Here is a 53,931-nt window from a genome sequence, read left to right as displayed (position 1 = left end):
CGCGTGGCCTTGAAACGGCAGGAATTCCTGAAAAACCTGCTCGGCGCCAATGCCGAAGAGGAAATGCGCCTCAGCCGGATGCCCGCAGGCGAATTGCGCCGCGACCCGGCGATGCTGCTGGACGCGATCAAGGCGGTCGGGTTCTTCCCCGGCCCGCGTGCCGCGCTGGTGGAAGAGGCGAATGACAATATCGCGAAAATCCTGCTCGACGCGCTCAAAGACTGGCAGCCGGGCGATGCGCAGATCATCGTCACGGCGGGCGATCTAAAGAAAACCTCCAAGGTGCTTAAAGCCTTTGAGAGCCACCCCAACGCCTATGCCACCGCGATCTATGACAATCCGCCCGACCGGGCCGAGATTGAGCAGATGCTAAAGGATGCGGGCCTCACACCCGAGGCCGACGCGATGGCCGCGCTCAGCGATCTGGCCCGCACCCTTGATCCGGGTGATTTCCGCCAAACGCTAGAAAAGATCACGCTCTACAAACTGGGTGACAGCAGCCCCATCGGGCTGGAAGACATCGCCGCCTGCGCCCCCACCTCGACCGAGGCCGAGGTCGACGACATCCTGCATGTGGTCGCCGAGACCCGCGCCGCCGAAATCGGCCCGGTGATGAGCAAGCTGCAAGGCCAAGGCGTGAACCCGGTAACGCTGACGATCATGGCGACCCGGCATTTCCGCACCCTCTACCGCATCGCCGCCAACCCCGGCGCGCCGATCTACGGCGTGCGTGACCGCGACCGCGCCATGCGGCAGGCGCGCAACTGGGGCGCGGTGAAGCTGGAAACCGCGCTTGCGGTGCTGACCGAAACCGACCTCAAGCTGCGCTCTGCCGGGCAGCACGCCCCGGCGCTGGCGCTGGTTGAGCGGGCCTTTATCCGTCTGGCAATGCTGGGCGCACAACGTTGATTTTGGGAGAGGAAATTCAATGTATACTGTCATCGGCGGCACCAAATCCCGCGCTTTTCGCGTCATGTGGATGCTCGAAGAATTGGGCCAACCCTACGCGCTGAACCCCGCCGCGCCGCGCTCGGAAGAGGCGCGCAAATACAACCCTTCGGGCAAGATCCCCGCCCTTGTGGACGGCGATGAGGTACTGACCGATTCCCTCGCGATCATGACCTATCTGGCCGACAAGCACGGCGCGCTGACCGCCCCTGCAGGCACGCCCGAACGCGCGCGGCAGGACGCATTGACCTTTTGGCTGATCGACGAGTTCGACGCGATCCTCTGGGCGGCGGCAAAACACAGTTTCATTTTCCCCGAAGAAGCGCGCGTGCCCGCGATCAAAGACAGCCTCAAGGCCGAGTTCGAACGTGCGGCCAAAAACCTGTCTGACCGCCTGGAGGGGCCGTTTCTGATGGGCGATCAGATCACCGTCCCCGACCTGCTGGCGGTGCATTGCATCAACTGGTCCATCGGCGCGAAATTCCCGCGTGTGGATGATAAGCTGAACCTCTGGGCGAAATCCCTGCGCGAACGCCCCGCTTTCGTCGCGGCGATGGCCAAAGAAAACGGTTAACGCCGCGCCCATTCCACGGCATGGCGGCCCGCCCAATGGCCGGTCGCCAGACAACCGTTGATCAGATAGCCGCCCGTGGGCGCTTCCCAATCCAGCATTTCCCCGGCGGCAAAGACGCCCGGCACCTCGCGCAGCATCAGCCCCGCATCCAGCGCGTCGAGCGCTATCCCCCCCGCCGTCGAAATCGCCTCATCCATCGGACGCAGCCCGGCGTGGGCGATGGGCAGGTCTTTCAGCAAGGCGGCCAGCGCCTCGGCCTCCTGCGGCAGCGGGCGCGCCATCTCTTGCAGCAGCGCGATCTGGGCGGGGGTCAGTTTCAGCCGCTTGCGCAGATGGTTGGCCTGACTGTCCTTGTCGCGCGGCTTCGCCAAACGTGCCGCGACATCGCGGGCCTGCAAGTCCGGCAGCAGATCAAGCGACAGCCCCTGCCCTTCGCGCAGCCCGCGCGAGACGCTGTAAATGCCCCCGCCCTCCAGCCCACGGGCCGAGATCACCGCCTCCCCACGTGAGGTGTAGGGGCCAGCGCGCCATGCCACACCCTTGAGCGCCGCGCCGAAATGTCGGGTCATATGCGGCGACCAATCGACCAGCAGCCCGACGTTGGCCGGGGCGAAATCGCGCAGGGCCACGCCGCGCTCGGCCAGCAGGGGCGCCCATGCCCCCGTCGCGCCAAGCCGCCGCCAACTTGCACCGCCAAGGGCCAGTACCGTCACATCGGCCTCGACCACTTCCCGCCCGCCGGGCGTATCGAAAACAAAGGCATCCCCGTCCCAGCCCTGCCACTGCCAGCGGGTGTTGATCGTCACCCCGCATTCCGCCAGCCGCGCAAGCCAAGCCCGCAGCAGCGGAGAGGCTTTCATCGCACGGGGGAAAACCCGCCCCGTCGAGCCGGTAAAGACCTCTTGCCCCAATCCTTCGGCCCAGTCCTGCACCGCTTGGGTATCGAAGGCTTCCAGCATCGGGCGCAAGGCGGTCTGCGCCTCTTCATAGGCGGCGAGAAAGGGCGCGAACGGTTCGGACTTGGTCAGGTTCAACCCGGATTTGCCCGCCATCAAGAACTTGCGCCCGACCGAGGGCTTCGCCTCGCAAAGCGTGACCGACAGCCCCGCCTTTGCCATGGCCTCGGCCGCCATCAGCCCTGCGGGGCCGCCCCCGATGACCAAGGCGCGGGTCACGCGGCGCGCCCTTCGGTCTGATTTTCTGACGGGGAAGCCATCGGCCTGTCCTTGCCTTGGGGAGGATTTGACACATCCTCTTGCCTGCCGTGGCCCTGCAATGCAAGCGAAAGGGAGGACCGTGACCGAAGGCGAGGACTTGCCAGATTGCCCGCTCTGCCACCGGCCCATTCCTCGGGATGTGCCACAGAGCCTGCATCATCTCATCCCCAAGCTGCGCGGCGGCAAGGGGGGGCCGACGGTGCTGATGCACCACATTTGCCACCGCGAGGTGCACGCCGCTCTTACCGAGACTGAGTTGGCGCGGCACTACAACACGCCTGAAGCGCTGCGTGGCCATCCGAGGCTGGCCAAATTCGCCGCATGGGTGGCGAAACGCCCGCCCGGTTTTCGTTCCAAAGTGCCGGGTGGCACGCGCAAGCGTTAGGCGGGGCTGCACATCCGTTTGATTTCCTGCGCGATTTCGGGCCGCGCAGCCAGCGTATCGGCGGCCAGCGCCAGCGCGTGATCCTGCAGTTCTTCCGCCTCGACAAGGCGGTCGATCAGGCCAAAGGTCAGCGCCTCCTCCGCCGTGATCTTCTGCCCGCCCATCAGCAAAAGCTTGGTCCGCGCAGGGCCGATCAGCGCCGCCATCCGCGCCGGGTCCGAGGGCTGCGGCAGAAACCCGAGCTTCATCACCGGATAGAAGAATTTCGCCCCCGGCACCGCGATGCGCAGATCGCAGGCCAGCGCCATGCCCATCGCACCGCCTGCGAGCGTGCCGTTGAGCGCGGCAATGCTCAGCCCCGGCAGCGCCGCCACCGCGCCCGACAGACGCTCCCAAACATCCGATTTCGCCAGTCCCGCGCGGGCTTCGTCAAGATCGGCCCCCGCGCTGAACACCTTGCCGCGACCGGTCAGGATCACCGCGCGGGCGGCCTGTGCCTCCTCCATGATATCGGCGAGTTCGACCAGCATGGCATGGGTCAGGGAATTGGCCTTGTCGGGGCGGTTGATCGTGACGGTCCAGATGTCGCCCGCGCGGTCAAGCTCGATCATATGAGGCCCACCGCCTTGCGGATGCCCTCATCCCGCAGGGAAATCTCATCGCCGAGGAAACGATCCGCCTCGGGGCCGCACATCCACAGCAGCGTGCGCGCGGGCCAATCGGCGGGGATATGCACGTCCCAGTCAAGCTGGCTGACCGGGTTCACGCCGCTGTCTTTGATGTCGCGCTGCATGTCGGTGGCCACGGTGCCCGGCGACAGACCGATGGCGCGGATGCCGTTGCCGCCCTCCTCGTGGTGCAAACACTGGGTCAGCATATTCGCCGCCGCCTTGGAGGCGCAGTAGTGGCTCCATGCCTCCACCGGGTTGTGCGCGGCCCCCGAAGAGATCGTCAGCACCGTGCCGCCGCCGTTTTCCTTCATCAGTGGCAGAGCCGCGCGCATGCCGTGAAAGACGCCAGTCACGTTGATGTTGATCGCCTTGGCCCAATCCGACGGATCGGCCTCTGCCATGAGCGAGATCGGATCGATCACGCCTGCATTGTTGATCAGCACATCCAGCCCGCCAAACGCCCGGCGCGTTGTCTCAACCGCAGAGGTCATCTCGTTATAGCGGGTCACATCGCAGGGGATGGCGATGGCGCGATTGCCCAACTCTCCGGCCAATTCGGCGATGGCATCCTGACTGCGCGCCAACAGGGCGACATTGGCGCCTGCCTCGGCGAAAACCCGCGCGGCGGCGGCGCCGATGCCCCGGCTGGCACCGGTAATCATGATCGTCTTGCCTGTCATGTCCATGGGGTGATCCTTCCGCTAATTTTGTACATTACTTGGAGGCTGTGGTAATCTGCCGATCAACCCGGGTCCAGCCTCGCGTCGCTTGACCCTGCGCGGGGATTGGCAGACCCTATGCACAACTCATTGCCGAAAAGGAATTTCCGATGTCTCGCATCCCCACAGCGTCGCTGCTTCTCGCCCTGCCGGTCACGCTGGCCTCGACGCCCCTCTGGGCCGACCTGACCCCTGCCGAAGTCTGGGGCGATTGGCGCCAGTATATGCAGAGCATGGGCTATCAGGTTGAGGCGAGCGAAGCCTTTGACGGCGCGGACCTAACCGTCAGCGATGTGACCCTGAAGATGGACATGGCCGAAGAGGGTGGCGATTTTTCCCTGTCGCTCGGCACGCTGCGTTTCGAGCCGGAAGGTGACGGCGCGGTCAATATCCGCATGCCCAATGTCATGCCGATGACGATCAACGTCGCGCCCGAAACGCCCGAGGATGAACCGGTGTCGATGGTGTTGAACTACGCCCAGACCGCCCCGGTGATGCGCGCCAGCGGCAGCGCTGAGGCGCTGCAGTATGACTATGCCGCCGACAGCATCTCGCTCACGCTTGCGGGGCTCAAGGTCGGCGAAGAAAGCTATACCGAAGAAGAAGCCAAGTTCACCCTGACCGGCAGCGGCGTCAGCAGCCGGACCGAAATGACCGGGACCGATACGCGCCGCTACGACCAGTCGGGCCGCATCGACAGCCTGCAATATGACGTGGTGATGAAAACCCCCGAAGACCCTGCCCGTGTCGCCGTGAAGGGCGGCGTGGATCAGGTGGTCTTTGACGGCAGCGGCACGCTGCCGATGATCGACGCAGGCGCCGACGTGGCCGCGATGATGCGCGAAGGTCTGACCTTTGACGGCAGCTTTACCGCTGGCGCAGGCCGCACCGACATGCAAGTCTCTGACCCCGAAAATGGAGAGTTTCAGCTGGCCTCAAGCTCAACCGGGGCGAAGCTGGGCGTGGCGATGGGGCCCGAAGGGCTCTCCTATGACGGTGGCCAGCAGAACATCGAAGTCAGCGTCACCGCCGCCGACATGCCCTTCCCGATCCAGTTCAGCATGGCGGAAAGTGCGTTTAATCTGAAAATGCCGGTGATGAAGTCCGAAGAGCCGCAGGACTTTGCCTTTGGCGTCAAGCTCGACAGCTTCAAGATGTCGGACATGATCTGGGGCATCTTTGACCCCACCGGCCAATTGCCTCGCGACCCGGCAACTTTGGTCGTGGACCTGTCGGGCAAGGCCAAGTTGCTGTTTGAACTGATGGACCCCGAAGTCACCGCCACCATGGGCGATGAGGCACCGGGCGAAATTCACGAATTGAACGTAAACGAAGTCACGCTTGACGTAGCAGGGGCCGAGTTCGATGCCACGGGGGCGATCACCTTTGACAACGAAGACATGCAAACCGTGCCCGGCATGCCAAAGCCCGTCGGCGCGCTGGACCTGTCGTTGATCGGCGGCGTGGCCTTGCTCGACAAATTGGTGACCATGGGGCTGATCCCACAGGAGCAGGCACTGGGCGCGCGGATGATGATGGGGCTCTTTACCGTCCCGGGCGAAGGCGAAGATTCCCTGACCTCCAGAATCGAGTTCACCGAAGAGGGCGGCATCCTCGCCAACGGTCAGCAGATCAAATAACAACCGACGCGGCCTTGGTCCGCGCCCTTTCCGCGTGGGAAAATACAGCGCGGCCCTTGCCCCTCTCGGGGCGGGGGATTACCCCTTTTCCAACCCCAAAAGGAGCCAGACCATGCCAGACGCCCTTGATGCATTGACCAAGTCCCTCCTTCAGGCGGCCACCAAGGCCGGTGCGGATGCGGCCGATGCCATGGCGATCACGGCAAGCTCCGTCTCAATCGAAGTGCGCGGCGGGGCGCTGGAACAGGCCGAACGCTCTGAAGGAACGGACATCGGGCTGCGGGTTTTTGTCGGGCAACGCTCGGCCAATGTCTCGGCCTCCGATACCTCCGCGCGCACGATTGAAGAGATGGCCGAACGCGCCGTCGCCATGGCCCGCGAAGCACCCGAAGACCCCTATGCGGGGCTGGCCGATCCCGCTCAACTCTCTGCCCGCCGCGATGCGGAAGGGCTAGAGCTTTGCGACCCCGCGCCAGAGCCTTCCCCCGAAGCCCTGCAAGATGACGCTGCCCGCGCCGAAGCCGCCGCGCTGGCCGTCAAAGGGGTGAGCCAAGTGCAATCCGCAGGCGCTGGCTATGGCGCACAGAAAATCCATCTCGCGGCGACCAACGGGTTTGAGGGCGGCTATGCCCGCAGTGAACGCGGGCTGTCCTGCGTTGCCATTGCGGGCAGCGGCACGGGGATGGAGCGGGACTACGACGGCGACAGCCGCATCTTTCAGGCCGACCTGCGCGACGCGCAAGAGATCGGCACCCGCGCGGGCGAACGCGCGCTGGCGCGGCTCGATGCCCGCAAGCCGCCCACCGGCAGCTATCCGGTGCTGTTTGACGAACGCATCGCCGCGTCGCTGATCGGGCATCTGCTGGGCGCGATCAACGGTCAGGCGATTTCGCGCGGGGCGTCCTTCCTGCGCGATGAGATGGGTGAACAGGTGCTGCCCGAAGGTTTGTCCCTGATCGAAGACCCGTCCCGCATCCGTGCCACCGGCTCACGTCCTTTCGATGCCGAAGGGTTGCCGACCCAGCAACGCGCCATCGTTGAAAAAGGCATCCTGCAAGGCTGGACCCTCGACCTTGCCACGGCCCGCAAGCTGGAGCTTACCCCCACCGGCAACGCCGCGCGGGGCCCCGGCTCTGGCCCGCAGCCGTCGAACTGGAACATCGCGCTGACCCAAGGTGAGGCCAGCCGCGACGATCTGATCGCTGAGATGGGCACCGGGCTTTTGGTGACCTCGATGATCGGCAGCACGATCAACCCCAATACGGGCGACTATTCGCGCGGAGCTTCGGGCCTTTGGGTCGAGAATGGTGAGATCACCCATGCAATCAACGAATGCACCATCGCGGGCAATCTGCGCGAGATGCTGCGGGCGATGATCCCCGCCAATGATGCCCGCAGACATCTCAGCCGTGTTGTGCCCTCTCTGCTGGTACCGGGAATGACCCTTGCCGGTGCCTGAGGACGACCTCTCCCTTTTGATCGACGCCGCCCTTAAGGCAGGTGCGGTTGCGCGCGGCTTTGTCGGGGCCACGGCCAAACGCTGGGACAAGCCCGACAACGCAGGCCCGGTGACCGAGGCCGATCTGGCGGTGAACGATCTGTTGCTCGCGGAACTGCGCGGCGCACGGCCCGGCTATGGCTGGCTCTCTGAGGAGACTGAGGACAATACCGACCGACTGGGGCATGAACGGGTCTTTATCATCGATCCGATCGACGGCACCCGCAGCTTTGTCGAAGGTTCCGACACATGGGCGCATTCGCTGGCGGTGGCCGAGGCGGGTGAGGTTACGGCGGCGGTGGTCTACTTGCCGATGCGCGACATGCTCTACGCTGCCAGCCGGGGCGGTGGGGCGACGCTGAACGGCACGCCGATCCGCACCTCAGAGATCGGCGATCTGGCCGACGCGACCGTCCTCGCCGCGCGGCCCGCGCTGGTGGCAGAACGCTGGCACGGCGGCGCACCGCCTGTGTTCAAACGCAGCTACCGTCCCTCGCTCGCATACCGCATGGCACTGGTGGCGGATGCATCGTTTGACGCGATGATCACCCTGCGCCGCACGTGGGAATGGGACATCGCCGCAGGCACGTTGATCGTGGCCGAGGCGGGCGGCACCTGTACAACCGCCACTGGCGCGCCGCTCAGGTTCAACAACCCCGACCCGCGCGTGGATGGCATCGTTGCGGGTGGCCCTATGGTGCAGCGCGCGCTGATCGACGCCCTTGCGTGACCGGCCCCATCTGCTAGGCACTATGCGCAGCACCGCAGCTTTGACAGATCAAAGGACAGCTCCATGACCCAACGCCTGCACCTTGTTTTCGGTGGCGAACTTGTCGACCCGACCAAGAACGCTTTCAAGAACGTCGACGACATCCATATCGTCGGGATCTTCCCCAACTACGCCAGCGCCTATGACGCATGGAAATCCGAAGCGCACCGAACCGTGGATAACGCCCATATGCGCTATTTCATCGCGCATCTGCACCGCCTGCGCGACGAAGAGACCTCGGCCTCGCCCACCGAAGAGCTGGAATAAACCACCATGGCGGCGCGGTCGCTGGGGCTTGCAGCCTATCGCGCCCTTGTGCGCCGGGGCGGGGCCGAAGACGCAGCGCCCCATGCCGCGCGCCCCGAGGGTGAGCTGGTTTGGATGCATGCCGCCGAGGCGGGCAATGTCTTGGCCGTGCTCGACCTTGCCAAACGTCTGATGGCGATGCGCGACCGCGTCGCGGTGCTGGTGACCCTTTCGGAGAGCGCGGCCACCCAAGACCTCCCGCCGACCGACACCCGCGATCTTTTCATCCTTCCCGCCCCCAGTGAACATCCCGAGAATGTGGCGCGGTTCCTTGACCATTGGCGCCCCGGCTTTTGCCTGTGGACATGGGGTGGGCTGAGGCCCAATCTGGTGTTGGAAACCGCGGCGCGCGGCTGCCCGATGATGATGATCGACGCCGACAGCGCTGGTTTCGATGGTCGCCGGGACCGCTGGATGCCCGATGTGACCCGACAGTTGTTGTCCGCCTTCGATCAGGTGCTCACCCGCTCTCCGGCCGTGCTGCGCCGTCTGGTGCAACTGGGCCTGCCGCGCAGCAAGGGAGAGGTGACTTCGCCACTGCTGACGGGCGGCCAAGCGCTGCGCTGCGCGGAAACGGATCTGGCGGATATGTCGGCCTGCCTTGTCGGTCGCCCGGTCTGGTATGCGACACAAATCCTGCCCGAAGAGATACCCGTCGTGCTGACCGCTCACCGCCAAGCGCTGCGTCTGTCGCACCGGTTGCTGCTGATCCTGCACACCCATGACTACCCTACCGCCGATATCGCCTATGAACGCGCCCGCGCGCGGGGATTCACCGCGATGCGGTGGGGGGATGATCCCTACCCCGATGAAACCACTCAAGTCATGGTGGCCGATGACCCCGGCGACCGGGGGCTGTTTTTCCGCGTCGCACCCGTGTCGTTCCTTGGCTCTTCGCTGGTGTCGGGCCATGGCGGCTGCGATCCCTTCGAGGCGTCAGCGCTTGGGTCTGCCGTGCTCTATGGTCCCAAGGTGCGGAACTTTCTGCCGTCCTACGGGCGGCTTGCCACGGCGGGGGCGGCGCGGATCGTCAACGATGCGGGTGCGCTTGGCAATGCGGTCTCGCGGTTGATCGCACCGGATCAGGCGGCGACCATGGCCCACGCGGGCTGGGACGTGATCAGCGAGGGGGCCGAACTGGCCGACAGGGTGATCGAATTGATCCAAGACAGCCTCGACGACCATGCGGGAGCCTCAAATGCGCGCGCCTGATTTCTGGCATCAGCCCCGACCCGATTGGCGTGCACGGTTGCTGCAGCCACTGGGCGCGCTTTATGCCGCTGCCACCGCGCGGCGGCTGGCCAGCGGCACGCCGCTGCGCTTGGATATCCCGGTGATCTGCGTCGGCAATATCAACGCGGGCGGCACCGGCAAGACGCCCACGGTGATGGCGGTGCTGCAATATCTGCTAGAGCGCGGCCATCGCCCGCATGTCGTCTCACGCGGCTATGGCGGCACGCTGGAGGGGCCGGTGCGGGTCGACCCCGTACAGCACAGCGCCGATGAGGTGGGGGACGAGCCGCTGCTGCTCGCCGCCTTTGCCGATGTCTGGGTCGCCCGGGATCGCGCGGCGGGGGCGCAGGCCGCCGAAGCGGCGGGGGCCACGGTGGTGGTGCTGGATGACGGTTTTCAGAACCCCGCGCTGGTGCAGGTTCTGAGCATCGTGGTGGTGGACGCGGTCAAAGGTTTCGGCAACGGCCTGTGCCTGCCTGCCGGGCCGTTGCGTGAGCCTGTCGCGGCGGGGCTGGCGCGGGCTGACTTACTGTTGTCGATTGGGGCTGACGCAGCGCAGGCAGCTTTTGCAGCAAGGCTACCGAACACCGATCTGCCCCATGCACGCGCCGAACTCGCGCCCCTGCAGACTGGGATGGATTGGTCGGATTCCCAAGTGCTCGCCTTTGCAGGCATCGGCCACCCTGAGAAGTTTTTCGCCACGCTGCGCGGGCTGGGGGCCACGATCCTCCATGCCGAAGCGCTAGAGGATCATCAGCCGCTGACGCCACGGCTGATGTTGAGGCTAGAGACCGAAGCCGCGATGCGCGGCGCGCAGCTTGTCACCACCGAGAAAGACGCCGTGCGCCTGCCGATGGAGTTCCGCGCCAAGGTGCTGACCCTGCCGGTGCGCCTGTCCCTGCCCGAAGGCAATGCGCTGCACGCCGCGCTGGACAGGCTGCCACCGCCCTAGGCCTTGTTGTCTTCGCCCAATTTCGGTGCGGGCCGGTGCAACGAAAGCTCAGCCCCCGAAAAGGTAAAGGGCGAGCGCAGCCCCGGCACGCCATCAAGCTCAATCTGCATGCCCCGCGCCACGACCTGCGGATCGGCCATGACATCGGACATATCGTTGATCGGCCCAGCAGGCACGCCATGCGCCTCACAGGCGGCGAGCAGGTCATCGCGGCTGCGCAGACGGGTCGCCCCGGTCAGGCGGCGGATCATCTCGGGCCGGTTGGCGACCCGGTCGGCGTTCTTGAGGTATTCCGGCGCGGTGGCCATGTCATCCAGCCCCAGCAATTGACACAGGCGCTGATATTGCCCGTCATTGCCCGTGGCGATGATGAGATGCCCATCGGAACATTCAAACACCTCGTAGGGCGTCAGGTTCGGATGCGCATTGCCCATCCGTGTCGGTGCCTTGCCGGTGGTGAGGTAGTTCATCGCCTGATTGCCAGTGATCGCCACGGCACAATCCAAAAGCGCCATGTCGATATGTTGCCCCACGCCGGTTTGGTGACGCTGGTGCACGGCGGCCAAAATCGCGGTGCTGGCATAGACCCCGGTGAAGATATCGGTGATTGCCATGCCGGATTTCTGCGGCTGGCCGTCCGGTTCGCCAGTGATCGACATCAGGCCCGACATGCCTTGGATGATGAAATCATAGCCCGCGCGATGCGCATAAGGCCCGGTGTGACCGAAACCCGTAATCGAGCAATAGATCAGCTTGGGGAACTGCGCAGACAGGCTGGCATAATCCAACCCGTATTTCGCCAATCCGCCAGTCTTGAAATTCTCAATCAGGATATCCGCGTCGGCCAAAAGTTCCTTGACCTGCGCCTGACCTTCCTCGGTCCGGAAATCCACGGTGACAGAGGCTTTGCCCCGGTTCGTCGAGTGGAAATAGGAAGCGGTCACATCCTCGTCACGGGTCACAAAGGGCGGGCCCCATTGGCGGGTATCATCCCCCGCCGGGCTTTCCACCTTGATCACCTCACATCCGAGGTCCGAGAGTGTCTGACCGGCCCAAGGGCCGGCCAGAACACGCGCCAATTCGACGACTTTCAGTCCTGCAAGCGGGGCGGTCATTAGCCCGCCAGCGCGTCGTCGAGGAGTTCTTTCATGTCGGCATAGGACATGTTCGAGTGTTTCTTGCCGTCGATGACGAAGCTCGGCGTGCTAGAGATATCATCCTCTTTGGAGTTCTCGGTGTACCATGCCACCAGCGCCTCGGCTTTGGCGCCGTCTTTCAGGCATTCGTCCAACGTCTCGTTATCAAGGCCAGCCAGACGGCCAATCTTGCGCAGCTCGTCGACGATGGCCGCAGGCTCGCCCGCGCGGGTCCACTCACTTTGCGATTTGTAGATCAGGTCAGCGATGCCAAAGAATTTCTCTTGCCCGCCGCAGCGCGCCACCATGGAGGCCCAGAGGCCGTAGCGGTCGAAATAGACTTCGCGGTAGATGAATTTCACTTTGCCGCTGTCGATGTAATCAGCCTTCAGCTTTTTGAAGGTGTCGTTGTGGAAGGTCGCACAATGCGGGCAGGTGAAGGAGGCGTATTCGATCATCGTGACCGGCGCGTTTTCGTCGCCCATGGCCATCTCGGTGATGCCGGAGGTATCCACATCGCCCTCGGTCGTTTGCGCGTTCGCAGCACCAACAAAGGGGGTCAGCGCGGTGCTGCCAAGGGGGGAAGAGCCGAAGCTGCTTGCGGCAAACCAGCCACCGACGCCGAGTGTGGCGAGACCGCCAAGGATTACGTTTCTGCGATTCATGAGATGTTCCTTTGTCTGTTACGTCAGCTTTAGGTGGTCAGCTTTGGTTCTTGTTCAATATGTTCTCGCCCAGACGTGCAAGGGCTTCGCGCAGCCCTTCGTCGGCCACGGGCTGAGCGGCTTCGGCTGCTTTGCGTTGCAATGCAGGGCTCGGAGCGGCCTTTTCGGCCTTGGGCTTATGGTCAAACGCCACCTGCCCTTCGGCAAAGCCGGTCGCCGCCGTCTGGGTGATGCGCACCCGCGCGATCGCGTTATAGCCATAGACCGCGTTGACCCGCGCGCGCAGTTGCTCTTTTTGCATCTCCAGCATGGGCGCATTGGCCCCGGTGGTCAGCAGGGTCAGCGTGGCACCGATGCCTTCCTTGCGGCCATAGCTGACCTCAACCGGGCGCGAGATGGCGGCAGTTGCTTCGCCTGCGATCTCGGTCCAATGGGTCAGCAGCCGCGATTGCGCGAAGCCACGGGTCTCGCTCGCCTTGCGAATCTGCTGCGAGAGCAGGCTGTCGGTGCGTTTGAACCCTTTTGTAGTCGTACGACGTGGCGGCATGGCTTTGTTTCCCGAATGTGCTGACATACATAACCATTTGCCCCAGCGTCACCAGCCCCTGCCCTGTGGAAAGGCTTAAACATTGCGTGAGAATACATCCGTCAGCAAGCTGCCGCCGATCCTGCTGGAATGGTACGACACCCACGCCCGCGCCCTGCCGTGGCGGGTGCCGCCGCACGACCGGATGGCAGGTGTCACGCCCGATCCCTACCGCATCTGGCTGAGCGAGGTCATGTTGCAGCAGACCACCGTGGCCACGGTGAAGGACTATTTCGCGCGGTTCACCGCCCGCTGGCCGGATGTGGCGGCCCTTGCTGCGGCTGAAGATGCCGATGTGATGGCCGAATGGGCGGGGCTTGGCTATTACGCCCGCGCCCGCAACCTGTTGAAATGCGCGCGTGTGGTGGTGGCGGACCATGGCGGCAGCTTCCCTGCGGATCATGATGCGTTGCTGAAACTGCCGGGAATCGGGCCCTATACGGCAGCGGCGATTTCTTCCATCGCATTCGATCTGCCCCATGCGGTGCTCGACGGCAATGTCGAGCGGGTGATGGCGCGGGTCTATGACATCCACACGCCGCTGCCCGCTGCGAAGCCCGAGTTGATGGCGCGGGCCGTCGCGCTGACCCCGCAGGACCGGCCCGGAGACTATGCCCAGGCCGTGATGGATCTGGGCGCTACAATCTGCACGCCAAAGTCCCCCGCCTGCGGCATCTGCCCGTGGCGCGAGCCCTGCGTCGCGCGGGCAGAAGGCACAGCGGCGCTCTTGCCCAAGAAGATACCGAAAAAGCCGAAACCCATCCGGCACGGCACCGTCTATCTGGCGCAGCGCGAGGATGGCGCGTGGCTGCTCGAGACACGGCCCGACAAAGGGCTGCTTGGCGGGATGCTTGGTTGGCCCGGTTCTGATTGGATCGATACGGCAGAGCCGCGCCCCGAAGGCACGCCGCCGCTGGCCGCCGATTGGCAGCCCCTGCCCGGCGAGGTACGCCATACCTTTACCCATTTTCACCTGATGTTGACCGTGCAGCACGCGCGTGTCAGCCATGATACCGCGCCGCAAAACGGTGAATTCATCGGCCAAAACCAGTTCAGCCCCAGCGATCTGCCCACCGTGATGCGCAAGGCTTTTGATCTGACCCGCTAGCGCCGCGTCAGGCTTTGTACCCCCGGCGATCTGCGGTATATCTGGCGCACAACAATGAGGTGCCCCATGCCGAACCGCATCATCGCCCCACAAGACCTTGCCCGCCTCAGTCGCGCCCTGCCGTTTTGGCTGTCGCTGCTGCTGATCCCGCTGGCGTGGTTTTGTGCCCTGCAAGGCGGCTGGACCATCGCGCTGCTGCCGCTGGTGACGTGGTATCTCTTTTCCCTGCTCGACGCGGTGCTGGGGCTGAACCTCGACAACGCTGATCTGGAGGCGACGGAGGATGATCTCTATTGGTATCGCCTCGTCACGTTAATCTGGGCCCCGCTGCAATTTCTCACTGTCTTTGGGCTGATCTACTATGCCACGCGGGCCGAGCATCTGGACACGGCGGAGCGGATATTCCTGTTCTTTGGCGTTGGCGTGATTACCGGCACCATCGGCATCAACTATAGCCATGAGTTGATGCACCAGCGGAATAAGACCGAACGCCTCTTGGCGGACAGCTTGCTGGCGATGGTGCTCTATTCTCACTTCCGGTCGGAACATCTGCTGGTGCACCACCGCCATGTCGGCACCCCGCGTGACACGGTGACGGCGCGCTATAACGAAGGGTTCCACCGCTTCTATCCCCGCGTGCTGCGCGAGTCGCTGACCTCGGCCTTTCATGCGGAAAAAAACATGCTGGCGCGCAAGGGGCTGCCTTGGACCGATCCGGGCAATCCGTTTTTCAAATACTGGGCGCTACAGGCCGCCTTTTTGCTGCTGGCGCTGGTCTTGGGCGGGTGGAGCGGTCTGGGCCTGTTCCTTGTCCAAGCCGGGGTCGCGATCTGGCAGTTGGAGCTGGTCAATTACATTGAACACTACGGGCTGACGCGCAAACATCTGGGTGGGGCCAAATACGAACATGTCCAGCCGCGCCATTCTTGGAACGCGGCGCATAAAGCGTCGAACTGGCTGTTGATCAACCTGCAACGCCATTCCGATCACCACTACAAACCCGATCGGCGTTTCCCGGTCTTGCAAACCTATGGTACGGGCGACGCGCCGCAGCTGCCCTATGGCTATCCGGTGATGACGATGGCCGCGATGGTCCCCCCGCTGTGGCGGCGCATCATGAACCCGCGCGTGCGCAAATGGCGCGAGATGTACTACCCTGAGATCACCGACTGGAAAGCCTACAACAAAGCCAGCAATCCCCTGCCCCGTCTCTGAGCGCGGCAACGCAAAGTTAAACTTTGCCTGTCACATAGGCTGCGATTGTTACCAGTGGAGTGGTATTGATGCAGCAACAGCAAGCGCCCTCGGGGGCGGCGTATGATGGCACCTGTCTGATCGTCGAGGACAGTGAGTTTGACAGAGAGAGGCTGCGCCGCGTTCTGGCCCGCGCCTATGGCGGGATGCGGGTGGAGTTCGCCCCCAGCATCGACGCCGCGCGCAAGGCGCTAAGCGCGGGGGACAAGGCGCTGATCCTGCTCGACAACAACCTGCCCGACGGGTTGGGTGCGAATTTCGCGCTGGAACTGGCCTGCGACGACCGCCATGCACAGACGCCGGTGATTATGGTCAGCGATTGGCCCTCCCCCGGCATGTGGGAAAAAGCCGCCTCTGCCGGGGTGCTCTACGTGGTGAATAAATCCGATTTCGATGCCCGCTATATTGACGCCGTGCTGCGTGAGTTTCAGGCCCGCAAGCGGTGGGTGAATTAGGCCGATCCAACAAAAAAACCCCGCCGTGGGGCGGGGTCAAGGTAGGCACCCGTGTGGCTGCCCCTCACGCAGAGGGGCCACGGGTGCTGGCGGTGTTCGATTGTTCGGAGTAGATCAGTTGGCCATCTCGGCCCTGATCTGCTGACGCAGAATGTCGATGGGGACATTCTTGCCGTCTTTCTTGTAGCACCAATAGGTCCAGCCGTTGCAGCTTGGCGCTTTCTCATAGGCCGCGCCCACCTGATGGATCGACCCTTTGACATCGCTGCCAATGAGGGTGCCATCGGCACGGACCTTGGCCTTATGGCGGCCATTCATGGAATAGAGGTTCTCACCCGGGCGCAGCATGCCGCGCTCGACCAACTGGCCGAAGGGCACGCGCGGCTCGGCACGTTTGGAGGTGGTGGTTTGCAGCGCTTCGTTGTCGAACTTGCGCACCATCGAGATGCGTTTCTCGGCCACCTTGCGGTAAGCTTCCTCGCGCTCGATGCCGATAAAATCACGGCCCAGCATCTTGGCGACAGCGCCGGTGGTGCCGGTGCCAAAGAACGGATCAAGAATCACATCGCCGGGGTTGGTCGAACCAACGAGGATGCGGTGCAGCAGGCTTTCGGGCTTTTGCGTCGGATGCGCCTTGTCGCCTGCTTCGTCCTTCAGACGCTCATGGCCGGTGCAGATCGGCAGCACCCAATCGCTACGCATCTGAATGCCTTCGTTCAGCGCCTTCAGCGCTTCGTAATTAAAGGTGTATTTGCTGTTCTCGCTCTTGCCTGCCCAGATCATCGTCTCATGGGCATTGGTAAAGCGCTTGCCGCGGAAGTTCGGCATCGGGTTGGACTTGCGCCAAACCACATCATTGAGGATCCAGAAACCTTGATCCTGCAACGCTGCACCAACGCGGAAGATGTTGTGATAGCTGCCGATCACCCAGATCGCGCCATCGGGTTTCAGCAAACGCCGTGCGGCTTTGAGCCAAGCGCGGGTAAAATCGTCATAGGCCTTAAAGCTGGCGAATTGGTCCCATTCGTCATCAACTGCATCGACCTTGGAGTTGTCCGGGCGATGCAAATCACCTCGCAACTGCAAGTTGTAGGGCGGATCCGCGAAGATCAGATCCACCGACTCTGCTGGAAGGGCGTTCATTGCCTCAATGCAATCGCCCGCAACAATAGTGTTCAAGGGAAGCGCCGCAGCGCCCTTTGTCATCGTTTTCATATCTCTGCCTCATTACCCGGCGCTTAAGCGCTCATTGGTTGTGGATAAAATGGGCCATCAGAGATTCGTGGTCAATTTCTTTTTTGAATCAATCAGTTAACAAATTAGCTTGATACAAGATATTGTGTATAGGTTTGAACAAACGTCTATGGTGTGGGGTAACACCAAGATCCCGCAGGGCAGCCATGTGGCTTTTCGATCCGTAGCCCATATTGGTTTCCCAGCCATAGCCGGGATGCTGTTGCGCCAAATCCACCATGAGGTTATCGCGCACGGTTTTGGCTACGATGGAAGCCGCCGAAATGGACAGGCAGCGCGCGTCCCCCTTCACCACAGGTTGCGCCGGAAGGCTCAGATCGCGCGGGAGCATATTGCCATCGATCAATGCGTAATCCGCCGCGCAGTCCAATCCGGCAAGCGCACGGGTCATCGCCAGATGGCTGGCACGCAAGATGTTGTGTTCTTCGATCTCTTCGACGGTGGCATGGGCCACGCAAACCACGGCCACCGACATGATCTCATCATAGAGCCGTTCACGGGCGCGGGCGGTCAGCTTTTTGGAATCGTTCAGCCCCTCGGGGATCTGCCCTTCGGTAAAGACCACGGCGGCGGCGGTGACCGGCCCGGCAAGCGGGCCACGGCCCACTTCGTCCACCCCGGCGATGGTGCGAAAGCCGCGGGCAGCCGCGCCGCGTTCAAATTCAAAGTCAGGTATCATAGGGCGAGGTGAAACCGCATGCGCCGAAAAGGTGCAACAAAAAAAGAGAAAGGGGAGGCGCCCGAACACCCCCCCTTTCAACACCCGAGCGACAGGGACGTGCCGCTCGGTCAAGGCACGCCGGATTTACCGACGGGCCAAGCTGTAACCCGAGTCGCGCAGGCAGCGGGCATCATAGCCGTAGCGTGCGCCGTCCGCCGTCTTCACGCGCTTGGCGCAGTAGTTGGGCAGTCGGTCGACTTGGGAATAATTCTTTTCAAGGCAGGGCTCGCCAAACATCATCACCTTGCCGTCTTCGCCGTCATAGCTGCGGAAGCACTGCTGCGGCAGCAGCTTGCGGTCCACCCGCTCTGGCAGGGGGCGCACTTCGCGCTCGGGGTAGGTGGCGCGGTCGCGCTCTGGGTAGGTCCGGGCGCTGCGGTGCGGCTCGGGGCGCGGATCGATATAGGGGCGCTGGTGCGGCCGCTTGGAAACCGTGGGGTAATAGCGCGGCGCCTCATAGACGGGGGCGGCACGGCGGCGGGTGACCGTCTCGCGCTCGTTGCGCTCTTTGTTGTTGTCGTAGATCATCTTGCCCACGATCGCGACGCCCGCAATCGCGGCGAGGGTGCGCAACACTTCCTTTTCATCGGCGGCGGCAGGGCGGGCACCAAAAGCGGTGATGGCAACCGCTGCGGCGGCGATGGTAGCAATGAACTTGCGGTACATGGGTCTGGTCCCTTCTCGTTTATCGGCGCGTTGCTGCGCCCTTGATCGTATGCGGTCATAACTCGGGGACCGCGTATCGGTTCGTGTGTCTGTTGGTGCCACCAAATTGGGGTGAGGGCCAAAGACAGGCAATAACAGGGGGGCGTTATCCAATAACAAGGCGCCCAAAACGCCTTGGTTATTGAATAACAGCGGGCGAAAGCGCATTAAAAACATATGAAAAACCCATGTCTCTCAAACCCATGTCTCTCCTTGCTGACCGCGCTGGCGGTCATACTGGCCCTGCCCGCTGCGGCAACGGCTGGATGCTTTGCCGATTACAAGGCCAAGCAAGACAATCCGCTGCGCCTCCATTACGGGGTGGCGCAGATTTCCGGGGCCTGTGAGCCAGCCTCCGCCGAAACCGAACTCACGCCGCGTCTTGCAGCGGAGGGCTGGACATTGTTGAATGTGCTGTCTGTCTTCGGTGACGAAGGCTTGGATCAAAGGAAAGACAGTGCAGGAACATTCTACCTCCGCTTCTGACATGCGCAGATTTGGCGGGCGTTTCGTGATCGGTGGCATCGCCGCCGTGGTCGCCGTGCTTTTGGTCGGGGCGCTTGTCCTGCTTTGGGCGCTGCCGGATGCGAACGTCTTTAACGCTCGGGTCGAGCGGATCTTTATCGAGAATGACGATCTGACCACCCAAGCCGAGATCAAGCTTCTCGAAATCCTCGCCCAGTCCGGCACCGCCTTTTCTGAGACTTTGGCCAGTTACCGCATCGTGATCGTCGTGCTGCTGGTCTTTGCCAGCGCCATGCTGGTCGCGGCGATGGTGTTTTTGTTCATGCTGGTCGGCTTTAACCGCCGCATGGCGCAGATCGAGCGGACCGGCATTCAGGTGAATTCCCTGCTGATCAGCCGCGAAGAGAATACCGTTTACCTTAACAACCTCGGTTTCAAACTGACCGCAGCGGCGATGGAGACGATGTCTGTCTTGGCCGAAGCGCGGATGGACGATGACGTGCTGTCAGGGTCCGAGATCGAAGGCATGATATCGGGCCGCAACGCCGCCGACTGTGATGAGGCCGCCGGGGCCACGCGGATCAAGCGTTTGCGCGACACCTTGGGCAATCAATTGGTGTCAGAACTGCTGGTCAAAAACATCGCCCGGCGTGGCTATATGCTGGCGATCAACAAGGACGTCATCAAGGTTCTTTAACCCCGGCAGAGCGGCGCTCTGCCCGGTCTGCGCGCGGCTGGCCCTAGCCAATGCCCCGCAGGCACGTTAAATGGCGTCAAATTTAATTGGACAGACTGGAGTAATCAGATGGGTTATCGCGTCGCCGTCGTCGGTGCCACAGGCAATGTGGGCCGTGAAATGTTGAACATCCTCGCGGAGCGTCAGTTCCCCGTGGACGAGATCGTGGCTCTGGCCAGCCGCCGCTCGCTGGGTTCGGAAATCAGCTTTGGGGACAAGACCCTCAAGACCAAAGACCTCGACACTTTCGACTTCACTGGCTGGGACATGGCGCTTTTTGCCGTGGGCTCGGAAGCGACTAAGAAATACGCCCCTGCCGCTGCCAAGGCGGGCTGCGTGGTGATCGATAACTCCTCGCTTTACCGTTATGACCAAGACGTGCCGCTGATCGTGCCCGAGGTGAACCCGCAGGACGTGCACGGTTATTCCAAGAAAAACATCATCGCCAACCCCAACTGCTCGACCGCGCAGATGGTCGTGGCGCTGAAGCCGCTGCACGACCGCGCCAAGATCAAGCGCGTCGTCGTCTCGACTTACCAGTCGGTTTCCGGCGCGGGCAAGGAAGGCATTGATGAGCTTTGGGATCAGACCAAGAGCATCTACAACCCGACCGATGACAAGCCCGCCAGCAAGTTCACCAAGCAGATCGCCTTCAACGTGATTCCGCATATCGACGTCTTCCTCGAAGACGGTTCGACCAAGGAAGAATGGAAGATGGTCGCCGAGACCAAAAAGATCGTCGACCCGTCGATCAAAGTCACCGCGACCTGCGTGCGCGTGCCGGTCTTCGTGGGCCATGCGGAATCGATCAACATCGAATTCGAAGACCACCTCGACGAAGCCGAAGCGCGCGACATCCTGCGCGAAGCGCCGGGTCTCATGGTGATCGACAAGCGCGAAGACGGCGGCTACGTCACGCCGGTGGAATGTGTGGGTGACTTCGCCACCTTCATCAGCCGCATCCGCCAGGACAGCACCATCGACAACGGCATCAACCTGTGGTGCGTCAGCGACAACCTGCGCAAGGGTGCCGCCCTGAACGCCGTTCAAATCGCCGAACTGCTGGGCCGCGAAGTGCTGAAAAAGGGCTGAGGTTCAGTCGCAGTTCTGGAATAAGAAAGGGGGCCAAACGGCCCCCTTTTTCGTCTCTGTCTCATGCGTCTGCGATGGGCTCAAACCGGCTCGAAGGTCTGCGCCTTGGCGTCGTAATATTCCAAGCTTCCCTCGCCGATGTCGGTCCACAGGCCGTGCAAGCTCAGCGTGCCATCTTCGACCTTTTCTTTGATCCACGGGAAGGTCATCAGGTTCTCAAGCGAGGTCATCACCGCCTGACGCTCCAGCAAAAGCTGCTGCTCTGCCGGGTCTTCGACCTTTTCAACCGTCTCGTATTTCGGGCGCAGCAGGTCCATCCAGCGGCCCACGAAACTGTCTTGGTTCTCAAGCTCGGGCGCGTTGCCTTTGCACATCTGGATGCAGCCCGCGACGCCGCCGCAGCTGGAATGGCCCAGCACGATCAGATGCGCGACCTTCAACGCGTTGACGGCATATTCCACCGCCGCCGAAGTACCGTGCTGTTTGCCATCCGGCTCATAGGGCGGGACGAGGTTGGCGATATTGCGGTGGATGAAGAACTCGCCCTGATCGGCCCCGAAGATCGAGGTCACATGCACGCGGCTGTCGCAGCAAGAGATCACCATCGCGCGCGGGCGTTGCCCCTCGGCGGCCAATCGGCGGTACCAAGTTTGGTTCTCGGCATAGCCGGTCGCCTTCCACCCTTGATAGCGTTGCAACAGATACGACGGCAGAGCCTTGGCCTTGTCCATGTGTAAACGTCCCTTAATGCGTGATGTGGTTTTAGCGCAGATAGCGCAAATGCCATACGAATTCGAGAGAAAAGGCACAGCCATCGCAACCCTTTGCACACCTTCCCGCGCCATATTGTCTCAAGGCCGTGGGGGCTGATTGAAGGATGATACCAATGCAACTTATGCAAATACGCCCGACTGAGCAGGTCTATGTCGATCAAGAGCGGCTTGGCCTGCTCTACACGCAACTCGGGGAGGTGGGCGCCGAAGATGTCGTCTGCCGCGCGATGGAGGAATTGGCCCTGCGCCTGTCGCATTGCAAAAAGCTGCACAAGGACCAAGACCGCGCCGGGCTGCGCAAAAGCGTGCACCGCCTGATCGCCATTGCAGAGCAGGTCGGCATGGCGCTGGTCGCACGGGTGGCGGCGGATGTGGTGATCTGTATCGACGCGGGGGATGACACCGCGACCGCCGCCACCCTGTCGCGGTTGATCCGCAGCGGGGAACGGTCGCTCACCGCGATATGGGACTTGCCCGACATCACGATCTGACCGCTTGCGGGTGGCGATGGAAAAGGTAGGCTGCGCGCAAATCCAGATTTGCAAAGGTTTGTCATGTCCGCCGAATTCGCCGCCCCCTCCGCCGCCGCCCTGCCGCTTCATGTCTTGAGCGAGGCCGCGCTTGAAGGCTGGCTTGCCGATCAGCCCGGCCCGGTGCAGGCATGGGTCAAGGCCAGCGGTTTTGCGGGTGCTCTTGGTCAGGCGCTTGTGGTGCCGGGGGAGGAAGGCACCCCCGCGCTGGCATTGGCGGGCTACGGCACCGAAGCCGCGCGCCGCAGGGGCCGCTTTCACCTTGCCGCCGCAGCCGCCCGCCTGCCTGCGGGGGACTACCGGATCGAAAGCGGCCTGCCAGAGGATCAAGCCGCGAACGAGGCGCTTGGCTGGCTGCTGGCGGGCTACCGTTTCGACCGTTACCGCGACCAAACCACGCTGGCCGCCCGTCTTGTCGCGCCCAAAAGCATCGACGCCGATCAGATCGCGGCGCTGGCCACGGGTGAAATGCTGACCCGCGACCTGATCAACACCCCCGCCTCTGACATGGGGCCGCCCGATCTGGAAGCCGCCGCGCGCAAATTGGCCGAGCAGCATGGCGCGAAGATCGAAGTCACAACCGGTGATGCGCTGCTAGAGAACAACCTGCCAATGATCCACACCGTTGGCCGCGCCGCCGACCGCGCGCCGCGTTTGATCGACATGGCATGGGGCGACACGGGGCCAAAGCTGACGCTGGTGGGCAAAGGCGTCTGTTTCGACACCGGCGGGCTGAACCTGAAACCCGGTGCGTCCATGGCGCTGATGAAAAAGGACATGGGCGGCGCCGCCGCCGTGCTGGGTCTGGCGCATATGATCATGGCCACCGGCATGGCCGTGCAGCTGCGCGTGCTGATCCCGGCGGTAGAGAATTCGGTCTCCGGCAACGCCTTCCGCCCCGGTGACATCCTGACCTCGCGCAAGGGGCTGACGGTTGAGATTAACAACACCGACGCTGAAGGGCGTCTGGTATTGGCCGATGCGCTGGCGCTGGCGGATGAGGACAAACCGGATCAGATCATCTCGATGGCGACGCTCACCGGGGCCGCGCGGGTCGCCGTGGGGCCTGACCTCGCGCCCTATTACAGCGACGATGCCGCTTTCGTCTCGGCCTTGGAAGACGCCGCTGCGGGCTCTGCCGATCCGGTCTGGCGGATGCCTTTCCATGACGCTTACGAGGCGCTGATCGAGCCCGGCATTGCCGATCTCGACAACGCGCCCAAGGGCGGCTTTGCCGGGTCGATCACCGCAGCGCTTTTCCTGCGCCGCTTTGTGACCGAGAGCAAATATGCCCATTTTGACATCTACGGCTGGCAGCCCGCCGACGCCCCCGCCCGCCCCAAAGGCGGCGCGGGCCAAGGCACCCGCGCGCTCTATGCTGCGCTGCCAGCCCTGCTAAAGCCATGAGCGATCCACGTCTCACCCCGGACCCGGCGCTGGCGAGCCAAAGCCGCGCCGCGCAGGTAGCGGTGCCGGTGGCAGACCTCTTCCGCCGTCCCGACGGCCCACGCGATCGTCAGGTGTTGTTTGGTGAGCCGTTGACCGTGCTGCATGAAGCTTCGGGCTGGGCCTATGTGCAGGCCGAGAAGGATGGCTATTACGGCTACGTCCTGCAACGCGCGCTGAGCATACCGCGCAAGGCTACGCATCGCGTGTGCGTGCCTGCCACCCATGCCTATACCAGCGCCGATCTGAAATCGCCCGACCTGCTGAGCCTCAGTTTCGGCGCGCTTGTGACGGTCATTACTGAGTCCGAGGATTTTGCCGAGACCCCTCAGGGCCATATCCCGCGCGGCCACCTTGCCCCCATCGATCGCCAGGAGGCCGACCCCGCGCAGATCGCGGCGCTGTTCCTCGGCACACCCTACCTTTGGGGCGGCAACAGCCGCTGGGGGATTGATTGTTCCGGTCTCGTGCAGGCGGCGCTGCTGGCCTGCGGCATCCCCTGCCCCGGTGACAGCCACCAGCAGGAGCGCACCGTGGGCGCGCCGGTCGACGGTGACTACCAACGCAACGACCTGCTGTTCTGGAAAGGCCATGTCGCGTTGGTGGTCGATGCCGAAACGATGATCCACGCCAATGCCCACGCGATGGCCGTGAGCTATGAAAACATCACCGATGCCATCGCCCGGATCGAAGCCGCTGGCGACGGGCCGGTGACTGCACATCGCCGCCCCGGCGTTTAATCCACCGACCGGATCAGCTTGCGTTCCAACACCCGCAGCACGGCCTTAAGGTCGTGGCCCCGGCGCAGCACCTGCCCGCCGGTGCCCACCACAGCATACATGCCTTGGCGGTTGCGCAGCTTTGGCCGCTTTTCAATCCGGTAAAGCGGTATCTCCGCCGTGCGCCGAAAGACTGAAAAGACCGCCACTTCTTTAAGGTGGGAAATCCCATAATCGCGCCACTCTCCGGCGGCGACCATCCGGCCATAAAGCGATAGGATCAGCGACAGTTCCGTGCGGTGGAATGCGACCTGTTCCGCGGGGCGCTCGAAGGCCGTGATCGGCGATGGGGGCTCTATGCTCATGGCTTTACAGTTGACCCTGATGGGGGCCAAATCAAGCCCTGACATGGTCGAATGCGCCGCTCAAAATTTCTTGAAAGCGTTACAAAATTGTGCAACCAATCGAAAAAATGAAACACAAAGGCCCGATGGAATGACCCCAGAAGCCCGCGCCCGCAAATGTGCCGAGGTGATGTTCGCCCAAGATTCCGCCTCTGCCGGATTGGGCATGACCATCGACGATGTGACCCCCGGCGGCGCGGTTTTGTCGATGTCGGTGCGCCCGGACATGCTGAACGGTCACGGGATTTGCCACGGCGGATTTATCTTCACACTGGCCGATAGCGCCTTTGCCTTTGCCTGCAACAGCTACAATCAGACCACCGTCGCACAGCAGAACCAGATCACCTATCTCAGCCCCGGCCAGCCGGAGGAGCGGTTGACCGCCACCGCACGCGAAGTGTCGCGCAGCGGTCGGTCGGGCATCTATGATGTGACCGTCACGGGCGAGGATGACCGTGTCGTGGCCCTGTTTCGCGGGCTCTCCCGCAGCATCAAGGGCCAGCTATTTACCGAGGAGGAGCCGACCTGATGAAAGACCTGACCCCCGCGAAGGATACGCTCGACCCAATTGAGATCGCCAGCCGGGACGAGATCAGCGCCCTGCAGTTGGACCGTCTGAAATGGTCCCTGCGCCACGCCTATGACAACGTGCCCTTCTATAAGCAGAGCTTTGACGATGCAGGCGTGCACCCCGACGATCTGAAACAGCCTTCCGATCTCTCGCGCTTTCCCTTCACCGTCAAAACCGATCTGCGCGACAATTACCCCTTTGGCATGTTCGCCGTGCCGCGCGATCAGGTGGCGCGCATTCATGCATCTTCTGGCACCACCGGGCAGCCGACCGTGGTGGGCTATACCAAGGATGATCTGGCGAACTGGGGCCAAGTCGTCGCCCGTTCCCTGCGCGCTGCGGGGATGCGTCCCGGCGATATGCTGCACAACGCCTATGGCTATGGGCTGTTCACTGGCGGCTTGGGCATTCACCTTGGGGCAGATGCGCTTGGCCTCTCGACCGTGCCAATCTCGGGCGGGATGACCCCGCGCCAAGTGCGGCTGATCGAAGATTTCCAGCCCAAAGGCATCACGGTGACGCCCTCCTACGCCCTGTCGATTTTGGATGAATTCGCCAACCAAGGTATTGATCCGCGCCAATCTTCACTAGAGGTGGGCATCTTTGGGGCCGAGCCTTGGACCAATGCCATGCGGCTTGAGATAGAGCAGGCCTTCGACATGCATGCGGTCGATATCTACGGCCTCAGCGAAGTCATGGGGCCGGGCGTTTCGATGGAATGTGTGGAGACCAAGGACGGGCTGCACATCTGGGAGGATCACTTCTACCCCGAGATTATTAACCCCGAAACCGGCGCGCCGGTTGAGGACGGCGAGATGGGCGAGCTGGTGTTCACCTCCCTCACCAAACAGGCCTTTCCGATCATCCGCTACCGCACCCGCGATCTGACACGGCTGCTGGCGGGCACCGCGCGCTCCATGCGGCGGATGGAGAAGGTGACGGGCCGCAGCGACGACATGATCATCCTGCGCGGCGTCAACGTCTTCCCCACCCAGATCGAAGAAGCGCTGATGGCCACGCCGGGGCTTGCCCCGCATTTCCAGATCGAACTGTCGCGGCCCGACCGGATGGATCAGATGCGCGTGTTCTGCGAATGCGCCGATGCCAGCGTGACCCCCGACGCCCGCGCCACCGCGATCAAAGCGCTCTCGGCGCAAATCAAGCAAACCGTCGGCATCTCGGTCAAGGTCGAGGTCATGGACGTAGGCGGCGTTGCCCGGTCAGAGGGCAAAGCCGTGCGCATTCTCGACAAGCGTCCGAAGGGCTAGACCGAAAACCTAGCCTAGCCGCAGGTGACCTTGGCGATCTTCCCTTCCGCGTCCAACACGATGTTGGTGCGGTTGGGGTTGGCATCCATCGTCACCGGGTCGCCCTCGGTATAGACGCGCTTGGGCTCGGACACGATGTTTGCCGCCGCGCGGGGACGGCCAATCAGACCCCACCAACTGCCTTCTTTGCAGGATTCCGCCAGTGGCTTGGCAGGCGTGGGCGCTATAGGCGTGCTGGAACTGCTAGAGTTACTAGACGGCTCGTTCACCGCGTCGATCACCGAATTGGGCAGGGGCTTGGGCTTGGTCGTGGAGGCGCGCGCTTCTGTCCGTGCGGGGCGTGGCGCGGTCTGTGTGGGCGGTGTTGTTGTGGCCGCCGGTGGCGTAATCTGCCCCCTCGGCGCAACCGGGGCCGGAATGGGGTTTTGCACCGGCGCTGTCGCCACTTCGGCGCAGCCCGCCACCAATAGGGGTGCCAAGAAAACTAATCTCATGTTCCAAACCTCGTTATTCGCGTGGCGTCGGAGCAAGGGCCGACCATCCCGCAACAGGTAGGTCCATCACGCGCGCCGCCAAGGGCAAGGCGCTTTGCATTTGCTGGAACCCGCCGATGGCCCTACTGTGAGGGCCAGACCACGGAGCCTTCTCGATGCGATTTTCCCTCAACCGCAAACGTTTCAAAGACCTGAGCGAACAAGAGGTGCTGGCGCTGGCCATCTCCTCTGAAGAGGATGACGCGCGCATCTATCGCGACTATGCCGAAAGGCTGCGCGAGGCATACCCCGACAGCGCCGCCGTCTTTGACGGGATGGCCGAGGAGGAGAACGAACACCGCCGCCGCTTGATCGACCTGCACCGCGCCCGTTTTGGGGATGTCATCCCGCTAATCCGGCGCGAGCATGTCTCGGGCTACTACGCGCGCCGCCCGGTCTGGCTGATCGAGAACCTGTCGCTAGAGCGTATCCGACAAGAGGCCGCCGCGATGGAACAGGACGCCGAGCGGTTCTACCATGCCGCCGCCGCGCGCACGTCAGACGCGGCGACACGGCAACTGCTGGGCGATCTGGCCGCTGCCGAGGCAGGCCACCACGGCAGCGCGCAGGATTTGACCGAGAAACACCTTAACAGCGACAGCCGCAGCGACGAAGACAGCCGCGCGCATCGGCAGTTTTTGCTGACATGGGTCCAGCCGGGGCTGGCGGGTCTGATGGACGGGTCTGTCTCTACCCTCGCCCCCATCTTCGCCACCGCATTTGCCACCCATAACACTTGGACGACCTTCCTCGTCGGCCTTGCGGCGAGCGTCGGGGCGGGCATCTCAATGGGCTTCACCGAGGCGGCATCGGACGATGGGGAACTGTCGGGCCGCGGCTCTCCGATCAAACGCGGGGTAGCCTCGGGCGTGATGACCTCGGTGGGCGGGCTGGGCCACGCGCTGCCCTACCTGATCACCGACTTCTGGACCGCAACTGTCGTGGCGATCATCGTCGTCTTTGTAGAGCTTTGGGCCATTGCGTGGATCCAGAATAAGTTCATGGAAACACCCTTCTTTCGCGCCGCGTTCCAAGTGGTGCTGGGCGGCGCATTGGTCTTTGCCGCCGGGGTGCTGATCGGCTCAGGGTAAGGCAAAGAGCCATGCCCCATTGCACCCCAAGGGCGGGCTGGCTAATGCTTGACCCATGGTCGCGATCTTCCTGAAAACCCTGCCGTTCTTTGCGCTGATCGGCCTTGGCTACTGGGCCGGGCGCACGCGGTTTTTCTCAGCCGAAGCGACGGCCTATCTCACCAAATTCGTTTTCTATTTCGCCCTCTCGGCGATGCTGTTCCGCTTTTCCGCCAATCTCTCACTGGCCGAGGTTTGGGACAGCCGCCTTGTCGCCGCCTATCTCTGGGGCACGGCGTTCGTCTATGCCATTGCCAGCCTCGTCGGCTTCCTGCGCGGGCTGGATGTGGCGACCAACGGGATCGAGGCGCAATGCGCCGTGATCGGCAACACAGGGTTTCTGGGCGTGCCGATGCTGACGCTGCTTCTGGGGCCAGAGGCGATCGGCCCCGTGCTGCTGGCGCTGACCGTCGACATGATCATCTTTTCCAGCCTCATCGTGATCCTGATCACCGGCTCCCGCGAGGGGCAGTTGCGGCTGGCGACGCTCAAGATCGTGGGACTGGGGCTGCTGAAAAACCCGATGATCGTCGCCATCACCTTGGGGTTCCTCTGGTCGGGCTTCGGCATCCCGATCCCCGTGCCGCTGAACGAATTCCTCGCAATCCTCGGCGGGGCTGCCACCCCCGGGGCGCTCTTTGCCATCGGTGCGTCGCTGGCTTCCAAATCCGCCGAGCGGATTGAGATCGCAGGCTGGCTGACCTTTTGCAAACTCGTGCTGCACCCGCTTTTCGTGGCCTTTGGTGCGCTGTTTCTTTTCGGCGTCGATCCCTACAAAGCCGGGGTCATCATCGCCGCCGCAGCACTGCCGGTGGCGGGCAATGTCTATATGCTCGCCCAACATTATGGCGTAGCACCTCAGCGGGTCTCTGCCGCCATTCTCGTCTCAACCACTGTCAGTATCGTGACCGTCAGCCTTGTCGTAGGCTGGGTTTCGGCCCTGTGACACATTCAAGTTCGAAAGGAACGCTGCCATGAAAACCATCTCGGAAAACGCCTGTTTCGGTGGCACGCAGGGGGTTTACTCCCACAACTCCGACGCCTGCGGCTGCGACATGACCTTTGGCCTCTTCCTCCCCGCCGAGGCGCAGGACGGCCCGGTGCCGGTGCTGTGGTATCTCTCGGGCCTGACCTGCACCCATGAGAACGCGATGACCAAGGCGGGCGCGCAGCTTTGGGCGGCGGAACATGGCATCGCTGTCGTCTTCCCCGATACCTCCCCGCGGGGCGAGGATGTGGCGGATGATGACGCTTACGACCTCGGCAAAGGCGCGGGGTTCTATGTGAACGCCACGCAGGAGCCTTGGGCCAAACACTACCAGATGTGGGACTATCTGGCCGAGGAACTGCCCGGCCTGATCGGTGAAAACTTCGCCCTCGATATGGAGCGCCAAGGCATCACCGGGCATTCGATGGGCGGCCACGGCGCGCTGACACTGGCGATGAACCTGCCGGGGCGGTTCCTCTCGGTATCGGCCTTTGCGCCGATCACCCACCCTACGTCTGGCGATTGGGGCAAGAAGCAACTCAGCGCCTATCTGGGGTCGGATGAAAGCACTTGGACGAAACACGACAGCACCCTGCTGATGCGCGAAAAGGGTTTCGACGGGCCGATCCTGATCGACCAAGGCGGCAGCGACCAGTTCCTCGACCTGCTGAAACCCGAAGCATTGGCCGAGGCCATGGCCGCCAAACGCCAGCAAGGCAGCTTCCGCATGCAGCCGGGCTATGACCACAGCTATTTCTTCGTGGCGAGCTTTATGGAAGATCACGTCGCCTTCCACGCCGACGCGCTCTATGCGGGTTAAGCCATGACCGCGCTCTACATCGACGCCGACGCCTGCCCCGTCAAAGCCGAGGCCGAGCGGGTGGCGACCCGCCATAAGGTCAAGATGTTCCTCGTCTCGAACGGCGGCCTGCGCATGTCGCAAAACCCACTGGTCGAGGTGGTGATCGTGCCTGACGGGCCCGACATCGCCGACATGTGGATCGCTGACCGCTGCGGCAAAGGCGATGTGGTGGTCACGGGGGATATCCCGCTGGCCGCGAAATGCGTGGAAGCCGGAGCAAGGGTGCTGAAACATAACGGCGAGGCCCTCACGCAGGCCAACATCGGCAACGTGCTGGCGACCCGCGATCTGATGACCGACCTGCGCGCCGCCGACCCCTTTCGCCAAGGCGGCGGCAAGGGGTTTACAAAGGCCGACCGCTCCCGCTTCCTAGAGGCATTGGAGCGGGAATTGCGCGCGGCAGCGCGGGGTTAGCCCCGCGTTTAGGAATTGATAGGGCAAGTGATATGACACCTCAGGCGGTCGTTTTCGACATCGGCAACGTATTGATCGAATGGCAACCGGAACGCTTCTACGACAGCGTCATCGGCGCAGACCGCCGCCGCGCCATGTTCGATGCCGTCGATCTGCACGGCATGAACGACCGCGTCGACAGTGGCGAAAACTTCCGCGACACGATCTATGCCATGGCCGAGGCGACGCCCGATTGGGGCGACGAAATCCGCCTCTGGCATGACCGCTGGATCGACATGGCCGCGCCGGTGATCGACCACTCCCTGCGGCTGATGAAGGCCCTTCAGGCGCGCGGCGTGCCGGTCTTCTCGCTCACCAACTTTGGCATCCAAAGCTATGATCTTGCCGCCACGCACTACCCTTTCCTGCGCGAGTTCGACCGCGATTTCATCTCGGGCCACCTGGGCATGATCAAACCGGTGCCATCGATTTATGAGGCCGTGGAGCAGGGCAGCGGCCTGCCGCCCGAAGCGCTGCTCTTTACCGACGACCGCGCCGACAACATCGCCGCCGCCGCCGCGCGCGGCTGGCAGACGCATCATTTCACCGGGCCGCAGGGCTGGGCCGACCGTCTTGTCGCCGCCGGAGTGCTAAACCGGGAGGAGGCCGCATGACCGACATCCCCAACATCTCCTTCGACGAAGGCGAAGCGCTGCTGGATTGGATCGCCCTGACCGACGCGCTGGCCACGGGCCATGAACTGCCCAAGGCCGAGATTGGCGACACTTTCCTCTATCGCGGCAAGGACACGCTGCTCAGCCGCGCGGCATGGATCGACGGGCTGGGCATTGCGGTGAAATCCGCCACGATCTTCCCCGGCAATCCCGACCGCGAGGTACCGATGGTCAACGGCGGCGTGTCCCTCTTTGATGACGAAACCGGCACGCTCGCCGCGATCGTGGATTTCCACCTCGTCACCAAATGGAAAACCGCTGGTGACAGCCTGCTGGCCGCGCGGCGGCTGGCGCGACCCGACAGCGAGAACATCCTGATCGTCGGCGCGGGCACCCAAGGCCGCGCCCTGCACGCCGCCTATTCCGCCGCCTTCCCGCAGGCGCGTTTCACGGTCTGGAACCGTACCGCGAAGAACGCCGAGGCGATGGCCGCGGAGCTTAAGATCAACGTGGCGACCGATTTGGAGCAGGCGGTGCGCGCCGCCGATATCGTCACCTCCGCCACCATGTCGACCGACCCGCTGATCAAGGGCGATTGGCTGCAACCCGGCCAGCATATCGACCTCATCGGTGCCTACCGCCCCGACATGCGCGAGGTCGACGACACGGCGCTGTTGCGGTCGCGGGTCTTTGTCGACAGCTTCGACACCACGATCGGCCATATCGGCGAAATCAACATTCCGCTTGAGGCAGGCACCCTCACCCGCGACCATCTGATCGCGGATTACTACGACCTTGAGGTCTTCACCCGCCAAAGCGACGATGAAATTACCCTGTTCAAGAACGGCGGCGGCGCGCATTTGGACCTGATGACCGCGCGCCATATCCTTGAGCGTTGGCGGGCGCGTTAAGCGGTCACCAGCCCCTCCAACCGTTTCTCGCGGATCGGCAGATGGACCACGGCGCTGAACGCCCCCACGGCCACGCCGACCCACCAAACGCCGGTATAGCTGCCATAGATGTCATACATCCGCCCACCCAGCCAAACGCCAAGGAAGCTGCCCAACTGGTGGCTGAAAAAGACGATCCCATAAAGCGTGCCCATATAGCGCAGCCCGTAGATATGCGCGACAAGGCCCGAGGTCAGCGGCACCGTCGCCAGCCACAGCGCGCCCATACCGACGGAGAATAGGATCACCGTCACCGGGGTGATCGGGAACATGATAAAGGCCGCTGCGATCACCGTGCGCCCAACGTAAATCCCCGCCAGCAGGTACTTTTTGGAATAGCGTTTGCCCGCCCAGCCCGCCAGCAAGGTGCCCGCGATATTGGCGAGCCCGATGAGCGAGATCGCCACTGCGCCAAGCGCCGAGGTGGTGGTAATGCCGATGTTATGCAGCACACCTCCGGCCAAAATCGGGCCGCACATCTCGGTCACAAAGGCCGGGAAATGCGCGGTGATAAAGGCGAGTTGATACCCGCAGGAGAAGAAGCCCAGAAAGATCAGCGTATAGGACGGATCGCGGAAGGCTTTGCCAAGGATCTGACCCATCGACTCCTCAAGCTCGGCCCGGCTGGCCATCGCAGGCGCGCGCATCATCGGCAGGGTCAGCAACATCGCAAGGATCACGCCCGCGAAGCAGACAAAGGTCATCTGCCACGACATGAAGCTTAGCATCCACTCTGCCACCGGCGCGCCAAAGACCTGCCCCGCACTGCCCGCCGCCGTGGCGATGGCCAGCGACATGGAGCGGTTCTCGTCCGACGCCGCGCGGCCCACCACTGCCAAGATCACGCCAAAGCCCGTGCCCGCGATGCCAAACCCCACCAGCCAAGCATAGGTCTGATGCTCTATCGGAGTGGCGGAATTGGCCGACAAAAGCAGCCCCACCGCATAGACCACCGCGCCGATGATGATCGCCTTTCGGTCGCCGATCTTTTCGGCCAACGCGCCAAAGATCGGCTGCCCGATGCCCCATGCAAGGTTCTGGATCGCGATGGCGAGGGAGAATTCGCTGCGCGCCCATGCGAATTCTTCGGCAATCGGAATCTGGAAGACACCGAAAGAGGCCCGCACGGCGAAGCTGACCATGATGATGATACAACCGACCATCAGGACCGGTGTGAACAGGGGCGCGCGGCTTTGCATGGAGGAAATCCTTTCCGCGGCAGATTATGGGTTTCCCCGCCGCCGTCAATTGCGCATCCCCAAAGACTGGCCAGCCTGCCCGCGCTGCCGTAAACCCTATTCAACAAAGCAAACGGGATCCCCTATGGACGAGATCGACAACAAGATCATCGCAGAACTGCGGCGCGACGCACGCATGTCCTATTCCGCGCTGGCCGCCTCCACGGGCCTGTCGCGTGTGACGGTCCGCGCGCGGGTCGAACGTCTGGTCAGTTCCGGCGCGATCTTGGGCTTTACGCTGATCCTGAAAGAAGACATGCGCCACAGCCCGATCCGGGGCCATACGCTCTTGGCCATCGAAGGGGCGGGCACCGACCGGATCAAGCGTATCCTCGCGGGCATGCCCGCCGTGCAGGCGATCCATGCGACCAATGGCAAATGGGATTTGATTGTCGAGACGGGGACCGAAACCGTCGAAGAGTTGGACAGCGTGCTGGGCCAAATCCGCCGCATTCAGGGGGTGAGTTCCAGCGAGACGAACCTGCTGCTGGCCACCCAGATGACGGTCACGAAATAGCCTACTCGGCAGAGAGCACCACCACCTCAACCCGGCGGTTCTGCTCGCGGCCCGCTTCGGTTAGGTTGCTGGCCCGCGGCGCGAGATAGCCGGCACCCTGCGCCTCGACCCGGCCGGGGGCTACGTCATAGTTCTGCACCAATCGGTCCCGCACCGCCTCGGCCCGTCTGCGCGACAGGGCGGTGTTGGCATCCAGACTGCCCACCGCGTCGGTATGCCCCACCAGCGCCACGCGCAGATCCGGCTCGGCCTTGAGCAACTCGGCAAGCCGCTCAAGTGTGGCAAAGGGGCCGGGGCCAAGCGCGGAGGTGCCGGTCTCGAACTCCAGCCGGTTGAGGACCAGATGGCCGTCGACCTTCAGGGTTTCTGCGAAATCGCCCGTCGCAGTGGCAAGCGGCACCTCGGCAGTCGCCTCTGGCGTGATGGGGGTGCTTTCCCCTTCGGGCGCGTCGCCGCTGCGGGCTTGGATGATCTGCACATAGGCCGAGGTCGCCGCCGTGCTGGCAAGGATGCTGATCGCCTCGGTCGGCGTTCCGTCCTCGCCCCGGCGCAGGGCGGTGATGAAGTGGAAAGCCCGCAGGTTCACATACATGTTCGGCCCCGGCAGCACCTCCACCGCAAAGCGAAAATCAAAGCCGCCGCATTCCCGCGCAGCACAGTCGAGCACGACGTCAAAGCCCGCCTCGCCCAGCTGCCGCCGCAGCGGGCGCATCACCTGCAAGGCGGTCAGCCCCGGCGTGTCCATCCGCCACGCAGCGCGGCGCACGCTGCCATCCACATTGACCCGCGCCACCTGCCCTTCGGCATAGACACCCACGGGCGCGGCATAGCGGTCCGGCGCGGTGTTACGCTCTGCCGTCAGGCGCGCGGTACTGGGCAGCGCCAATTCAAGCGCCGCCGCGGGAGCCGCCAGCAGCACCCCGAGCAGAGCCGCAGCAACCCGCGCCCGGCTCATCGCGCCTGCGCGTGGTAATCGTCGTTCGGGCGCATGTCGGTGGCGCTGGCCACGCGGTTGGTCATGTTAAAGAACCCGGCCACACTGGCGATGTCAAAGATATCCCGCTCAGTGAAACCCGCATCGCGCAGCGCCTGACGGTCGGCCTCTTCGACCTTGGCGCTGGCCTCGGTCAGCTTTACCGCGAAATCCAGCATGGCCCGTTGTTTGGCCGTAATCTTGGCCACGCGGTAGTTCATCACAAGCGCCTCGCCCAATTGCGGATCGCCCGACATTTCGCGTACTGCAGCCCCATGGGCCACAAGGCAGTAGTAGCATTTGTTGACCGAGGACACCGCCACCGCGATCATCTCACGCTCAAGCTTGCTGAGCGCGCTATCGCCCAGCATCAGATCGTTATACATGCCCGCAAAAGCGTTCAGCTTGTCGATGTCAAAGGCATAGGCCCGCAGAACATTCGGCACCATCCCGAGCTTTTCCTGACAGATGTCGAAATACTTCTGCGTCGCTTCGGGCAGCGGATCGACCATCGGCAGATCAAGGGCGGTGGGCATGTCGTTGGCCATGGTCTTATCCTTCACTCGGTGTTTTGACGGTAATGATAGTGCCCGACCGGGGCAAAGCCCAGTTTGGCGTAAAGCGCCTGCGCGCGGGCATTCGTATCCACGCAGAGCACCGAAAGCCGCTTAGCCCCTTGGGCCTGCCCCCAATGGGCGGCGGCGCGCATGATCCAAGTGGCCACACCTTGGCGCTGTTGATGCGGCAGCACTTCGACGGCGTGCACCATGCAGATGTCCTCGTGCACCCCGGCAAAGGCCACGCCCGCCGGTTTCTCGTTCCAGCGCGCAAGGATGCCTGTTTTGGTCGCCGCGCGGTCCATCACGGCAAGACGCGCAGGGCCGACCCCTCCGGCGGCCCAGACCTCGGCCATGATCGCCAGCGGCTCCCAGATGCAAAAGGCGGTGACCGGGGGCATCGGCACATCTGTCAGCCGGGTAATCGGCGCGCTCAGCACCGTGACCGGATCGACCACGCCGTAGCCCCGCGCGGCCAGCAGCGCGTCGAGATCATCTTCGCCCGCACGCACCATGAAAAGCGGGCGCTGCTCCATCTTGCGCATCGCCGCTTCGGCGGTCGGAATGTCGGCGTCGGTTATCGCCCCACGCGCTGTCGCCGCCGAGACCCGTTTCCCGCCGCCCTGCCCTTCGCGCAGGGTCCATGGCCCGTGATCAAACCGCCGCGCGGCGGGCCATGTCGCGTCGCCCGCGTCGAAAAACGCCTGCGCCTCGCTCATGCGAAGGCGGCCTTAAGCTTGACCATCGCCGCTTCGACCATCCCCGGATCGCTGCCCCGGATCACCACATGCGCGCCAAAAATGCCGTCTTTCTGAAACGGGTAGCTGCCCATCGACAGATGCGGATATTCCTCGGCCAGCGCGCCCAGTGGTCCGGCGATATCGCCCTCGCCCCGGTCGATGCGCAGCGTCTCACTGATCAGGGGTTGGCCGCCTGTGAGCCCCGGCAGGACGCTGGCAACCATCGCCTGAAAGACCGTCGGCACCCCGGCCATGACATGCACGTTCTCAACCACAAAGCCCGGCGCGGCAGAGACCGGGTTTTCGATCAGCGCGGCGCCCTCGGGAATGCGCGCCATGCGCAGGCGGGCGTCGTTCATCTGGGTGCCCGCGCGGGCGTAGTGTTCGGCCAAAATCTCGCGCGCATCGTCGCGCACGTCGATATCACGGTTAAAGGCGGCGGCGATGCAATCGGCGGTAATGTCATCATGCGTGGGCCCGATGCCGCCCGAGGTAAACACATGGGCATAGGCACCTGAGAGCGCCTGCACGGCGGCGATGATCGCGCCATGATCGTCCGACACCACGCGCACCTCCTTGAGGTCGATCCCCACTTTCGTCAACTCCCCCGCAAGGTGATGCATATTGCTGTCGCGGGTCCGGCCCGAAAGGATTTCGTCGCCGATGACGATCATCGCGGCGGTGGGGTTTGACATGGGGGCGGCTCCTTGAGGATGGCGTCCCTTCGGTATAGGCCGCGCCTCATGCGCTTTCAAACCCAACTTGTCCCCGCCCGGCTGATCCGCCGCTACAAACGCTTTCTGGCCGATTGCACGCTTGAGGAAACGGGCGAGGAAGTGATCGCCCATTGCGCCAACCCCGGCTCGATGATGGGGCTGGCGGAACCGGGCAGCCGGATTTGGCTCGAGCCGAACGACGATCCGAAGAAAAAGCTGAACTACGGCTGGCGGCTGGTTGATCATGAAAATGGCCATTTCACCGGGGTCGACACCGCCCTGCCCAACCGCGCGATGAAAGCGGCGCTGGTCGCGGGTGAGGTGATGCCACTGGCCGCCTATGCCGAGGTACGACCGGAGGTGAAATACGGCGAAAACTCCCGCATCGACTTTCTGCTGCGCGGTGATGGCCTGCCCGATGCCTATGTCGAGGTGAAATCGGTCACCCTCTCACGCGAAACGGGTCTGGCCGAATTCCCCGACAGCGTCACCACACGCGGGGCGAAACATCTGGGCGAACTGGCGCGGATGGCGCAGGCCGGGCACCGCGCCGTGCTGCTGTATCTGGTGCAGCGCACCGACTGCACGCAGATGACCCTCGCGGCAGATATCGACCCGACCTATGCCGCCGCATCCCAAGCGGCCCGCGCTGCAGGTCTGGAAATCCACGCCATCGGCACCCATATCACGCCCCAAGCCGTCATACTGGCGCAACCGATCCCCTTTACGGGCTGAGCTGCACTGGCCCTTGCCGGAAAGCCACGCTAAATAGGAGCGAACACAAGGATGGAGAGAGCGGTGAACAACGCACACCGAGGCCGCCAGACACGCGACGGCATTCGCATTTACGAGCCTTCGGATCACGCCGGGATGCAAGCGGCGGGCCGTCTGGCCGCCACGATCCTCGACGAGATCGCAGAGCATGTCTTCCCCGGTCAGACCACCGGAGAGCTTGACCGCCTGATCGAAGAGAAGGTCAACGCCGCCGGCGCGAAATCCGCGACGATCGGCTACAAAGGCTATCAGCACGCCAGCTGCATCTCGGTGAACCATGTGGTCTGCCACGGGATCCCCAGCGATAAGAAGCTGAAAGACGGCGACATCCTGAACATCGACGTGACCGTGATCGTCGATGGCTGGTTCGGCGACACCAGCCGCATGTATGTGGCGGGCAAGCTTTCGCGCAAGGCCGAGCGGTTGATCAACGTGACCCACGACAGCCTGATGCACGGGATCGAGGCGGTGAAGCCGGGCAATACCTTTGGCGACATCGGCCATGCAATTCAGACATTTGTCGAAGGCCACCGCATGTCCGTCGTGACCGATTTCTGCGGTCACGGTCTGGGGCAGGTGTTTCACGCGCCGCCCAACGTGCTGCACTATGGCCGTCCGGGCACCGGTGCTGTGCTAGAGCCTGGCATGTTCTTTACCATTGAGCCGATGGTGAACCTTGGCCGGGCCGAGACCAAGACCTTGGCCGATGATTGGACAGCGGTGACCCGCGACAAATCCCTTTCGGCACAGTTCGAGCATTCGGTTGGCGTGACCGAAGACGGGGTTGAGATCTTTACCCTCTCCCCCGGCGGGCTGTTCCACCCGACGTATAAGACCGACTAAAACCCGGTGAGGGCAGTGCCCCCGCCCGCCTATCCGTCGATGGCAACCAGATGGTTGTCCCACGCCCGCGCGGCGGTAGTGAGCCGCGACAGCGCCGCCTCTTGCAGCGACAGGATACCGCCCAGCCCATCCGTGGCGACGAAACCGCCCCGTCCCGGCGCCAGTCCGCAGACATCGGCACGGCGGTGACTGGCAAGGAAACCACCTTTGCTGTCAAACAGATGCAGCCGCCCGCCCCGGGGGGAGGTGATACCGACCGCCCCGCCATCTGCCGCGAATGCCACGCTGCCTGCGTAGCCCTGCATCGCGATTTGCTCGGCCAGATCGGCCTCGGCCAATACCGGGTTTTGCCCGCGCCGGTGGAGGCCCAACAACGGCACGGCGTCGTTCGGCTCCCCCTGCCATTGCATCGCAAAGGCCACCTGCCCGTCCGGCGCCAAGGCCAGATGACGGATCGAGTTCTTGTGCAGGTCATCCGGCAGTTCGACCTGCTCCAGCATCTCGCCCGAGAGGCTGACATAGGACAGATTGGGCCGCATCTCGTCGATGTTCAGCTTCTCCCGGCCGCTGTCGGGATGGGTGCGGATGCCGCCATTGGCCACCACCAGCACATCCTCGGCCAAGCGGCGGATTTCATGCGGGCCGACCCCGCCTGAGGCGATCTCTCCGATCCGGGCATAGCCCTCGGCACGGGACCACAGGCCGATGCGCCCTTCGCCCGTGTCGATCTCATTCTCGCTGGTGGCGAGGATGGCCCCGCCCTGCAAAAACGCCCCATGTCCGTAGAAATGCCGCCCCTCCGGCGCGTCGAGGCGATGGGCGACACGGCCCTTCACGCAGTCGATCACCAGTGCAAACCGCCCCGGGCGGCGGGCAAAGGCCACGGCCTCGGGCGCCGTGGGATGCGCGGCGGCGGCATGGCCCCGGTCGGGCAACGGAATCCGGAAAATGTCGTGGCCCGTCCCGTCCAGCCCGAAAAGCGCATAGGCCCCCGAAGGGTCACGCGCGGCGGCAAGGTAGGCAGGGCTGCCAGCGGCGGCCCAGCCCATCGCCGGCAAGCTCGACGCGGCGGCGAGACCCGCAAGGAAATGGCGGCGCGACGGCATCAATCGCCGTCCGCCGAGTTGAACCCGACGGAAACGCCAAGCGCCGGGGCGATCTCAGCGCTCACGGCCTCGGCAATGGCCCGCACATCATTTTGCAGCGCCTCGACCCGGATACGGCTTATCGGGTCGGCCACCCCGGCAAAGACGGGGTCCTCCAACACGCGCGCGGCGCTCAAGGCGCGGTCGAATGCGGCGTCGGTTTTGGGGGTAGCGGCGTCCGACAGCGTGTCGGCTAGACCCTGCAATGCTTCGAGTGACAACACCACATTGCGCAGGCTGCGGCCCGAACGGCGCGCCTCGGCCACCTGCGGCTTCGGCGCATCAAAACTGCCCATCGGGCGGCCTAGACGTTGGTCCGCGACAAATTCGAGCCCGGTTGCCAAAGCCGTGTAAAGCGCCTGCGATACCTCGCGCGGGCTGAGGAAACGGTCATTGCCCGCCTCCCCGGCGCTGCGGAGCGCGGCGGCGAAATCCTCTCGCCAAGCGGTGTCGACCTCGCGGCCCAAATTGGCCAGGTCGGCCGCCATCGCGCGGGCCAATGCGCAGCTATAGCTCTCGGCCCCGTAGCCTGCGAAGTCATCGTCATAAAGCAGCCGTTCCAGCGCAAAGAGCCCGCGCGCGGCGATGGAGACCTCGGCGTACTCCCCGCTTGTCGCAATCGGGTCTTCCTCGGCCACCAGTCGCGCCACGCTGCGCCCTACCATGCCGCGCGTGTCGGGCCAAAAGGCGATGGCCAGCCCGCGCCCGTCTTCCTCTAGCGGGCCAAGGGTCAGATGCGCGATGCCGAGCCATGCGTCGAAAGCCTCTTGATAGGCCGGGCGCAGGGCCGTGTCGGTGCAATTGGCCTGCGCTGCAGCGTCGAGCGCCGCAGTGGCAGAGGCGAAACGGGCGGTGCCGGGCAGCGCGTGGTCTTGGATCACCTCCTCCACCCCGGCGAGGGCGGGGGCGGCGGTCAGAAGGAATGTGGCGGTAAGCAGGCTGCGCATCAGAGGCTCTCCAGATAGCGGATCAGGGCGTCACGGTCGGCTTTGGGCATCTCCACCACGGCATCGCGGGCGGGCTGGGCTTCGCCGCCGTGCCAGAGCACCGCTTCGAGCAGCGACCGCGCGCGCCCGTCGTGCAGGAATTGGGTATGCCCGTTAACCTGTTCGGTCAAGCCGATGCCCCAAAGCGGCGCGGTGCGCCATTCGCGCCCATTCGCGCGGCCCTCGGGACGGTTGTCGGCCAGCCCTTCGCCCATGTCATGGAGCAAAAGATCGGTCATCGGCCAGATCAGCTGAAAGCTTTGCTCGGGCTGATCCTCCAGTCGTTCGGTCACGAATTTCGGCTGGTGACAGGAGGTGCAGCCGACCTCATGGAACACCGCCTTGCCGCGCAGCACCTCAGGTGCGCCGACATCGCGGCGGGCCGGCACGGCAAGGTTGCGGCTGTAGAAGGTCACCAGATCCAGCCCTTCGGCGTCGATCTCTGCCCCGCGCGCGTCACCGTTCCCATGCGGGGCATCGCGGCAGGCGGTTTGCTCGGTGGTGCAATCGCCCCATGCCGCATCGAAGATGGGGGAGGAAATGCCGATGTCGCCTGCAAAGGCGCTGGCGGATTGTTCGCGGATCGTCGGTGCGCCGGATTTCCAGCCGAAACGGCCCAACATCGGGCGCGCGTGCTCAAAGGACCAGACGATCTGCGCCCGACCAGAGATGCCATCGCCGTCGGCGTCTTCGGGGTCCGCGAGGGCCAAGATATCTGCGGCTGGGATCGCTTCGAGCAGGCCCAAACCGATCATCGGCGGGGCTACACGGGGGCTGAGCATCGCTCCCTCGGCCAAGGGGCCATACCCGAGGTCTTCGGCACTGTAGGTCGGGCGGCGCAGGCTGGCGGTCTCTCCCTCGGAGAGCGCGACCTCCACCTCTTCATAGCGCAGGCCCAGCCGGTATTCCGCCGGATGCCCCGCCACCCCGAAATCCTGCAATTGCCCGCCATAGACCGGATCGGGCCGCGTGCGGGGGGTGGTATCGCCCACCGAAAGCAGGAACGCCTCGATCTCGTTCATTGCCTCTTCGGGGGCGGTGGGGACCGAGATGCGCAGAAACATCGACACCGCGTCATCCTCCGGCCCCTCGGGGGGATGGCCGCGCCCGTCTTTCAGGTGGCAGCGTTGGCAAGAGCGCGCGTTAAAGAGCGGCCCCAGCCCGTCAGAGGCCAGCGTCGAAGACGGCGACGACACCCAGAGCTTTTTGAACAGCCCATTGCCGACCTTGAAATCCAACTCACGCTCAAAAGGAATGTTACCCGAAGGCAGCGAAAACGCATCGGCATTGCCGCGCGGGCTGACCGTTGCGGCCCCTGCCGGGTTCGTCTCAAAGGGTTCGGGCCTGTCGAATTCGGTCGCGGGGGCGGTGACCTTGGCGATCCGGGCGGTCTCTTCTGCGGTGCGGGGGATCACCTTGAGATGCGGTTCCTCCAATGCTTGCGGGGCGGCGGCGGCCATGCTCGCGGCGGCCGCCGTGAGCATCGGAATGAGGAATCGCATGGGGAATGCCTTGGATAGCGGCAGGCCCAAAACCGGGCCTGCCAGTCGAAGTTACTTGCTGTCGTCTGTCGGCTTGGCTTGAAGCTGGCCATAGACGGCCTCGCCCAGTTCGGCCTGAAGCGACAATTGAGTTTCGAGGAAGTCGATATGCCCTTCCTCGTCGGCAATCAATTCCTCGAACAGGTTCTTTGAGACGTAATCGCCCACCTGATCGCAGTGATTGCGCGCCTCAATGTACAGGGTGCGGGCCTCATGTTCGGCGGCCAGATCGGACTCAAGACATTCCTTGACCGTTTCACCGATGCGCAGCGCGTCCAGCTTTTGCAGGTTGGGGTGCCCTTCAAGGAAGATGATCCGTTCGATCAGCTTGTCGGCGTGGTTCATCTCTTCGATGCTTTCCTCGCGCGATTTATCGGCAAGCCGACCATAGCCCCAGTCTTCTTGCAGCCGGTAATGCAGCCAGTACTGGCTCACGGCTGTCAATTCGCTGCGCAATGCCGCGTTGAGATATTCGATGACCTTGTCGTCGCCCTTCATGAACCTGTCTCCTTGTTTGGTTTTGCCTGACTTAGAGTGGTTGTCAGCACAGGCACGGAAAAGTTGCCATTTCCGCGCATGGTAGACAAGAACAGAGGCATGCAACCGCCACAATCGGCTGCTTTGCCCAAGGCACGGTAGATTTTGCCCGCAGTAATGACCGTGCGCGCATCAGAGGCGCGCATCCAGTCGATGGCATTGTTGATATCGCGATCGGTGATGTTCTGACAGTGACAAACAATCATGGTTTTGCGTATTCCTTGGCTGGCCCCGGGCCGCCGCAGCGGCCCAGAGGAAGGGTTAGGATTACTGGAAAACCGCGTCCGGCGCATCAAGGCTGTCGGACCCTTCGAAAGCGATTTCATCACCGCCCAAAACGGTCACGGCACGCTCGATGGCGCGGGTCTGGTTTACCAGCGCATCGACCGCGCCCATGATCAGCGCTTCGCCTTCGGCATTGCCGCGCTCAAGCATCATGTCATAGCTGAAACCCGCTTCGGCGGCGGTTTTGATCTGGCCCAGTTCCACCATGGAGGCGTTCAGCTTGGCGCGCAGGTCTTCGTCGACGGTGGCATCGGCGCTGGCCACGAGGTCAGACAGCGATGCGCCGGAAACCACGCGGCCATCGACGCGCAGGTATTCGCCCAGATAGACGTTCCGCACGCCCAAACCGTCGTAATAGTGGCTGTTGTGTGTGTTGTCGGAGAAGCAGTCGTGCTCTTCTTCGGGGTCGTTGAGCATGACGCCCAGCTTCATCCGCTCACCCGCCTGCTCACCGTAGGAGAGCGAGCCCATGCCAGTCAGGATCGCGTCGATCCCGGCGTCTTCGTCTGCCAGCACGGCGGCGCGTGCCTCACCGCCTTCGGCCCATTGAGCGGCCATCCATTCCAGATCTCTGACCAGCAGATCGGTCGCGGCTTTCAGGTATTGCCCACGGCGGTCACAGTTGTCGCCGGTGCAGTCTTCGCCGGTCGCGTAGTCGGTCCAAGGGCGGTTGCCCGCGCCATGCTCAGTCCCGTTCAGGTCTTGGCCCCAGAGCAGGAATTCGATGGCGTGGTAGCCGGTGGCGACATTGGCCTCAACCGCGCCCGCCTCGTGCAACTGCCCTTCGAGGAGCGCAGGCGTGATCTCGGTGGCGTCCACCTCTTCCCCGCCCAGCGTGAAGGTCGGGTTGGCGATGACGTTCAGAACCGCCAATTGGTTTTCATCCGTCTCGCCGCCATAGGAGGCGTCGACATAGTCGATCAGACCTTCGTCCAGCGGCCAAGCGTTTACCTTGCCTTCCCAGTCATCGACGATGGCGTTGCCAAAGCGGAAGACCTCGGTCTGCTGGTAGGGCACGCGGGCGGCCAGCCATGCGGTTTTCGCAGCCTGAAGCGCTTCGGCCGAGGGGGTGGCGATCAGCATCTCGACGGCGGTTTGCAGCGTCTGCGCGGTGGTCAGGCTGTCTTCGTAGCCCGCCTGCGCGATGTTGGCATAGGTGCCAAGCACCTCGGCCTTGTCTTGTGCAAATGCCGGAGCGGCGGCGCATGTGATCAGCGCAATGGCCGTGGTCGCTTTGAGGCGCATCGAATGTCCTTCCTTGAAAATCACCTTGGTCCCGACGCAGGGCGCGCCGGGCCTTCGGGCAATAGGTGACTTATTCTGTCGGAAAAGACAAGGATCAACCTGAGAGGGGATAGCGCTCGGCAAAAAGCCGTTAGCTTGCAGCCCTTTGCAGCAGCGTCACATGGGTATCGCCGTATTTGCGCGTGTCGATCCGGGCGAATCCCACGGGCGCGTGCATGGGTGCGCTTTCCTCCCAAACGATCATCGCGCCGGGTGCAAGCCAGCCGCCTTCGGCTGCCGCAACAAGCGCCTTTTGCCCCAAGGATTTGCCATAGGGCGGGTCAAGGAAGACCAGATCGAAAGGGTCCTGTGCGCATGGCCCCAGCCGCGTCGCGTCATTGCGCAGCAGCCGCGTTTCCGCCTCCGCCTCCAGTTTGCGCACATTCTCCCCGATCAACTGCTGGCCTGTCCGGCCATTCTCAACAAAGCAGACCGACACAGCACCGCGCGACAGGGCCTCGAACCCAAGCGCGCCGGTGCCTGCGAACAGGTCCAACACCTGCGCGCCCTCGATCACATCGTGATGGGTCAACATCGAAAAAAGGCTCTCGCGCACCCGGTCGGAGGTCGGTCGCAGATGCGCCCCGGCGTCGCCCTTGCCAAGCGCGGCAAGCGGTCGGCCACGGTATTTCCCAGCGATAATCCTCATGGTTTCAGCAATGCCTTTAGGTCTGTCTGAGAGTCCGCGACCAAAGCCGGGTCTGGCGATTTTCCCGCTTCGATCAGCCGTTTGCCCACCATATAGCCGCGCGGATCGTTCGCGGCATCGACGGCCAGCAACGTTTCGCCAAGGTAGTACCAGAACGACGCGCTGCCTTGGCCAAGGCGGGTGATCACGCGGTCATAGCCTGCGTTCAGCCCGGCGATTTGCAGTTTCACGTCATATTGGTCCGACCAGAACCACGGTTTGGCGATGTATTCCTTACCCGCGCCGAGGATATTTTCAGCGACCACCTCGGCCTGATCGATGGCATTGGGCACGCTTTCCAACCGGATACGCCCGCCGCGATAGGGGAAAGAGGTGCAATCCCCCGCCGCCCAGATGCCCGGCACACTCGTGCGGCCCTGCGCGTCGACCTTGATGCCGTTGTCGATCTCGATCCCTGCTGCTTTGGCCAACGCGATGTCGGGCTCGATGCCCACGCCGGTGATGACGAAATCGGCGGCAATCTCTGTCCCATCGCTCAGCCGTGCGCCGGTGACGTGGCCTTCGCCCAAGAGCCGCTCCAGCCCCACGCCTTCGCGCAGGGTCACGCCGTGGCCTTCATGCAGGGCGCGGAAATAATCACTGGTCTCGGGCGCTGCGACGCGCTGCAGGATGCGGTCGGCCATTTCCACCAGCGTGACCTCTAGCCCCAGCTTGGCCGCGACAGCCGCGGCTTCCAGCCCGATGTAGCCACCGCCGACGATCAGAACCTTCGCGCCCTTCACGAAACGCGGCGCCATGGCATCCACATCCGCCAGATCACGCACGGTAAAGACGCCATCCAGATCGCCGCCGATCGCCGCTGGCAGCCGACGCGGGAGGGAGCCGGTAGCGAGCACCAGTTCGTCATACGCGACCTCGCCCTCGGTCGTGCTCAGAACACGCGCCTCGGGGTCAAGCGCGGTAACGCGGCAATCGGTCTTGAGCGCGATCCCTTGGTCGGCATAGAAGGCCTCGGGCCGCAGAAACAGCCGCTCCAGTGTCATATCGCCCAGCAGATACCCTTTGGACAGCGGTGGCCGTTGGTAGGGCGGGCAAGGCTCGGCCCCGATCAGGGTGATCTTGCCCTCGAACCCGCCATTGCGCAGTTTGGCCACGCAAGAGGCCCCCGCCTGCCCGGCTCCGATCACCACCACATGCTGCATTTGCCTACCCCCGATTGATCTGGTCTCAGTCGCGGTCAAAGCCTATATCTGGCCCCAAGACAACCGCAATGACAGGAGAGGCTATCCCATGACGATTTCTCAAGGTTCGACGCTGCCGGACGCGAAACTGGTTCAGATGGGCGCGGATGGGCCCGAGCCGGTACAGATGGCCGACAAGCTCAAGGGCCGCAAAGTGGTGATCTTTGCCGTGCCGGGTGCGTTCACGCCCACCTGCCACTCTGCCCATGTGCCGAGCTTCGTGCGCACCAAAGATCAGTTCGACGCCAAAGGCGTGGATGAGGTGATCTGCGTCTCCTGCAACGACCCTTTCGTGATGAAAGCGTGGGGCGAAGCGACCGGCGCGAGTGAGGCCGGGATCACCATGTTGGCCGACGCCAGCAGCGCATTCACCCGCGCCATCGGCATGGAGTTCGACGCCGAAGGTGCCGGGCTGGTCAGCCGGTCCAAACGCTATGCGATGCTCGTCGAAGACGGCAAGGTGACACTGTGGCAGCCCGAGGAAAGCCCCGGCACCTGCGAGATTTCCGGCGGCGAAGCACTGCTGGACAATATGTAAAATGCGAACGCCCGGCCAGATTGGCCGGGCGTTTTACTGATGGGGGTGCCCCGTGAAGGGCCACAGACGCGAAGGCCTATTCCGCAGCCTGCACGATGGTGCGTGTGGGGAACGGAATATCCACCCCGCCTTCATCCAACGCCTCTTTGACCTTGCGGGTCATATCGGCCTTGAAGGCAAAATAATCCCCCGCGCTGCACCAGACCCGCACAAGGAAATCGACCGAACTGTCGTTGAGATTGTTCACCTGAATGAAGGGCTCAGGATCGGCATGGGCGCGTTCATCCGCCATGATCGTGCTGCGAATGATCTCTTCGGCGGTCTTGAGGTTCGCGCCATAGCCCACGCCAAAGGTCCATTCCGCGCGGCGGGTCGGGTTGACGGAATAGTTGGTGATGACATTGCCCCAAACCTCAGAGTTCGGCACGATGACCTGCACATTGCTGAGGTCGGCCAGCACGGTGTAGTTCAGGTTGATCTGTTTGACCGTGCCCATCTCGCCCGCGATCACAACGAAATCGCCGATCTTGATCGGGCGAAAGAGGATAAGCATGACCCCGGCGGCCACGTTCGACAGGGTGCCCTGCAGGGCCAGACCAATCGCCAGACCCGCCGCACCGATAACCGCCACGACCGAGGTCGTCTTGACCCCGAAAGTGTTGAGCACGAACAAAACGGTAAAGCCCAGCACCACATAGCGCACGATGGAAGCCAGAAATTCGAACAGCATCTCGTCGAGGTGCTTGTTCCGCTTACCAAGGTTTTCGACACGGTGTTGCAGCCAACTTGAGATGACCCACCCCAGCAACAGGATCACAATCGCGCCGATCACCGAGCCTGCCGCGCTGGCAAGAAACTCCAGTGTCAGCAGATCGGCAATCGTCTTGCCCTGCCACAGTTCCGTTTCAAACAAATCTTGCATCCGGTCTCTCCGTCAGTCTTTCCCGGCCCCAAAGAGACCATCCATCTTGCGCGCCAATTTCGCGTCGAGCGAGCTTAGCCCATCCACGTCATGGGTGATCAACGTCACCTCCACGCGGTTGTAAACATTGCTCCATTCGGGATGGTGATTCCACTTTTCCGCCCAAATAGCCACCCTTGTCATCCAGCCAAAGGCGTCGGCGAAATCCTTGAACTTGAACGTCTTGTGGATCGCATCCCGGCTTTCGACCATTTCCCAGCCGGTATTGAACAGCGGTTGCAGCAGCGTCTTACGGGTCTCGATGCTTAATCTCTCGGTCATTCTTGTTCCTCGATCGTCGTCTTTTTAAAGGGGCCGTAGTCGGTCAGCACGCTAATCTCTTCGTCCACGGCGTCGCGTTCGGCCTGCAGATACTCCCCCACGGCAGAGGCAAAGCCCGGATCGCGCATCCAATGCAGCGACCATGTGGGTGACGGCAGATAGCCGCGTGCGAGCTTGTGTTCGCCCTGCGCACCCGCCTCGACACGGGAAAGCCCATAGGCGATGGCGAAATCCATGGCGCGATAATAGCACAGTTCGAAATGCAGAAAGGGGTGGTGTTCGGTACAGCCCCAGTAGCGGCCAAAGAGCGTTTCTGCCCCGATGAAGTTCAGCGCCCCGGCAACCCAACGCCCGTCACGTTCGGCCAGCACCAGCGCGATATCGTCGCGCAGGTTTTCTTGCGCGTGGTCAAAGAATTCCCGCGTGAGATAAGGCGAACCCCATTTCCGCGCGCCGGTGTCTTGGTAGAACTGCCAAAAGGCATCCCAATGCTCGGGCGCGATCTGGTCGCCGGTGAAGGTGTGGATCGTGCCGCCAAAATCCTGCGCCTGTGCGCGTTCTTTGCGGATGTTCTTGCGCTTGCGCGAAGACAGGCTGGCGAGGAAACCGTCGAAATCCGCATAGTCGCGGTTGTGCCAGTGAAACTGCTGGCTTTTGCGGCTCATCAGGCCCAGTGCTTCGGCCCGGGCGACCTCCTGCTCGGTGCAAAAGGTCACATGGAGCGACGACAGCGCGTTATTATCGGTCAGCTGCACCGCGCCTTGAACCAGCGCGGCGGTGCCCGCCTCTTCAAACTCGGGCCGCACCAAAAAGCGCCGCCCGGTGGCGGGGGTGTGGGGCACGGCGATCTGCAGTTTGGGGTAATACCGCCCGCCCGCGCGCTCATAGGCATGGGCCCAGTTGTGGTCGAAGATATATTCGCCTTGGCTGTGCGATTTGGCATACATCGGCGCCACGGCGATCACTTGGCCCGCAATCCGCGCGGCCAGATACTGCGGCTGCCAGCCCGTGCCGGGGCCGACCGATCCGCTCTGCTCTAGCGCCGACAGGAAACGATAGGTCGTGAACGGGTCACGCGGACGGCCCCCGCCCGCGGCCTCGGGACAGGCGCAGGCGTCCCAGTCCTTTTGGCCGATCTGTGCCAGTTCTGGCACCACGGTAATCTCGATTTCCTGCGCGTTCATCTGAGCCTTGCCTGTCTTGCGTCCTATGTGTGGCCTCGGCCTCGCAGATCAAGAGCGCGGACGCGGCAGATACCCCTCAAAGGTCACGTTCTGCGCCACCTGACGCGCGATGTCTTCCTCAGCTTGGCTGCGGATCGTCCAACAGAGCACCGCCGCCCCTTCGGCCTTTAGCTCAGCCACACGCGGGCGGTTCAGGTCATCGGCCTCATGGCTGATGAAACAGGAGCCGGTGTCGGCATAGTCGGGTATGCCCCGCAGCCGATCGCAGGTGGCTGCGGGCAGCGGCCATTCATCGGGGCGGTAGGCGCTGGTGGTCAGACCGCGTGGCACGTCGGGCAAAAGATGGGCAAGTGCGCGGACCGAATGCGGATTGAACGACATGACCGCCAAATCGCCCCGGTAGCGGCCAAGCAGTTCGGCGGCGGCGGTCTCAAGCGGGCCCCCGTTCGGCCCCATGGCGCCGTCTTGATCCTTGAACTCCACCAAAAGCGGCACGCGCCCAGCGATGAGGTCGAGGATTTCCTCAAGCGTTGGGATCCCCTCGTCGCCGCCCTTTAGCGGGATGGCGGCAAGGGCGCTGGCCTCACGCAGCCGGACCGCGCCGCGCTCTGGTGTCAGCCGCTCCAAAGCATAGTCATGGAACACCATCGCCTTGTTATCGGCGCTGAGTTGTACATCAATCTCGATGCCGACACCTGCATCGACAGCCGCCCGCACGGCGGCGCGGCTGTTCTCGGGCCGCCCGGCAGAGAGATCATGCAGCGCGCGATGCGCCAGCGGAATGTCCAGAAAGGCGGCGGGAAGGGTCATTCGATCTCAAAAATGCCTTCGATTTCGACGGCGACACCCAGTGGCAGTGATGCGGCAGAGACCGCCGAGCGGGCGTGGCGGCCCGCGTCGCCCAAAGCCTCGACCATGAAGTCGGAGGCCCCGTTGATGACCTTGGGCTGGTCAGTGAAATCGGCGGTTGAGTTCACGAAGCCCGTCAGTTTCACAACCCGTTTGAGACGGTCCAGATCGCCTCCGCAAGCAGCGCGGACCTGCGCCAAAAGGCTCAGCGCACAGCTGCGCGCGGCGGCGGCCCCGGCGTCGACATCCATACCGTCGCCCAAACGCCCGGTGATCAACCCATCCGGCCCGTTGGAGATTTGGCCCGAAACATAGACGGTATTGCCGGTGACCACAAAGGGCACATAGTTCGCGGCCGGTGCGGGCGCGTCGGGCAGGGTGATGCCGAGATCGGCAAGGCGGGCGGTCAGGGACATGACGGGCTTCCTTTGGTTGCGGGTTCAAGCGGACGCTAACCGCCCTCCGCCCCGAGGAAAAGCCCCTTTGCCGCCCGCCCGGCGCCGCGCATCAGCTTTCGCGGAACGCGCGCGCAAAATAGTCGGCCATAGGTTTCAACAGATAGGCCATCGGAGAGCGTTCGCCGGTGCGGATAAACGCCTCAACCGGCATGCCGGGCAGCAAGATCGTGCCCTCTTCCAGCTTGTCGATCTCGCCGGGGTTAAGCGCAATCTCGGCCCGGTAATAGGTTTGCCCGGTCGCGTCGTCGTCAATGGAATCGGCAGAGACCTGCAAGACCTTGCCCACCAGTTCCGGCGTGGTGCGCTGGTTCAACGCCGAAAGACGCAGATTGACCTCTTGGCCCACGGCGACCTGATCGATGTGGATGGTCTGGACCCGCGCGGCGATGACCAGCGGGCGATCTTGGGGGACGAGGTACATCAACGGCTCCGCCGCGCGCACGACCGACCGCGGGGTTTGGATCTGCATCCCATAGATCACCCCCGACACCGGCGCGCGAATATCAAGCCGGTCAATCTCGGCCCTGAGCGCGCGGCGCTGTTCGGCCATCTCCAACTCGCGGTAGCGCAGGTCGCGCAACTGGGTGATCGCCTCTTCCCGCCCGGCGGAGCGCAGTTTCAGCCGCTCGATGTCAATCTCTGTCACCCGCTCTTGGGATTGCGCCTTTTGCGCCGACAACTCGCCGATCTGGCCGCGCAGACGGGCCTGCTCGCGCATCAGCGTCAAGACGGCAGAGGCCTGCGTCAGGCCACGGTCCAGCAGCGACTGCTGATTACCCAACTCCTCTTCGATCAGCTCCAACTGGCGCGATAGCGCGGCCTCTTGCGCATCGACCCCGCGAATTTGCGCGTTGATCTGCGCCCGGCGTTTGCCCAATTGCTCAAGCTCTTGGGCCACGCTGACGCGGCGCGCGTCAAACAGGTTGCGCTGGCCGTCCACCAGTTCCTGCACATCGGGATTTTCGGAGGCGGCGGTTCGCAACTCTTCGTCAAAGGTGACCGCCTCGACTTCATCGCGCTGCGCTTCCAGACGGCTGCGGCGGGCCATAAGCTCATAAAGCTGGCCCTCGACGATGGCCAATTGCGAGGTCAGCTGCTCTGCATCCAGACGCAGCAAAGCGTCACCGGCGGCGACACTGTCGCCCTCATCCACAAAGATTTCGGCCACCACACCACCGGTTTCATGCTGGACGATCTGCCGGTTGCGGTCGACTTCGATCCGGCCCGAAGCCACCACCGCCCCGGCGATTTGGCTGGTCACGGCCCAAGTCCCAAAACCGCCGAAAAGCAAGATCAGCCCGAAGAACCCAAGGATCAGGGGCCGGGTTGCCGACCAGCGTTTGTCGCCGTGATCGGTCATACCACGCCCCCCGACCGCGGGGGGGCCTGCTGAATCTCGCGGTGGTTTTGCACCATCCCGGCAAGCACCTCATCCTTGGGACCAAAGGCTTTGCGGATGCCGTTATCGAGAACCAGCAGCGTGTCACATTCCTGAATGGCCGCTGGGCGATGTGCCATGATCAGCACCGACCGCCCGCTCGCCTTCATCTGCCGGATTGCGTGGTTCAACGCCTGAGAACCGGTATTGTCGAGGTTCGAATTCGGCTCATCCAGCACCACGATCACCGGGTCATCATAAAGCGCCCGTGCCAGCCCGATGCGCTGCATCTGTCCGCCAGAAAGCCGCACCTGCCCCGCGCGAATGGGCGTGTCATAGCCTTGGGGGAATTCGAGGATCATCTCATGCGCCGCCGCCAATTTGGCGGCCTTGATCACTTTGGCATCGTCGGGGTCGGGGGACAGCCGGGCGATATTCTCGGCGATGGTGCCATCGAACAATTGGACGCGCTGCGGCAGGTATCCGATATGCCGCCCCAAGGTTTCGCTCCCGTAATGCTCAAGGGCGGCCCCATCCAGCCGGATCGACCCGCCCGCAGGCGGCCAGACCCCGGTGAGGGTGCGCGCCAATGTCGACTTCCCCGCCCCCGACGGGCCGATCACGCCCACCGCCTGCCCCGGCTCGACGGTAAAATTGATCGACTTGAGCGCTGCCTGTTTCTCGCCCGGTGCCACGACGGTCAGCGCCTTGGCGACCAGCCGCGCTTTGGGCTGCGGCAGCGCGGTGCGCGGGGGTTCTTCGCTCACGGCGCCGAGAAGCTGCGCCAGATTGGCCCAACCGGACCGCCCCCGCTGCACCACCGGCCATTGGTTCAATGCCAGTTCGACCGGCGCCAGCGCCCGGCCCAGCAGGATCGAGCCTGCGATCATCGCGCCCGGCGTCATCTGGTTTTTCAAGACCAACCACGCGCCGAGCCCCAGCATGGCGGACTGCAGAAACAACCGCAGCGTCTTGGTCATCGCGGTGAACGTGCCGCCCACGTCGGTCGATTTGACCTGCTGCTCCAACGCCTGACCACGGGCCTGTTGCCAGCGCGAGAATGCCGCGTCACGCATCCCCATCGCCTGCACCATCTCAGCCTCGACCCTGATCTGGTCCGACATTGCGTTCGCTGCCTGCCCCGAGAGGTTTGCACGCGCTTGGCTTTCGCGCGACAGCAACTGGTTGGCAATGGTGATCACCACCAGCACCGCCGCGCCGCTCACCGCCAGCCACCCCAGCATCGGGTGGAACAGAAAGATCGCCGCGAAAAAGATCGGCGTCCAAGGTGCATCGAAGGCGGCCATCAGAACTGGCGATGTCATCAGCCGTTGCACGGCTTCAAGATCGGCAAGGCCCGCGTTGGTCTTCACATCCGGGGCCACGGCGGATTTGCGCACCACCGCGTCGAACACCCGCCGGTCGAGATCGGATTGAAACCGCGCGCCCACCCGCGCCATGATCCGGCCGCGCGTGTAATCCAAGAGCCCCATCACCGCATAGAGAAAGACCACAAGAACCGAGAGGGCGATCAGCGTCTCTTCGGAGCCGGAGCCGAGCACCCGGTCATAGACCTGCAACATATACAGCGGGCCGGTAAGCATGAGCATATTGGCGAATAGGCTGAACAAGGCCACAGCCCAATAAAGCCCACGGCTGCGCCCGCGCACGCGACGCAGTTCGGACAGCCCCCTGTTCACCACATCGCTTTGCATCAATCCCTTTCGAAGCTGCCCACACAGAACCCGACACGCTTCCCGCTTATGGGGAATTGATAATGATTTTGATAACCCAGTGCCATTTTTTTCTCGGGCCGCCGCCCCGACCGCCTTAGCGGTCGAGGAAACTGGGTGCAGGCGCGCTGGCGCCACTGCCGCTGCTGCCGCCGCCAAAGATGTCACGCAGAACGCGGTCGATCACATTGT

At 63.3% G+C, this 53,931-nt stretch carries 63 protein-coding genes (2 of these 63 cut by a window edge); 30 read left to right on the top strand and 33 right to left on the bottom strand.

Annotated elements, in window-relative coordinates; genetic code table 11:
- Both holA and R1T45_RS07110 read left to right on the top strand, forming a co-directional pair.
- Nucleotides 1-909, top strand: the 3' portion of a protein-coding gene (holA, locus tag R1T45_RS07115; RefSeq protein WP_093927856.1) for a DNA polymerase III subunit delta. Its footprint begins 90 nt before the window's first position; the window shows 909 of its 999 coding nt (coding positions 91-999); the start codon falls outside the window, past its left edge; the stop codon is at nt 907-909.
- A gap of 19 nt (nt 910-928) precedes the next feature.
- Nucleotides 929-1,522 carry a glutathione S-transferase family protein gene (locus tag R1T45_RS07110; RefSeq protein ID WP_067624420.1) on the top strand — a complete coding sequence of 198 codons (594 nt, stop codon included), beginning with the start codon at nt 929-931 and terminating at the stop codon, nt 1,520-1,522.
- Here the strand turns inward: R1T45_RS07110 and R1T45_RS07105 are convergent.
- Entirely contained in the window at nt 1,519-2,697 is a 1,179-nt protein-coding gene (locus tag R1T45_RS07105; RefSeq protein ID WP_317390495.1) for a TIGR03862 family flavoprotein, read from the bottom strand. The genes R1T45_RS07110 and R1T45_RS07105 overlap by 4 nt on opposite strands.
- A 121-nt stretch (nt 2,698-2,818) precedes the next feature.
- Between R1T45_RS07105 and R1T45_RS07100 the strand changes: the two genes are divergently transcribed.
- Entirely contained in the window at nt 2,819-3,124 is a 306-nt protein-coding gene (locus R1T45_RS07100) for an HNH endonuclease (RefSeq protein WP_240791559.1), read from the top strand.
- Here R1T45_RS07100 and R1T45_RS07095 read toward each other — a convergent pair.
- Both R1T45_RS07095 and R1T45_RS07090 read right to left on the bottom strand, forming a co-directional pair.
- Complete coding sequence (locus tag R1T45_RS07095) at nt 3,121-3,735, bottom strand: enoyl-CoA hydratase/isomerase family protein (RefSeq protein ID WP_132444111.1); 615 nt, start codon at nt 3,733-3,735, stop codon at nt 3,121-3,123. The genes R1T45_RS07100 and R1T45_RS07095 overlap by 4 nt on opposite strands.
- On the bottom strand, nt 3,732-4,481 hold the full coding sequence (locus R1T45_RS07090) for an SDR family oxidoreductase (protein WP_260011209.1): 750 nt from the start codon (nt 4,479-4,481) through the stop codon (nt 3,732-3,734). The genes R1T45_RS07095 and R1T45_RS07090 overlap by 4 nt, the downstream gene beginning before the upstream one ends.
- Before the next feature lie 143 nt (nt 4,482-4,624).
- Between R1T45_RS07090 and R1T45_RS07085 the strand changes: the two genes are divergently transcribed.
- The 6 genes from R1T45_RS07085 to lpxK all read left to right on the top strand — a co-directional run bounded on the left by R1T45_RS07085 (nt 4,625) and on the right by lpxK (nt 10,912).
- Complete coding sequence (locus tag R1T45_RS07085) at nt 4,625-6,154, top strand: DUF2125 domain-containing protein (protein ID WP_317390494.1); 1,530 nt, start codon at nt 4,625-4,627, stop codon at nt 6,152-6,154.
- A 112-nt stretch (nt 6,155-6,266) separates the two neighbouring features.
- The gene (locus tag R1T45_RS07080) at nt 6,267-7,613 is read left to right on the top strand and encodes a TldD/PmbA family protein (RefSeq protein ID WP_317390493.1); all 1,347 of its coding nucleotides are present in this window, start codon (nt 6,267-6,269) and stop codon (nt 7,611-7,613) included.
- A complete protein-coding gene (locus tag R1T45_RS07075; protein ID WP_317390492.1) occupies nt 7,606-8,382 on the top strand; it encodes a 3'(2'),5'-bisphosphate nucleotidase CysQ in 777 nt (258 codons plus the stop codon). The genes R1T45_RS07080 and R1T45_RS07075 overlap by 8 nt, the downstream gene beginning before the upstream one ends.
- 63 nt (nt 8,383-8,445) lie before the next feature.
- Nucleotides 8,446-8,688, top strand: a complete 243-nt coding sequence (locus tag R1T45_RS07070; RefSeq protein WP_132444107.1) for a DUF4170 domain-containing protein — start codon at nt 8,446-8,448, stop codon at nt 8,686-8,688.
- Between the two features lie 6 nt (nt 8,689-8,694).
- Nucleotides 8,695-9,939, top strand: a complete 1,245-nt coding sequence (locus tag R1T45_RS07065; protein ID WP_317390491.1) for a 3-deoxy-D-manno-octulosonic acid transferase — start codon at nt 8,695-8,697, stop codon at nt 9,937-9,939.
- Nucleotides 9,926-10,912 carry a tetraacyldisaccharide 4'-kinase gene (gene lpxK / locus R1T45_RS07060; protein ID WP_317390490.1) on the top strand — a complete coding sequence of 329 codons (987 nt, stop codon included), beginning with the start codon at nt 9,926-9,928 and terminating at the stop codon, nt 10,910-10,912. Before R1T45_RS07065 ends, lpxK begins: the two co-directional genes overlap by 14 nt.
- On the opposite strand, the gene R1T45_RS07055 is transcribed toward lpxK, so the two are convergent.
- The 3 genes from R1T45_RS07055 to R1T45_RS07045 are packed head-to-tail and all read right to left on the bottom strand — an operon-like array spanning nt 10,909 to nt 13,260.
- Nucleotides 10,909-12,027, bottom strand: coding sequence for a CaiB/BaiF CoA-transferase family protein (locus R1T45_RS07055; protein ID WP_317390489.1), 1,119 nt, complete (start codon nt 12,025-12,027; stop codon nt 10,909-10,911). The genes lpxK and R1T45_RS07055 overlap by 4 nt on opposite strands.
- Entirely contained in the window at nt 12,027-12,713 is a 687-nt protein-coding gene (locus R1T45_RS07050; RefSeq protein ID WP_317390488.1) for a DsbA family protein, read from the bottom strand. The genes R1T45_RS07055 and R1T45_RS07050 overlap by 1 nt, the downstream gene beginning before the upstream one ends.
- A 37-nt stretch (nt 12,714-12,750) precedes the next feature.
- On the bottom strand, nt 12,751-13,260 hold the full coding sequence (locus R1T45_RS07045; protein ID WP_132444104.1) for a DUF721 domain-containing protein: 510 nt from the start codon (nt 13,258-13,260) through the stop codon (nt 12,751-12,753).
- Between the two features lie 82 nt (nt 13,261-13,342).
- On the opposite strand from R1T45_RS07045, the gene R1T45_RS07040 reads away from it, so the two are divergent.
- The 3 genes from R1T45_RS07040 (at nt 13,343) to R1T45_RS07030 (ending at nt 16,116) form a co-directional block, all read left to right on the top strand.
- The gene (locus tag R1T45_RS07040) at nt 13,343-14,407 is read left to right on the top strand and encodes an A/G-specific adenine glycosylase (protein WP_317390487.1); all 1,065 of its coding nucleotides are present in this window, start codon (nt 13,343-13,345) and stop codon (nt 14,405-14,407) included.
- A gap of 66 nt (nt 14,408-14,473) precedes the next feature.
- A complete protein-coding gene (locus R1T45_RS07035) occupies nt 14,474-15,622 on the top strand; it encodes an alkane 1-monooxygenase (protein WP_120349990.1) in 1,149 nt (382 codons plus the stop codon).
- 68 nt (nt 15,623-15,690) lie between these two features.
- Complete coding sequence (locus tag R1T45_RS07030) at nt 15,691-16,116, top strand: response regulator (protein ID WP_120349989.1); 426 nt, start codon at nt 15,691-15,693, stop codon at nt 16,114-16,116.
- A gap of 114 nt (nt 16,117-16,230) precedes the next feature.
- Here R1T45_RS07030 and R1T45_RS07025 read toward each other — a convergent pair whose 3' ends face one another.
- The 3 genes from R1T45_RS07025 to R1T45_RS07015 all read right to left on the bottom strand — a co-directional run bounded on the left by R1T45_RS07025 (nt 16,231) and on the right by R1T45_RS07015 (nt 18,757).
- A complete protein-coding gene (locus tag R1T45_RS07025) occupies nt 16,231-17,331 on the bottom strand; it encodes a site-specific DNA-methyltransferase (protein ID WP_067942027.1) in 1,101 nt (366 codons plus the stop codon).
- Nucleotides 17,332-17,419: 88 nt separating this feature from the next.
- Nucleotides 17,420-18,049 (bottom strand): ribonuclease HII, encoded by a 630-nt coding sequence (locus R1T45_RS07020; RefSeq protein ID WP_317390486.1) that lies wholly within the window; start codon nt 18,047-18,049, stop codon nt 17,420-17,422.
- Between the two features lie 126 nt (nt 18,050-18,175).
- A complete protein-coding gene (locus R1T45_RS07015; RefSeq protein WP_317390485.1) occupies nt 18,176-18,757 on the bottom strand; it encodes a hypothetical protein in 582 nt (193 codons plus the stop codon).
- 216 nt (nt 18,758-18,973) lie between these two features.
- Here R1T45_RS07015 and R1T45_RS07010 point away from each other — a divergent pair, with 216 nt between their 5' ends.
- The 3 genes from R1T45_RS07010 (at nt 18,974) to R1T45_RS07000 (ending at nt 21,089) form a co-directional block, all read left to right on the top strand.
- Nucleotides 18,974-19,282, top strand: coding sequence for a hypothetical protein (locus tag R1T45_RS07010; protein WP_120349986.1), 309 nt, complete (start codon nt 18,974-18,976; stop codon nt 19,280-19,282).
- A gap of 1 nt (nt 19,283) precedes the next feature.
- Nucleotides 19,284-19,958, top strand: a complete 675-nt coding sequence (locus R1T45_RS07005; protein WP_082849503.1) for a transcriptional regulator — start codon at nt 19,284-19,286, stop codon at nt 19,956-19,958.
- Nucleotides 19,959-20,066: 108 nt separating this feature from the next.
- Entirely contained in the window at nt 20,067-21,089 is a 1,023-nt protein-coding gene (locus R1T45_RS07000) for an aspartate-semialdehyde dehydrogenase (RefSeq protein WP_067623574.1), read from the top strand.
- Between the two features lie 80 nt (nt 21,090-21,169).
- Here the strand turns inward: R1T45_RS07000 and R1T45_RS06995 are convergent, their stop codons facing one another.
- On the bottom strand, nt 21,170-21,820 hold the full coding sequence (locus tag R1T45_RS06995) for a carbonic anhydrase (protein ID WP_067942032.1): 651 nt from the start codon (nt 21,818-21,820) through the stop codon (nt 21,170-21,172).
- A gap of 155 nt (nt 21,821-21,975) precedes the next feature.
- Between R1T45_RS06995 and R1T45_RS06990 the strand changes: the two genes are divergently transcribed.
- The 3 genes from R1T45_RS06990 to R1T45_RS06980 all read left to right on the top strand — a co-directional run bounded on the left by R1T45_RS06990 (nt 21,976) and on the right by R1T45_RS06980 (nt 24,578).
- Complete coding sequence (locus tag R1T45_RS06990) at nt 21,976-22,353, top strand: hypothetical protein (protein WP_120349985.1); 378 nt, start codon at nt 21,976-21,978, stop codon at nt 22,351-22,353.
- 63 nt (nt 22,354-22,416) lie between these two features.
- Nucleotides 22,417-23,799: a leucyl aminopeptidase family protein gene (locus tag R1T45_RS06985; protein ID WP_132444101.1), complete on the top strand. Its 1,383-nt coding sequence runs from the start codon at nt 22,417-22,419 to the stop codon at nt 23,797-23,799.
- On the top strand, nt 23,796-24,578 hold the full coding sequence (locus R1T45_RS06980) for a C40 family peptidase (RefSeq protein ID WP_317390484.1): 783 nt from the start codon (nt 23,796-23,798) through the stop codon (nt 24,576-24,578). Before R1T45_RS06985 ends, R1T45_RS06980 begins: the two co-directional genes overlap by 4 nt.
- On the opposite strand, the gene R1T45_RS06975 is transcribed toward R1T45_RS06980, so the two are convergent.
- The gene (locus tag R1T45_RS06975) at nt 24,575-24,922 is read right to left on the bottom strand and encodes a DUF2794 domain-containing protein (RefSeq protein WP_067622201.1); all 348 of its coding nucleotides are present in this window, start codon (nt 24,920-24,922) and stop codon (nt 24,575-24,577) included. The two genes, R1T45_RS06980 and R1T45_RS06975, sit on opposite strands and share 4 nt — an antisense overlap.
- Nucleotides 24,923-25,052: 130 nt before the next feature.
- On the opposite strand from R1T45_RS06975, the gene paaI reads away from it, so the two are divergent.
- Nucleotides 25,053-25,490, top strand: a complete 438-nt coding sequence (gene paaI / locus R1T45_RS06970; RefSeq protein WP_067942039.1) for a hydroxyphenylacetyl-CoA thioesterase PaaI — start codon at nt 25,053-25,055, stop codon at nt 25,488-25,490.
- Nucleotides 25,490-26,800 (top strand): phenylacetate--CoA ligase PaaK, encoded by a 1,311-nt coding sequence (gene paaK / locus R1T45_RS06965; RefSeq protein WP_317390483.1) that lies wholly within the window; start codon nt 25,490-25,492, stop codon nt 26,798-26,800. Before paaI ends, paaK begins: the two co-directional genes overlap by 1 nt.
- A gap of 14 nt (nt 26,801-26,814) precedes the next feature.
- Here paaK and R1T45_RS06960 read toward each other — a convergent pair whose 3' ends face one another.
- Nucleotides 26,815-27,294, bottom strand: a complete 480-nt coding sequence (locus R1T45_RS06960; protein WP_317390482.1) for an I78 family peptidase inhibitor — start codon at nt 27,292-27,294, stop codon at nt 26,815-26,817.
- A 155-nt stretch (nt 27,295-27,449) separates the two neighbouring features.
- Here R1T45_RS06960 and mbfA point away from each other — a divergent pair, with 155 nt between their 5' ends.
- The 6 genes from mbfA to R1T45_RS06930 are packed head-to-tail and all read left to right on the top strand — an operon-like array spanning nt 27,450 to nt 32,291.
- Nucleotides 27,450-28,424: an iron exporter MbfA gene (gene mbfA / locus R1T45_RS06955; protein WP_317390481.1), complete on the top strand. Its 975-nt coding sequence runs from the start codon at nt 27,450-27,452 to the stop codon at nt 28,422-28,424.
- Between the two features lie 55 nt (nt 28,425-28,479).
- Complete coding sequence (locus R1T45_RS06950; RefSeq protein WP_093927832.1) at nt 28,480-29,409, top strand: AEC family transporter; 930 nt, start codon at nt 28,480-28,482, stop codon at nt 29,407-29,409.
- Between the two features lie 28 nt (nt 29,410-29,437).
- The gene (fghA, locus tag R1T45_RS06945; RefSeq protein ID WP_317390480.1) at nt 29,438-30,271 is read left to right on the top strand and encodes an S-formylglutathione hydrolase; all 834 of its coding nucleotides are present in this window, start codon (nt 29,438-29,440) and stop codon (nt 30,269-30,271) included.
- A 3-nt stretch (nt 30,272-30,274) separates the two neighbouring features.
- Nucleotides 30,275-30,727 carry a YaiI/YqxD family protein gene (locus tag R1T45_RS06940; protein WP_067622176.1) on the top strand — a complete coding sequence of 151 codons (453 nt, stop codon included), beginning with the start codon at nt 30,275-30,277 and terminating at the stop codon, nt 30,725-30,727.
- A 32-nt stretch (nt 30,728-30,759) separates the two neighbouring features.
- A complete protein-coding gene (locus R1T45_RS06935; protein WP_317390479.1) occupies nt 30,760-31,380 on the top strand; it encodes an HAD family phosphatase in 621 nt (206 codons plus the stop codon).
- Nucleotides 31,377-32,291: an ornithine cyclodeaminase family protein gene (locus tag R1T45_RS06930; RefSeq protein ID WP_317390478.1), complete on the top strand. Its 915-nt coding sequence runs from the start codon at nt 31,377-31,379 to the stop codon at nt 32,289-32,291. The genes R1T45_RS06935 and R1T45_RS06930 overlap by 4 nt, the downstream gene beginning before the upstream one ends.
- Here the strand turns inward: R1T45_RS06930 and R1T45_RS06925 are convergent.
- A complete protein-coding gene (locus tag R1T45_RS06925) occupies nt 32,288-33,529 on the bottom strand; it encodes an MFS transporter (RefSeq protein ID WP_120349975.1) in 1,242 nt (413 codons plus the stop codon). The two genes, R1T45_RS06930 and R1T45_RS06925, sit on opposite strands and share 4 nt — an antisense overlap.
- A 124-nt stretch (nt 33,530-33,653) precedes the next feature.
- Between R1T45_RS06925 and R1T45_RS06920 the strand changes: the two genes are divergently transcribed.
- The gene (locus tag R1T45_RS06920; RefSeq protein ID WP_132444094.1) at nt 33,654-34,085 is read left to right on the top strand and encodes an Lrp/AsnC family transcriptional regulator; all 432 of its coding nucleotides are present in this window, start codon (nt 33,654-33,656) and stop codon (nt 34,083-34,085) included.
- A 1-nt stretch (nt 34,086) separates the two neighbouring features.
- Here R1T45_RS06920 and R1T45_RS06915 read toward each other — a convergent pair whose 3' ends face one another.
- The 4 genes from R1T45_RS06915 to R1T45_RS06900 are packed head-to-tail and all read right to left on the bottom strand — an operon-like array spanning nt 34,087 to nt 37,050.
- A complete protein-coding gene (locus R1T45_RS06915) occupies nt 34,087-35,040 on the bottom strand; it encodes an OmpA family protein (protein ID WP_317390477.1) in 954 nt (317 codons plus the stop codon).
- A complete protein-coding gene (locus R1T45_RS06910; protein ID WP_067628114.1) occupies nt 35,037-35,606 on the bottom strand; it encodes a peroxidase-related enzyme in 570 nt (189 codons plus the stop codon). The genes R1T45_RS06915 and R1T45_RS06910 overlap by 4 nt, the downstream gene beginning before the upstream one ends.
- An 11-nt stretch (nt 35,607-35,617) precedes the next feature.
- On the bottom strand, nt 35,618-36,334 hold the full coding sequence (locus R1T45_RS06905; RefSeq protein ID WP_317390476.1) for a GNAT family N-acetyltransferase: 717 nt from the start codon (nt 36,332-36,334) through the stop codon (nt 35,618-35,620).
- Nucleotides 36,331-37,050: a competence/damage-inducible protein A gene (locus R1T45_RS06900; RefSeq protein ID WP_120349972.1), complete on the bottom strand. Its 720-nt coding sequence runs from the start codon at nt 37,048-37,050 to the stop codon at nt 36,331-36,333. The genes R1T45_RS06905 and R1T45_RS06900 overlap by 4 nt, the downstream gene beginning before the upstream one ends.
- Nucleotides 37,051-37,098: 48 nt before the next feature.
- Between R1T45_RS06900 and sfsA the strand changes: the two genes are divergently transcribed.
- Nucleotides 37,099-37,806 carry a DNA/RNA nuclease SfsA gene (sfsA, locus tag R1T45_RS06895; RefSeq protein ID WP_317390475.1) on the top strand — a complete coding sequence of 236 codons (708 nt, stop codon included), beginning with the start codon at nt 37,099-37,101 and terminating at the stop codon, nt 37,804-37,806.
- 51 nt (nt 37,807-37,857) lie between these two features.
- On the top strand, nt 37,858-38,688 hold the full coding sequence (gene map, locus R1T45_RS06890) for a type I methionyl aminopeptidase (RefSeq protein ID WP_120349970.1): 831 nt from the start codon (nt 37,858-37,860) through the stop codon (nt 38,686-38,688).
- A 29-nt stretch (nt 38,689-38,717) separates the two neighbouring features.
- On the opposite strand, the gene R1T45_RS06885 is transcribed toward map, so the two are convergent.
- The 8 genes from R1T45_RS06885 to R1T45_RS06850 all read right to left on the bottom strand — a co-directional run bounded on the left by R1T45_RS06885 (nt 38,718) and on the right by R1T45_RS06850 (nt 46,317).
- On the bottom strand, nt 38,718-39,794 hold the full coding sequence (locus R1T45_RS06885) for a DUF1513 domain-containing protein (RefSeq protein WP_317390474.1): 1,077 nt from the start codon (nt 39,792-39,794) through the stop codon (nt 38,718-38,720).
- Nucleotides 39,794-40,780, bottom strand: coding sequence for an imelysin family protein (locus R1T45_RS06880; protein ID WP_317390473.1), 987 nt, complete (start codon nt 40,778-40,780; stop codon nt 39,794-39,796). The genes R1T45_RS06885 and R1T45_RS06880 overlap by 1 nt, the downstream gene beginning before the upstream one ends.
- Nucleotides 40,780-42,303, bottom strand: a complete 1,524-nt coding sequence (locus tag R1T45_RS06875) for a di-heme oxidoredictase family protein (RefSeq protein ID WP_317391047.1) — start codon at nt 42,301-42,303, stop codon at nt 40,780-40,782. The genes R1T45_RS06880 and R1T45_RS06875 overlap by 1 nt, the downstream gene beginning before the upstream one ends.
- A 69-nt stretch (nt 42,304-42,372) precedes the next feature.
- Entirely contained in the window at nt 42,373-42,858 is a 486-nt protein-coding gene (bfr, locus tag R1T45_RS06870; RefSeq protein WP_067628967.1) for a bacterioferritin, read from the bottom strand.
- Nucleotides 42,855-43,103: a bacterioferritin-associated ferredoxin gene (locus tag R1T45_RS06865; RefSeq protein ID WP_067628965.1), complete on the bottom strand. Its 249-nt coding sequence runs from the start codon at nt 43,101-43,103 to the stop codon at nt 42,855-42,857. Before R1T45_RS06865 ends, bfr begins: the two co-directional genes overlap by 4 nt.
- Before the next feature lie 61 nt (nt 43,104-43,164).
- A complete protein-coding gene (locus R1T45_RS06860; protein WP_317390472.1) occupies nt 43,165-44,427 on the bottom strand; it encodes an imelysin family protein in 1,263 nt (420 codons plus the stop codon).
- 130 nt (nt 44,428-44,557) lie between these two features.
- Complete coding sequence (gene rsmD / locus R1T45_RS06855) at nt 44,558-45,115, bottom strand: 16S rRNA (guanine(966)-N(2))-methyltransferase RsmD (RefSeq protein ID WP_317390471.1); 558 nt, start codon at nt 45,113-45,115, stop codon at nt 44,558-44,560.
- Entirely contained in the window at nt 45,112-46,317 is a 1,206-nt protein-coding gene (locus R1T45_RS06850; protein WP_317390470.1) for an FAD/NAD(P)-binding oxidoreductase, read from the bottom strand. Before R1T45_RS06850 ends, rsmD begins: the two co-directional genes overlap by 4 nt.
- 88 nt (nt 46,318-46,405) lie before the next feature.
- Here R1T45_RS06850 and R1T45_RS06845 point away from each other — a divergent pair, with 88 nt between their 5' ends.
- Entirely contained in the window at nt 46,406-46,894 is a 489-nt protein-coding gene (locus tag R1T45_RS06845; RefSeq protein ID WP_132444087.1) for a peroxiredoxin, read from the top strand.
- Between the two features lie 76 nt (nt 46,895-46,970).
- Here R1T45_RS06845 and R1T45_RS06840 read toward each other — a convergent pair whose 3' ends face one another.
- From R1T45_RS06840 to R1T45_RS06805, 8 genes are all read right to left on the bottom strand, one after another.
- Nucleotides 46,971-47,816 carry a mechanosensitive ion channel family protein gene (locus R1T45_RS06840; protein WP_132444086.1) on the bottom strand — a complete coding sequence of 282 codons (846 nt, stop codon included), beginning with the start codon at nt 47,814-47,816 and terminating at the stop codon, nt 46,971-46,973.
- A gap of 12 nt (nt 47,817-47,828) precedes the next feature.
- Nucleotides 47,829-48,137, bottom strand: a complete 309-nt coding sequence (locus R1T45_RS06835) for a 4a-hydroxytetrahydrobiopterin dehydratase (protein WP_067628953.1) — start codon at nt 48,135-48,137, stop codon at nt 47,829-47,831.
- The gene (locus R1T45_RS06830; RefSeq protein ID WP_317390469.1) at nt 48,134-49,321 is read right to left on the bottom strand and encodes a GNAT family N-acetyltransferase; all 1,188 of its coding nucleotides are present in this window, start codon (nt 49,319-49,321) and stop codon (nt 48,134-48,136) included. The genes R1T45_RS06835 and R1T45_RS06830 overlap by 4 nt, the downstream gene beginning before the upstream one ends.
- A gap of 48 nt (nt 49,322-49,369) precedes the next feature.
- Nucleotides 49,370-50,131, bottom strand: a complete 762-nt coding sequence (locus R1T45_RS06825) for a glycerophosphodiester phosphodiesterase family protein (RefSeq protein ID WP_120349961.1) — start codon at nt 50,129-50,131, stop codon at nt 49,370-49,372.
- Entirely contained in the window at nt 50,128-50,586 is a 459-nt protein-coding gene (locus R1T45_RS06820; protein WP_067628947.1) for a RidA family protein, read from the bottom strand. Before R1T45_RS06820 ends, R1T45_RS06825 begins: the two co-directional genes overlap by 4 nt.
- Before the next feature lie 91 nt (nt 50,587-50,677).
- Entirely contained in the window at nt 50,678-51,988 is a 1,311-nt protein-coding gene (locus R1T45_RS06815; RefSeq protein WP_317390468.1) for an HlyD family type I secretion periplasmic adaptor subunit, read from the bottom strand.
- Nucleotides 51,985-53,721 carry a type I secretion system permease/ATPase gene (locus R1T45_RS06810; protein WP_317390467.1) on the bottom strand — a complete coding sequence of 579 codons (1,737 nt, stop codon included), beginning with the start codon at nt 53,719-53,721 and terminating at the stop codon, nt 51,985-51,987. The genes R1T45_RS06815 and R1T45_RS06810 overlap by 4 nt, the downstream gene beginning before the upstream one ends.
- Before the next feature lie 115 nt (nt 53,722-53,836).
- Nucleotides 53,837-53,931 carry the 3' end of a PBP1A family penicillin-binding protein gene (locus tag R1T45_RS06805; RefSeq protein ID WP_317390466.1) on the bottom strand. Its footprint extends 2,161 nt past the window's final position, so 95 of the gene's 2,256 nt are visible here — the last part of the coding sequence; the start codon falls outside the window, past its right edge; the stop codon is at nt 53,837-53,839.

This window comes from Sulfitobacter sp. LC.270.F.C4 (genome assembly GCF_032922545.1).
Classification (GTDB): domain Bacteria; phylum Pseudomonadota; class Alphaproteobacteria; order Rhodobacterales; family Rhodobacteraceae; genus Sulfitobacter; species Sulfitobacter profundi.
Note: the sequence above shows the minus strand (reverse complement) of the source record. Positions and strands in the feature narration are given on the sequence as shown.

Coding starts and splice junctions, on each gene's coding strand:
- R1T45_RS07110 (WP_067624420.1), top strand. CDS start 929: ATGTATACTGTCATCGGCGGCACCAAATCCCGCGCTTTTCGCGTCATG.
- R1T45_RS07095 (WP_132444111.1), bottom strand. CDS start 3,735: ATGATCGAGCTTGACCGCGCGGGCGACATCTGGACCGTCACGATCAAC.
- R1T45_RS07090 (WP_260011209.1), bottom strand. CDS start 4,481: ATGGACATGACAGGCAAGACGATCATGATTACCGGTGCCAGCCGGGGC.
- R1T45_RS07085 (WP_317390494.1), top strand. CDS start 4,625: ATGTCTCGCATCCCCACAGCGTCGCTGCTTCTCGCCCTGCCGGTCACG.
- R1T45_RS07080 (WP_317390493.1), top strand. CDS start 6,267: ATGCCAGACGCCCTTGATGCATTGACCAAGTCCCTCCTTCAGGCGGCC.
- R1T45_RS07070 (WP_132444107.1), top strand. CDS start 8,446: ATGACCCAACGCCTGCACCTTGTTTTCGGTGGCGAACTTGTCGACCCG.
- R1T45_RS07065 (WP_317390491.1), top strand. CDS start 8,695: ATGGCGGCGCGGTCGCTGGGGCTTGCAGCCTATCGCGCCCTTGTGCGC.
- lpxK (WP_317390490.1), top strand. CDS start 9,926: ATGCGCGCGCCTGATTTCTGGCATCAGCCCCGACCCGATTGGCGTGCA.
- R1T45_RS07055 (WP_317390489.1), bottom strand. CDS start 12,027: ATGACCGCCCCGCTTGCAGGACTGAAAGTCGTCGAATTGGCGCGTGTT.
- R1T45_RS07050 (WP_317390488.1), bottom strand. CDS start 12,713: ATGAATCGCAGAAACGTAATCCTTGGCGGTCTCGCCACACTCGGCGTC.
- R1T45_RS07045 (WP_132444104.1), bottom strand. CDS start 13,260: ATGCCGCCACGTCGTACGACTACAAAAGGGTTCAAACGCACCGACAGC.
- R1T45_RS07035 (WP_120349990.1), top strand. CDS start 14,474: ATGCCGAACCGCATCATCGCCCCACAAGACCTTGCCCGCCTCAGTCGC.
- R1T45_RS07030 (WP_120349989.1), top strand. CDS start 15,691: ATGCAGCAACAGCAAGCGCCCTCGGGGGCGGCGTATGATGGCACCTGT.
- R1T45_RS07025 (WP_067942027.1), bottom strand. CDS start 17,331: ATGAAAACGATGACAAAGGGCGCTGCGGCGCTTCCCTTGAACACTATT.
- R1T45_RS07020 (WP_317390486.1), bottom strand. CDS start 18,049: ATGATACCTGACTTTGAATTTGAACGCGGCGCGGCTGCCCGCGGCTTT.
- R1T45_RS07015 (WP_317390485.1), bottom strand. CDS start 18,757: ATGTACCGCAAGTTCATTGCTACCATCGCCGCCGCAGCGGTTGCCATC.
- R1T45_RS07010 (WP_120349986.1), top strand. CDS start 18,974: ATGAAAAACCCATGTCTCTCAAACCCATGTCTCTCCTTGCTGACCGCG.
- R1T45_RS07005 (WP_082849503.1), top strand. CDS start 19,284: ATGCGCAGATTTGGCGGGCGTTTCGTGATCGGTGGCATCGCCGCCGTG.
- R1T45_RS07000 (WP_067623574.1), top strand. CDS start 20,067: ATGGGTTATCGCGTCGCCGTCGTCGGTGCCACAGGCAATGTGGGCCGT.
- R1T45_RS06995 (WP_067942032.1), bottom strand. CDS start 21,820: ATGGACAAGGCCAAGGCTCTGCCGTCGTATCTGTTGCAACGCTATCAA.
- R1T45_RS06990 (WP_120349985.1), top strand. CDS start 21,976: ATGCAACTTATGCAAATACGCCCGACTGAGCAGGTCTATGTCGATCAA.
- R1T45_RS06985 (WP_132444101.1), top strand. CDS start 22,417: ATGTCCGCCGAATTCGCCGCCCCCTCCGCCGCCGCCCTGCCGCTTCAT.
- R1T45_RS06980 (WP_317390484.1), top strand. CDS start 23,796: ATGAGCGATCCACGTCTCACCCCGGACCCGGCGCTGGCGAGCCAAAGC.
- R1T45_RS06975 (WP_067622201.1), bottom strand. CDS start 24,922: ATGAGCATAGAGCCCCCATCGCCGATCACGGCCTTCGAGCGCCCCGCG.
- paaI (WP_067942039.1), top strand. CDS start 25,053: ATGACCCCAGAAGCCCGCGCCCGCAAATGTGCCGAGGTGATGTTCGCC.
- paaK (WP_317390483.1), top strand. CDS start 25,490: ATGAAAGACCTGACCCCCGCGAAGGATACGCTCGACCCAATTGAGATC.
- R1T45_RS06960 (WP_317390482.1), bottom strand. CDS start 27,294: ATGAGATTAGTTTTCTTGGCACCCCTATTGGTGGCGGGCTGCGCCGAA.
- mbfA (WP_317390481.1), top strand. CDS start 27,450: ATGCGATTTTCCCTCAACCGCAAACGTTTCAAAGACCTGAGCGAACAA.
- R1T45_RS06950 (WP_093927832.1), top strand. CDS start 28,480: ATGGTCGCGATCTTCCTGAAAACCCTGCCGTTCTTTGCGCTGATCGGC.
- fghA (WP_317390480.1), top strand. CDS start 29,438: ATGAAAACCATCTCGGAAAACGCCTGTTTCGGTGGCACGCAGGGGGTT.
- R1T45_RS06940 (WP_067622176.1), top strand. CDS start 30,275: ATGACCGCGCTCTACATCGACGCCGACGCCTGCCCCGTCAAAGCCGAG.
- R1T45_RS06935 (WP_317390479.1), top strand. CDS start 30,760: ATGACACCTCAGGCGGTCGTTTTCGACATCGGCAACGTATTGATCGAA.
- R1T45_RS06930 (WP_317390478.1), top strand. CDS start 31,377: ATGACCGACATCCCCAACATCTCCTTCGACGAAGGCGAAGCGCTGCTG.
- R1T45_RS06925 (WP_120349975.1), bottom strand. CDS start 33,529: ATGCAAAGCCGCGCGCCCCTGTTCACACCGGTCCTGATGGTCGGTTGT.
- R1T45_RS06920 (WP_132444094.1), top strand. CDS start 33,654: ATGGACGAGATCGACAACAAGATCATCGCAGAACTGCGGCGCGACGCA.
- R1T45_RS06915 (WP_317390477.1), bottom strand. CDS start 35,040: ATGAGCCGGGCGCGGGTTGCTGCGGCTCTGCTCGGGGTGCTGCTGGCG.
- R1T45_RS06910 (WP_067628114.1), bottom strand. CDS start 35,606: ATGGCCAACGACATGCCCACCGCCCTTGATCTGCCGATGGTCGATCCG.
- R1T45_RS06905 (WP_317390476.1), bottom strand. CDS start 36,334: ATGAGCGAGGCGCAGGCGTTTTTCGACGCGGGCGACGCGACATGGCCC.
- R1T45_RS06900 (WP_120349972.1), bottom strand. CDS start 37,050: ATGTCAAACCCCACCGCCGCGATGATCGTCATCGGCGACGAAATCCTT.
- sfsA (WP_317390475.1), top strand. CDS start 37,099: ATGCGCTTTCAAACCCAACTTGTCCCCGCCCGGCTGATCCGCCGCTAC.
- map (WP_120349970.1), top strand. CDS start 37,858: ATGGAGAGAGCGGTGAACAACGCACACCGAGGCCGCCAGACACGCGAC.
- R1T45_RS06885 (WP_317390474.1), bottom strand. CDS start 39,794: ATGCCGTCGCGCCGCCATTTCCTTGCGGGTCTCGCCGCCGCGTCGAGC.
- R1T45_RS06880 (WP_317390473.1), bottom strand. CDS start 40,780: ATGCGCAGCCTGCTTACCGCCACATTCCTTCTGACCGCCGCCCCCGCC.
- R1T45_RS06875 (WP_317391047.1), bottom strand. CDS start 42,303: ATGCTCACGGCGGCCGCCGCGAGCATGGCCGCCGCCGCCCCGCAAGCA.
- bfr (WP_067628967.1), bottom strand. CDS start 42,858: ATGAAGGGCGACGACAAGGTCATCGAATATCTCAACGCGGCATTGCGC.
- R1T45_RS06865 (WP_067628965.1), bottom strand. CDS start 43,103: ATGATTGTTTGTCACTGTCAGAACATCACCGATCGCGATATCAACAAT.
- R1T45_RS06860 (WP_317390472.1), bottom strand. CDS start 44,427: ATGCGCCTCAAAGCGACCACGGCCATTGCGCTGATCACATGCGCCGCC.
- rsmD (WP_317390471.1), bottom strand. CDS start 45,115: ATGAGGATTATCGCTGGGAAATACCGTGGCCGACCGCTTGCCGCGCTT.
- R1T45_RS06850 (WP_317390470.1), bottom strand. CDS start 46,317: ATGCAGCATGTGGTGGTGATCGGAGCCGGGCAGGCGGGGGCCTCTTGC.
- R1T45_RS06845 (WP_132444087.1), top strand. CDS start 46,406: ATGACGATTTCTCAAGGTTCGACGCTGCCGGACGCGAAACTGGTTCAG.
- R1T45_RS06840 (WP_132444086.1), bottom strand. CDS start 47,816: ATGCAAGATTTGTTTGAAACGGAACTGTGGCAGGGCAAGACGATTGCC.
- R1T45_RS06835 (WP_067628953.1), bottom strand. CDS start 48,137: ATGACCGAGAGATTAAGCATCGAGACCCGTAAGACGCTGCTGCAACCG.
- R1T45_RS06830 (WP_317390469.1), bottom strand. CDS start 49,321: ATGAACGCGCAGGAAATCGAGATTACCGTGGTGCCAGAACTGGCACAG.
- R1T45_RS06825 (WP_120349961.1), bottom strand. CDS start 50,131: ATGACCCTTCCCGCCGCCTTTCTGGACATTCCGCTGGCGCATCGCGCG.
- R1T45_RS06820 (WP_067628947.1), bottom strand. CDS start 50,586: ATGTCCCTGACCGCCCGCCTTGCCGATCTCGGCATCACCCTGCCCGAC.
- R1T45_RS06815 (WP_317390468.1), bottom strand. CDS start 51,988: ATGACCGATCACGGCGACAAACGCTGGTCGGCAACCCGGCCCCTGATC.
- R1T45_RS06810 (WP_317390467.1), bottom strand. CDS start 53,721: ATGCAAAGCGATGTGGTGAACAGGGGGCTGTCCGAACTGCGTCGCGTG.